54 protein-coding genes and 1 pseudogene (2 of these 55 only partly in view) are annotated in these 57443 nt (G+C 57.8%); 14 read left to right on the top strand and 41 right to left on the bottom strand.

Annotation, left to right across the window (positions count from 1 at the left end; genetic code table 11):
- The 30 genes from IM304_RS09335 to IM304_RS09190 all read right to left on the bottom strand — a co-directional run.
- Window positions 1-242: the 5' portion of a putative T6SS immunity periplasmic lipoprotein gene (locus tag IM304_RS09335; protein ID WP_193354579.1), read on the bottom strand. 166 nt of this gene lie to the left of the window's left edge; only the first 242 of its 408 coding nucleotides appear in the window; the start codon lies at window positions 240-242; its stop codon lies beyond the left edge, outside the window.
- A complete protein-coding gene (locus IM304_RS09330) occupies window positions 233-775 on the bottom strand; it encodes a hypothetical protein (protein ID WP_193354580.1) in 543 nt (180 codons plus the stop codon). The genes IM304_RS09335 and IM304_RS09330 overlap by 10 nt, the downstream gene beginning before the upstream one ends.
- Window positions 776-832: 57 nt before the next feature.
- On the bottom strand, window positions 833-1315 hold the full coding sequence (locus IM304_RS09325; protein ID WP_014884229.1) for a type VI secretion system tube protein Hcp: 483 nt from the start codon (window positions 1313-1315) through the stop codon (window positions 833-835).
- A 678-nt stretch (window positions 1316-1993) separates the two neighbouring features.
- On the bottom strand, window positions 1994-2659 hold the full coding sequence (locus tag IM304_RS09320) for a hypothetical protein (protein WP_227009496.1): 666 nt from the start codon (window positions 2657-2659) through the stop codon (window positions 1994-1996).
- 99 nt (window positions 2660-2758) lie between these two features.
- Entirely contained in the window at window positions 2759-4258 is a 1500-nt protein-coding gene (tssC, locus tag IM304_RS09315; RefSeq protein ID WP_063868514.1) for a type VI secretion system contractile sheath large subunit, read from the bottom strand.
- Between the two features lie 3 nt (window positions 4259-4261).
- On the bottom strand, window positions 4262-4786 hold the full coding sequence (tssB, locus tag IM304_RS09310; protein WP_022648413.1) for a type VI secretion system contractile sheath small subunit: 525 nt from the start codon (window positions 4784-4786) through the stop codon (window positions 4262-4264).
- 75 nt (window positions 4787-4861) lie between these two features.
- Window positions 4862-5878, bottom strand: coding sequence for a type VI secretion system protein TssA (gene tssA / locus IM304_RS09305; RefSeq protein WP_148417985.1), 1017 nt, complete (start codon window positions 5876-5878; stop codon window positions 4862-4864).
- 11 nt (window positions 5879-5889) lie between these two features.
- A complete protein-coding gene (tagF, locus tag IM304_RS09300) occupies window positions 5890-6606 on the bottom strand; it encodes a type VI secretion system-associated protein TagF (protein ID WP_148417986.1) in 717 nt (238 codons plus the stop codon).
- A 16-nt stretch (window positions 6607-6622) separates the two neighbouring features.
- Window positions 6623-10243 (bottom strand): type VI secretion system membrane subunit TssM, encoded by a 3621-nt coding sequence (tssM, locus tag IM304_RS09295; RefSeq protein ID WP_148417987.1) that lies wholly within the window; start codon window positions 10241-10243, stop codon window positions 6623-6625.
- 2 nt (window positions 10244-10245) lie between these two features.
- The gene (locus IM304_RS09290; protein WP_148417988.1) at window positions 10246-11484 is read right to left on the bottom strand and encodes a DotU family type VI secretion system protein; all 1239 of its coding nucleotides are present in this window, start codon (window positions 11482-11484) and stop codon (window positions 10246-10248) included.
- A gap of 17 nt (window positions 11485-11501) precedes the next feature.
- Complete coding sequence (tssK, locus tag IM304_RS09285; protein WP_148417989.1) at window positions 11502-12845, bottom strand: type VI secretion system baseplate subunit TssK; 1344 nt, start codon at window positions 12843-12845, stop codon at window positions 11502-11504.
- A 28-nt stretch (window positions 12846-12873) separates the two neighbouring features.
- On the bottom strand, window positions 12874-13377 hold the full coding sequence (tssJ, locus tag IM304_RS09280) for a type VI secretion system lipoprotein TssJ (protein ID WP_193354581.1): 504 nt from the start codon (window positions 13375-13377) through the stop codon (window positions 12874-12876).
- 23 nt (window positions 13378-13400) lie between these two features.
- Entirely contained in the window at window positions 13401-13895 is a 495-nt protein-coding gene (locus tag IM304_RS09275) for an SH3 domain-containing protein (RefSeq protein ID WP_148417991.1), read from the bottom strand.
- A gap of 758 nt (window positions 13896-14653) precedes the next feature.
- Entirely contained in the window at window positions 14654-15580 is a 927-nt protein-coding gene (gene catA, locus IM304_RS09270; protein WP_193354582.1) for a catechol 1,2-dioxygenase, read from the bottom strand.
- 27 nt (window positions 15581-15607) lie between these two features.
- Window positions 15608-15898, bottom strand: coding sequence for a muconolactone Delta-isomerase (gene catC, locus IM304_RS09265; protein WP_193354583.1), 291 nt, complete (start codon window positions 15896-15898; stop codon window positions 15608-15610).
- 9 nt (window positions 15899-15907) lie between these two features.
- On the bottom strand, window positions 15908-17023 hold the full coding sequence (locus IM304_RS09260) for a muconate cycloisomerase family protein (protein ID WP_193354584.1): 1116 nt from the start codon (window positions 17021-17023) through the stop codon (window positions 15908-15910).
- Window positions 17007-17786, bottom strand: coding sequence for a 3-oxoadipate enol-lactonase (gene pcaD / locus IM304_RS09255; protein WP_193354585.1), 780 nt, complete (start codon window positions 17784-17786; stop codon window positions 17007-17009). The genes IM304_RS09260 and pcaD overlap by 17 nt, the downstream gene beginning before the upstream one ends.
- A 10-nt stretch (window positions 17787-17796) precedes the next feature.
- Entirely contained in the window at window positions 17797-18459 is a 663-nt protein-coding gene (locus IM304_RS09250; RefSeq protein WP_193354586.1) for a 3-oxoacid CoA-transferase subunit B, read from the bottom strand.
- Window positions 18456-19139, bottom strand: coding sequence for a 3-oxoacid CoA-transferase subunit A (locus IM304_RS09245; protein WP_193354587.1), 684 nt, complete (start codon window positions 19137-19139; stop codon window positions 18456-18458). The genes IM304_RS09250 and IM304_RS09245 overlap by 4 nt, the downstream gene beginning before the upstream one ends.
- Complete coding sequence (locus IM304_RS09240; RefSeq protein WP_227009497.1) at window positions 19136-20449, bottom strand: MFS transporter; 1314 nt, start codon at window positions 20447-20449, stop codon at window positions 19136-19138. Before IM304_RS09240 ends, IM304_RS09245 begins: the two co-directional genes overlap by 4 nt.
- A 31-nt stretch (window positions 20450-20480) precedes the next feature.
- Window positions 20481-20975, bottom strand: a complete 495-nt coding sequence (locus IM304_RS09235) for a flavin reductase (RefSeq protein WP_193354588.1) — start codon at window positions 20973-20975, stop codon at window positions 20481-20483.
- Between the two features lie 11 nt (window positions 20976-20986).
- Window positions 20987-21913: a PDR/VanB family oxidoreductase gene (locus IM304_RS09230; protein ID WP_193354589.1), complete on the bottom strand. Its 927-nt coding sequence runs from the start codon at window positions 21911-21913 to the stop codon at window positions 20987-20989.
- Window positions 21914-21922: 9 nt separating this feature from the next.
- The gene (locus tag IM304_RS09225) at window positions 21923-22657 is read right to left on the bottom strand and encodes an SDR family NAD(P)-dependent oxidoreductase (protein ID WP_148418001.1); all 735 of its coding nucleotides are present in this window, start codon (window positions 22655-22657) and stop codon (window positions 21923-21925) included.
- A 10-nt stretch (window positions 22658-22667) separates the two neighbouring features.
- Complete coding sequence (locus IM304_RS09220) at window positions 22668-23147, bottom strand: aromatic-ring-hydroxylating dioxygenase subunit beta (RefSeq protein ID WP_193354720.1); 480 nt, start codon at window positions 23145-23147, stop codon at window positions 22668-22670.
- Between the two features lie 2 nt (window positions 23148-23149).
- Window positions 23150-24448 carry a Rieske 2Fe-2S domain-containing protein gene (locus IM304_RS09215; protein ID WP_193354590.1) on the bottom strand — a complete coding sequence of 433 codons (1299 nt, stop codon included), beginning with the start codon at window positions 24446-24448 and terminating at the stop codon, window positions 23150-23152.
- 18 nt (window positions 24449-24466) lie between these two features.
- Window positions 24467-24979, bottom strand: a complete 513-nt coding sequence (locus tag IM304_RS09210; RefSeq protein ID WP_148418003.1) for a nuclear transport factor 2 family protein — start codon at window positions 24977-24979, stop codon at window positions 24467-24469.
- A gap of 2 nt (window positions 24980-24981) precedes the next feature.
- Window positions 24982-25341, bottom strand: a complete 360-nt coding sequence (locus tag IM304_RS09205; RefSeq protein WP_148418004.1) for an IacB protein — start codon at window positions 25339-25341, stop codon at window positions 24982-24984.
- Between the two features lie 22 nt (window positions 25342-25363).
- On the bottom strand, window positions 25364-26491 hold the full coding sequence (locus IM304_RS09200) for an acyl-CoA dehydrogenase family protein (RefSeq protein ID WP_193354591.1): 1128 nt from the start codon (window positions 26489-26491) through the stop codon (window positions 25364-25366).
- 99 nt (window positions 26492-26590) lie between these two features.
- Window positions 26591-27715, bottom strand: coding sequence for an amidase (locus tag IM304_RS09195; RefSeq protein WP_193354592.1), 1125 nt, complete (start codon window positions 27713-27715; stop codon window positions 26591-26593).
- Window positions 27716-28038: 323 nt separating this feature from the next.
- The gene (locus IM304_RS09190) at window positions 28039-28512 is read right to left on the bottom strand and encodes a MarR family winged helix-turn-helix transcriptional regulator (RefSeq protein WP_148418007.1); all 474 of its coding nucleotides are present in this window, start codon (window positions 28510-28512) and stop codon (window positions 28039-28041) included.
- 265 nt (window positions 28513-28777) lie between these two features.
- Between IM304_RS09190 and hpaX the strand changes: the two genes are divergently transcribed.
- From hpaX to IM304_RS09165, 5 genes are all read left to right on the top strand, one after another.
- On the top strand, window positions 28778-30136 hold the full coding sequence (gene hpaX, locus IM304_RS09185; RefSeq protein WP_148418008.1) for a 4-hydroxyphenylacetate permease: 1359 nt from the start codon (window positions 28778-28780) through the stop codon (window positions 30134-30136).
- Window positions 30137-30167: 31 nt separating this feature from the next.
- Window positions 30168-31148 (top strand): GlxA family transcriptional regulator, encoded by a 981-nt coding sequence (locus tag IM304_RS09180; protein WP_176610076.1) that lies wholly within the window; start codon window positions 30168-30170, stop codon window positions 31146-31148.
- Between the two features lie 78 nt (window positions 31149-31226).
- Window positions 31227-32237, top strand: coding sequence for a type I glyceraldehyde-3-phosphate dehydrogenase (gene gap / locus IM304_RS09175; RefSeq protein WP_193354593.1), 1011 nt, complete (start codon window positions 31227-31229; stop codon window positions 32235-32237).
- A 218-nt stretch (window positions 32238-32455) separates the two neighbouring features.
- The gene (locus tag IM304_RS09170; RefSeq protein WP_193354595.1) at window positions 32456-33160 is read left to right on the top strand and encodes a hypothetical protein; all 705 of its coding nucleotides are present in this window, start codon (window positions 32456-32458) and stop codon (window positions 33158-33160) included.
- 210 nt (window positions 33161-33370) lie between these two features.
- Window positions 33371-33850 carry a type VI secretion system tube protein TssD gene (locus IM304_RS09165; RefSeq protein ID WP_193354597.1) on the top strand — a complete coding sequence of 160 codons (480 nt, stop codon included), beginning with the start codon at window positions 33371-33373 and terminating at the stop codon, window positions 33848-33850.
- 47 nt (window positions 33851-33897) lie between these two features.
- Here IM304_RS09165 and IM304_RS09160 read toward each other — a convergent pair whose 3' ends face one another.
- Entirely contained in the window at window positions 33898-35085 is a 1188-nt protein-coding gene (locus tag IM304_RS09160) for an MFS transporter (protein ID WP_193354598.1), read from the bottom strand.
- Window positions 35086-35200: 115 nt separating this feature from the next.
- On the opposite strand from IM304_RS09160, the gene IM304_RS09155 reads away from it, so the two are divergent.
- On the top strand, window positions 35201-36157 hold the full coding sequence (locus IM304_RS09155; protein ID WP_193354600.1) for an AraC family transcriptional regulator: 957 nt from the start codon (window positions 35201-35203) through the stop codon (window positions 36155-36157).
- A 13-nt stretch (window positions 36158-36170) separates the two neighbouring features.
- Here the strand turns inward: IM304_RS09155 and IM304_RS09150 are convergent, their stop codons facing one another.
- Window positions 36171-37547 carry a carbohydrate porin gene (locus IM304_RS09150; protein ID WP_193354601.1) on the bottom strand — a complete coding sequence of 459 codons (1377 nt, stop codon included), beginning with the start codon at window positions 37545-37547 and terminating at the stop codon, window positions 36171-36173.
- 94 nt (window positions 37548-37641) lie between these two features.
- A complete protein-coding gene (locus IM304_RS09145) occupies window positions 37642-39000 on the bottom strand; it encodes a glycoside-pentoside-hexuronide (GPH):cation symporter (RefSeq protein WP_148418014.1) in 1359 nt (452 codons plus the stop codon).
- 366 nt (window positions 39001-39366) lie between these two features.
- Here IM304_RS09145 and IM304_RS09140 point away from each other — a divergent pair, with 366 nt between their 5' ends.
- On the top strand, window positions 39367-41049 hold the full coding sequence (locus IM304_RS09140; RefSeq protein ID WP_193354602.1) for an alpha,alpha-trehalase: 1683 nt from the start codon (window positions 39367-39369) through the stop codon (window positions 41047-41049).
- Between the two features lie 80 nt (window positions 41050-41129).
- Here IM304_RS09140 and IM304_RS09135 read toward each other — a convergent pair.
- Window positions 41130-43232 (bottom strand): annotated as a pseudogene (locus IM304_RS09135) (TonB-dependent siderophore receptor).
- A gap of 159 nt (window positions 43233-43391) precedes the next feature.
- Here IM304_RS09135 and IM304_RS09130 point away from each other — a divergent pair.
- Window positions 43392-44123: a flagellar brake protein gene (locus tag IM304_RS09130; RefSeq protein ID WP_193354604.1), complete on the top strand. Its 732-nt coding sequence runs from the start codon at window positions 43392-43394 to the stop codon at window positions 44121-44123.
- Between the two features lie 37 nt (window positions 44124-44160).
- Here IM304_RS09130 and emtA read toward each other — a convergent pair whose 3' ends face one another.
- Window positions 44161-44772 (bottom strand): membrane-bound lytic murein transglycosylase EmtA, encoded by a 612-nt coding sequence (gene emtA, locus IM304_RS09125; RefSeq protein ID WP_148418018.1) that lies wholly within the window; start codon window positions 44770-44772, stop codon window positions 44161-44163.
- Between the two features lie 107 nt (window positions 44773-44879).
- On the opposite strand from emtA, the gene ldcA reads away from it, so the two are divergent.
- Window positions 44880-45794 (top strand): muramoyltetrapeptide carboxypeptidase, encoded by a 915-nt coding sequence (ldcA, locus tag IM304_RS09120; RefSeq protein WP_193354606.1) that lies wholly within the window; start codon window positions 44880-44882, stop codon window positions 45792-45794.
- Window positions 45795-45891: 97 nt separating this feature from the next.
- A complete protein-coding gene (locus IM304_RS09115) occupies window positions 45892-47625 on the top strand; it encodes a potassium/proton antiporter (protein WP_148418020.1) in 1734 nt (577 codons plus the stop codon).
- A 47-nt stretch (window positions 47626-47672) separates the two neighbouring features.
- On the opposite strand, the gene dadX is transcribed toward IM304_RS09115, so the two are convergent.
- Both dadX and IM304_RS09105 read right to left on the bottom strand, forming a co-directional pair.
- Entirely contained in the window at window positions 47673-48743 is a 1071-nt protein-coding gene (gene dadX, locus IM304_RS09110; protein ID WP_193354608.1) for a catabolic alanine racemase DadX, read from the bottom strand.
- A gap of 9 nt (window positions 48744-48752) precedes the next feature.
- Window positions 48753-50051 carry a D-amino acid dehydrogenase gene (locus IM304_RS09105; protein ID WP_148418022.1) on the bottom strand — a complete coding sequence of 433 codons (1299 nt, stop codon included), beginning with the start codon at window positions 50049-50051 and terminating at the stop codon, window positions 48753-48755.
- Window positions 50052-50373: 322 nt separating this feature from the next.
- Here IM304_RS09105 and IM304_RS09100 point away from each other — a divergent pair, with 322 nt between their 5' ends.
- Window positions 50374-51906, top strand: a complete 1533-nt coding sequence (locus IM304_RS09100) for a SpoVR family protein (protein WP_176610066.1) — start codon at window positions 50374-50376, stop codon at window positions 51904-51906.
- A gap of 45 nt (window positions 51907-51951) precedes the next feature.
- Here the strand turns inward: IM304_RS09100 and fadR are convergent, their stop codons facing one another.
- The gene (fadR, locus tag IM304_RS09095) at window positions 51952-52671 is read right to left on the bottom strand and encodes a fatty acid metabolism transcriptional regulator FadR (protein ID WP_148418024.1); all 720 of its coding nucleotides are present in this window, start codon (window positions 52669-52671) and stop codon (window positions 51952-51954) included.
- Window positions 52672-52873: 202 nt separating this feature from the next.
- Between fadR and nhaB the strand changes: the two genes are divergently transcribed.
- Window positions 52874-54412 (top strand): Na(+)/H(+) antiporter NhaB, encoded by a 1539-nt coding sequence (nhaB, locus tag IM304_RS09090; RefSeq protein ID WP_193354610.1) that lies wholly within the window; start codon window positions 52874-52876, stop codon window positions 54410-54412.
- A gap of 46 nt (window positions 54413-54458) precedes the next feature.
- Entirely contained in the window at window positions 54459-54989 is a 531-nt protein-coding gene (gene dsbB / locus IM304_RS09085) for a disulfide bond formation protein DsbB (RefSeq protein ID WP_148418026.1), read from the top strand.
- 123 nt (window positions 54990-55112) lie between these two features.
- Here the strand turns inward: dsbB and IM304_RS09080 are convergent, their stop codons facing one another.
- The 3 genes from IM304_RS09080 to IM304_RS09070 all read right to left on the bottom strand — a co-directional run bounded on the left by IM304_RS09080 (window position 55113) and on the right by IM304_RS09070 (window position 56629).
- The gene (locus tag IM304_RS09080; RefSeq protein WP_193354611.1) at window positions 55113-55553 is read right to left on the bottom strand and encodes a YcgN family cysteine cluster protein; all 441 of its coding nucleotides are present in this window, start codon (window positions 55551-55553) and stop codon (window positions 55113-55115) included.
- A 93-nt stretch (window positions 55554-55646) separates the two neighbouring features.
- A complete protein-coding gene (locus IM304_RS09075) occupies window positions 55647-56306 on the bottom strand; it encodes a fumarylacetoacetate hydrolase family protein (protein ID WP_193354613.1) in 660 nt (219 codons plus the stop codon).
- A gap of 47 nt (window positions 56307-56353) precedes the next feature.
- Window positions 56354-56629 carry a YcgL domain-containing protein gene (locus IM304_RS09070; RefSeq protein WP_148418029.1) on the bottom strand — a complete coding sequence of 92 codons (276 nt, stop codon included), beginning with the start codon at window positions 56627-56629 and terminating at the stop codon, window positions 56354-56356.
- A gap of 123 nt (window positions 56630-56752) precedes the next feature.
- Here IM304_RS09070 and minC point away from each other — a divergent pair, with 123 nt between their 5' ends.
- On the top strand, window positions 56753-57443 hold the 5' portion of the coding sequence (minC, locus tag IM304_RS09065) for a septum site-determining protein MinC (RefSeq protein WP_148418030.1). 17 nt of this gene lie beyond the right edge of the window; the window shows 691 of its 708 coding nt (coding positions 1-691); its start codon is at window positions 56753-56755; its stop codon lies beyond the right edge, outside the window.

The raw sequence follows: 57443 nt of genomic DNA, 5'->3' as shown, positions 1-57443 counted from the left end.
GTCACCACAGGGCTATACGTAGATGGCGGTGATATCGTTTTCCATTCATTCACCGCCCGTTTCATAATGGTGGGCGAATGGCTGGTAACAGGCGCATCTAATCCGGAATTAGCAGGAATTGCGAAGCAGGGTTCGTTGTTTTTTAGCGTAACGGTAAGCGACTGGTATTGTGCGGGATGAGACACGCAGGCACTCGCCATTAACGTAACCGATAATGCACCGAATACTTTTTTCATAACCATGCCCGCCGTTCCTTAGGGTTTTTAATAAACAAAGACAATGCTTGCTGATACTTATCCCTCAGATCTGGTCCGATAATACCTTCAAAACCTGCAATATTGCGAAAATCACCCAAGCCGTAATTTATCAGAAAATAATAATCTGAAATGATTGAAGCCTGCTGCTCCATCCCAAAGTCCGAGAGTTTTTTATCCGGCGGTAACGAGTAATTATAGCTTGCGGCCCAACTGAATGCGCCTCGGGTTCGTACATTCATTCCAATCTGGTGCTGCAGCACATGAACCATTTCATGAATAAACCAGTGTTTATACCGAGGGACTTCCGTGGAGAAATCATCACGGTAATGGGGTTCCCGGAAATAGAGTTCACCATTAGGCGTCATTGCAACGTTGTTAGATTGCATATTAAATGGCAGATAGCTTTTATTATGCACTTTTACTTCTGAATATTTTATGGCGTCACTAAACACGGTTCGTGCGAGGGCGATTTCACCAATAGTCAGAGGACGAGAGCTTCCTTCCTGCAAACTTGCCATACTATCTTCCCTTCCGGTTGATAATGACCGGGGAAAACTCCCCGGCCATACGGGCAATTACGCTTCTTTGTTCTCTTTGATGTTCCAGCCAGCGCTGCTTTCAGCACCTTTACCACCGGCAGTGGTCTGCTCCCAGTACTGCTGTTTCACTTTCGCAGCCTGGAATGCATAGGTCACGCCAACGGTATCGCCGTTGTCGGCACCGGTGTACTGAACGGAAGTCACGAGAACGTCTTCCAGGGTGATGCGGGTATATTCAACCTGCTGACCACCCGCCTTACAGACGGACAGTTCAACTTTGGTCAGGTGCTTACCGCTTGCGCAGTGTTTCAGGATTGCTGTAGTGGATTTGTCGATCAGAGCGTTAACGTGCAGATCGTTAAAGTTAACTTTACCGGCACCGCCGCCGCCACCAACGCTCATATTACCCGGCTGGGACGCGCCCCAGGAGAAGGAGGTAATATCAGTCCAGCCGGTGTGGTTAGAATCTTTAGATTCGCCCGTAACACCCTCGACCTTCAGAAACATATCAATAGCCATAATATCTACTCTTCGTGGATGAACAATATTGCTTTCGAAAAAGCCCTTATATGGCAAACAGGAAAGCATGGGGCTGAATAAAACCGTCCATATTTTACCTCTGCCTCTAGTCTGTCGATATCGTACTCGCACAGACTGTTCAGAGTGGCTGCAATAACAACCACCCTAAATTATGGTTTGTCACTCATCAATGTGACTCAACGCTAGACAATCATTGATTTCATCATCTAGAATAATTTCAATCACTTCCGGATTACAGAAGGACACAAATGAAGAAACTTCTCTTAACAATACTTGCAATCGGATTATTCATTGTTGCAATTTTCACTACCGTGAATCTATTCCAGTCCGCATGGTATGTTTTCACTCTTGAGCAGATGACTACCCTGTCGGCTGGCTACCTGTTTGGGAAATTACTTTTCCTGCTTATTGTTCTTCTGATAATTTATTATCTGCTGAAATTATTACGCAAATCAAAGCCGTGATTTTAATTTTTCAGCAAAGTAATAAATAGCGATAGATGTAGCCATAGAAAATATTAACAAAGCTGCATTTATCGTTATTTCAAAAGTACTCACACCCCAGTCAAAGACGAAAACATAATAACCAAGCACCGTAAAGAAAAGCATGAAGGATATTAGAAGCATGAGGTATACCCCTATATATCTAATTGCTTTATTAAACACGGGGAACCCCCGTTAAAAAACGGTTAAAAATATCTTGATCGATAGCGCCATGACTTTGTTGATAGTTTATAGCTTCAATGAATGGTTTAACGTTATCTTCAACAAGGAAATATAACAAATCCAAATCTCCCGCACCACGCAACTCGTTATAAACATCTTTATTTAATTTTAACAGATCATATGATGTATAAACTGAGCGAGAAATAGAAGCACCAACGCTTAACACTCCAGTAATTCCAGCAGAGACCAGAAAACGCGGTACAATCTTCGAAACAAACAATGCAATTAGCTCGTTTACAAAAATCATTTTAAAGGCAACACCACCGACTTGCGACCCACCTATTTTCAGGAGTAGCTCCTTAGATTGATCTTCAGATAATCCAGACAGATAGCGTTTTATAACTGTATTTATTAACCGACGGACATCCTCTGACGTGAGCCCTTTTTTGATAAGGGTCAGTAGCCTGATTTTGTCGGTTTGGTTTCGCCACCGGTGATCTGAATCAAGGAAATCCTTCGTAAGCATCCATAAATCTTCCGGGATGGACATAAAACCATCGACCGCGCTCCGGGCGAAGATTTCAGGACCACTTTGTTTGCGCGTGTTGAATATTTTCAACATGCCTTCGGCAATTTCTGTTGGCGAACTAGCTCCCAATTTCAGATCTCCCTGAGGTGAATAAATGTCGTTGATGAAATTTAAAGAAGTTGGTTTCGAAGAACGAAGTTACCGGCCCCTTCGGGCCGGCAATCGTCATTACGCGTCTTTCGTCTTCAGCGACGGCAGTTTAGATACCAGGCGCAGGGAAACGGTCAGGCCTTCCAGCTGGTAGTGCGGGCGCAGGAAGAACTTCGCGGCGTAGTAGCCCGGGTTGTCTTCGATCTCCTGCACCTGCACTTCCGCAGCCGCCAGCGGCTTGCGAGACTTGGTCTCCTGGGAGGAGTTAGCCGGGTCGCCGTCCACGTAGTTCATTACCCAGTCGTTCAGCCAGCGCTCCATCTCTTCGCGCTCGCGGAAGGAGCCGATTTTGTCGCGCACGATGCACTTCAGGTAGTGGGCAAAGCGGCAGCAGGCGAACAGGTACGGCAGGCGAGAGGCCAGACGCGCGTTCGCGGTGGCATCCGGATCGTGGTACTCGGCAGGCTTTTGCAGCGACTGCGCGCCGATGAAGGCGGCAAAGTCGGAGTTTTTGCGGTGAACCAGCGGCATAAAGCCGTTTTTCGCCAGCTCGGCTTCGCGACGGTCGCTGATGGCAATTTCGGTCGGGCACTTCATGTCCACGCCGCCGTCATCGCTCGGGAAGGTGTGGCACGGCAGGTTTTCAACCGCCCCGCCGGACTCCACGCCGCGAATAGAGGTGCACCAGCCGTACTCTTTGAAGGAGCGGTTGATGTTGGCCGCCATCGCATAGGCAGCGTTCGCCCAGGAGTAGCTGTTGTGGTTCGCGCCGTCGGTCTGCTCTTCGAAATCGAAGCTGTCGACCGGGTTGGTGCGAATGCCGTACGGCAGACGCGACAGGAAGCGCGGCATCACCAGCCCCAGATAGCGGGCATCTTCAGATTCACGCAGTGAACGCCAGGCGGCGTACTCGGTGTTCTGGAAGATTTTCGTCAGATCGCGCGGGTTGGCCAGCTCCTGCCAGGACTCCATCTGCATCACGCCCGGCGCGGTGCCGGTGATGAACGGACAGTGGGCCGCGGAGCCAATGCGCGCCATCTCGCCCAGCAGCTCAACGTCCTGCGGGCTGTGGTCGAAGTAGTAGTCGCCCACAATGCAGCCAAACGGCTCGCCGCCAAACTGACCGTACTCCTGCTCGTAAATTTTCTTGAAGATCGGGCTCTGGTCCCAGCCCACGCCCTTGTAGCGCTTCAGGGTACGGCCCAGCTCCTGCTTGGAGATGCTCATGAAACGGATCTTCAGCATCTCGTCAGTTTCGGTGTTGTTCACCAGGTAGCTCAGCCCGCGCCAGGCGCTCTCCAGCTTCTGGAACTCGTCGTGGTGAATGATCTGATTCACCTGCTGCGACAGCTGCTCGTCAATACCGGCAATCAGGTTCTGAATGGTGCGGTAGGTGTCGTTGGAGAAGGTCACGGTGTTTTCCAGCGCCTGCTGCGCCAGCGTTTTTACCGCGCTCTCAACGGCAGAGCGCGCCTGATCGGTTTTCGGGCGGAACTCTTTATTCAGCAGCGCGCTGAACTCGTCCTGGCTGAACGCCTGGCCCGCCTGCTGATCGTGTTGTTGAGTCTGGTTGCTCATCGATTATTCCTCGCTACCTTTCGCACTTTCGTCATTTTTTGGCATCTGGCTCAGGGATTTGAGCAGCGTCGGATCCTGGAGAATTTTGGCGATCAGCTCTTCCGCACCGTTTTTGCCGTCCATGTAGGTCAGCAGGTTAGAGAGCTGGGTACGCGCTTCCAGCAGCTTGTTCAGCGGCTCTACCTTGCGCGCCACCGCGTCCGGCAGGAAGTCGTCCATGCTGTCAAAGGTCAGATCGACGTTGAGCTTCCCTTCGCCGGTCAGGGTGTTATCCACCTGGAACGCCACGCGCGGCTTCAGCGCCTTCATGCGTTCGTCGAAGTTGTCGATGTCGATTTCCAGGAACTTACGCTCGTCAACGGCTGGCAGGTTTTCCACCGGCTTGCCAACCAGATCGGCCATAACGCCCATCACAAACGGCAGCTGAATTTTACGTTCTGCACCGTAGATCTCTACGTCGTACTCGATCTGCACGCGGGGAGCACGGTTGCGTGCGATGAATTTCTGTCCACTGTTACTCATTGCCATGATGTTCTCCATCAAAGATGCGCGGTGAAGGTGAAACGGCAGACTCCATGCCTGTCGTCATAATGCCAGGACGCGTCATTCGCGGCGTCCAAAGATGTTTTCCAGTTGGTTAACGCCGTCTGGCGCCAGGTCGCGAATAATGTCCATAAAGTTGAGTTCAGACAGCCGCTGCACCCGTTCAATCATGAGCGGTGCGGGATGGCTCGGTTCGTACTGCGCAAAATACTGCTTCGCTTTTTCCAGCATCAGCTGGGCGTCGGCGCGGCTGGTCACCTGTACGCTGCGCCAGTCCGTTACCTGCTGGACAGGCGCAGCGGCAGCCGGCTGCGGCTCCGCATGCTGTTCAGCCTGCGCCTCGCGGTTCGGCAGCAGCTTGCTGATGTCGGTCACCTGGCAGGCGCTGGCCACCAGCCCGACGGTTTTCAGCAGCTGTTCCATCTCCGGTACGCCGCTTTCACCGAGATAGCCGATAAGCAGCTCGCGGATGGCCAGCAGACGCGCGTTGATCTCGATAACCGCCGCGGTGCCGGGCTGGTCGCCGCGGGCCAGCTCGTCAATCAGTCTTGGACGTCCGCCGGGATAGTCCGGGCATTCGGTTTTACTGCCGTCGAGCAGCGCCTGAGCGTCACGCAGCGAAATTTCATCGCCGTTTGAGCGCAGCAGCGAGGCGTTGCGTACCGCGACGGTCAGCTCGGACTTATCGCTCAGCCCGGCGAGGGCGTTAATGCGGTAGAACGGATCGGTCTCGCCATACTCTTCCAGCAGGGGGTAGAGCTGCTCCCAGTACCGGGACAAGGCTTCCTGCACCAGCAGCAGCCCGTCGGCGTAACCAGCGAGCCCGCGGCGACGCGTCCAGGCGTGGGTTAACGCCAGCATGACGCGAAGATCTTTGGTGCGCCCCAGCAGGCTGGTAGCGAGTTTTTCTACCGTGTTCCAGTCGGCGGGCTCCGCCGGAATAATCGTGTCGCCAAACTGCTGCTCGGCTTTGCCCTGGCTTGCCTGCCCCATGGCCTGGAAATCGGCGTCGTACTCCAGGTTTTCCCCGCAGGGGTTTTCAGGGCTTATCGGCGCGAGAAATTCATCGATATTCATAAAGTCCCTGCTTATTCAAACATGGGCGGATAAAGACCGTGGCGGCCCGGTCGGGCGCCGCCTGCCGGATCGAACAGCAGCGTAAACAGCTGCCCGGTGAAGTTCCCGCTGTGTACGTGAGTATAAAGCGGGTAGCCGTCGCAGCGGTTCGTCCACCAGTAGCTGGTCTGACGCAGCGGATCGAAACACTCCGCCGCCTGCGGCCAGCCCAGCGTGTTCTGACCATCGTCCTCATAGCCAATCACGTCCAGAATGTCGGATCGCTTCTGCGGCTCAACCGGCTGCGGCGCCGGGATCGTCATTAACATTTCATCAAGCTGCGAAGCTGAATAGCCGTTACGCACCGCGTGCAGCCCCAGGCGGCCAAGCTGCTGGTACCAGCCTTCAGCCTGCCCGAGCAGACGGGATGACCATTCGGCCGGGGTAAAGCTCAGCTGAATGCAGACCGGATAGTGGCGACCTACGCTGTCGCGGCCCGGAAGCAGGCAACCCATCTGAATCATCTGGCTGCCGAGCATCGGCGGAACGACAAAGTTCCACACCGGCGCTTTGGTAAACTGGCGCTCGCCGCTGCGCTGCTCTTCCTGTTGCCAGGCCAGCAGGCCGACCTGAAACCAGTGCGACCACTGGCGTTGCAGGGTGTCCGGAAAGCGACGCTGCAAAAAATCTCCGGCGCTGGGCAATTTGCCATACCAGCTGTAGCGGTTCATCGCAGGGGTATTCGTCATACGGCTGTCCTTGCGGTTATGGGCATGAGAAACGGGGAAGCTGGAACGGGTTGCGGATGCTGTTCGGCGCAAACTCCAGCGTGACCTGATGTCCGTCGACGCTGAAGGTAGCCTGACGGCTCAGGCTACCTGCGCCAGGGCTGGTGCGCGCCTTGTCGAAAAAGCGGTTGAGCGCCCAGGCGCCGTTGGTTACTAGCGTCGCGGTACTGCCGTTTGCCAGGCCGAGCTGCATACGCACCTGGTTGGTGCCGCCCGGCCCCGGCCAGTTCATGATCTGCACCGCCTGCGGGCCGTGGCTATAGCGCAACAGCTGCCCGTCCACGTCCAGGGTGAGGTTCAGAATGGTGTTATCCATCCGCACGGTGCGCACCGTGACCTTAAAGGATGGCGTCGTGGCTCCGTTGGCAAAGAAGGCATCGCGGATGGACTGCGCCTGCTGGAACGGACGCAGCAGCCCTTCGCTGCCCGGGAGCGTTTTGCCGTCGATGCCCGGCATAAAGCGCCAGTTCGCCTGAGTGGTGTCCACTTTATTGGTCAGGTTATCGCGGAAAAAGGTGTCCATCAGCCCGGTTCCCGGGGCAAACATGCGGGCGAGATCGTCCGGCGTCACCTCGGTGCTGGCGCTGCGCACCAGCGGGTAGCGCCCGGCAATCGCCTGACGGCAGAACCCGCCTACCTCCACGTTGATTCGCTTACGCACGTTCTCCAGATCCCGGCGCTGGGTATCGCTGCTGGCGCCCACGGCCATGTTGCTGAACATGGTTTGTAGCCCGCCCGGAAGACGGCCCGCGCTGGCCTGCAGGCGGCTGATTGCATCTCCGCCCGGGGCAGGCATACCGCTGTTAGCCGCATCCTGAACGGCGGTCAGGTAGCGATAAAGCTCGTCAACCTGCTTGAGAAAATCATCAAAGACGATGGTCTTGCCGCCCTTCTCCAGCGGCTGCGCCAGCTCAATCATTGGGGCAAAGTGGTCGGTCACCAGCTGCTCGGGCGCCTGGTTTACCACCGCGCCCTGGGTTGGGGCATTGTCGTCGTTGCTGAAGAGCGCCTCAAGCGTTCGGGTGGCGCGGTTGCTTTGCGCTTCCGCTTTCTGCGCATCTTCAGGTGCCGGAGCCGTGCGCGACAGCGTCAGCACTTTGCTCAGGTTGAGCACCAGACGGCGCAGCGGCGAGTTGGTGCCTGAAAGCAGGCGCGCGGTATTGATGCGCTGGGAGAGATCGGCGCTGTTATTGAGCTGAATGTCCGCGAGGAAGCGATCCCAGTTGACGATAAAGTCGCGCATATAGAGCTGACGCACGGCGTTGTCGATCTGCTGTTTATCCTCCTCAGCGCTGGTGGCGCCCAGCACCCAGGCATCGTCTTCGTGCAGGGCGGTGGTGACGCTGTCGATCTGGTCGTTAAAGCTTTTCCAGTAGCCGTCCGGGGTAAAGAGCCCCGGCACGCCTTCGCTCACCGGCTTGCCGCTTTTCCGGGAAAAGACCAGCTCGCTCTGCGGGCCGCCGAGGTCAGAAAGCGAAACCGGCTTCAGGCTCTCGTCACGCTCCAGCAGACGCTTCAGGCGGCCGTAGACGCGGGTAGAGAGCGGCTGCTGGTTGATGAGCGCCCTTTCCCGGGCCACCAGGTCTTCGTCCTGCGCATACGGTGAGGCCTGAATTTTCGGCTCCAGCAGCTGCGTCAGGTGCCACTCCAGCTCCTGGAGCTGCGCCTGCGTAACGTTCTGCGGCAAGTTGCGCTGCAGGTTAAGCATCACCCACGAGTGCAGGAATTTGCCGTCGTAGTGCTTCGGCTGGTAGAGCATCTGGTAGGCTTTCAGCGCCTCATAGCTGTACTCCACGTCGCTGCCGTTGTCGTTACGCAGCCAGGTGGTGATGTGCATCGCGACGGCAGGCAGCAGCAGCTGGTCCAGCGCTTTCTGATAAAGCGACTGGGACGCATCGCTGACGTCATCCCCGCGATAAAGCCCCATCCGGCGGGACACAGGCGGGTCGTTAACGTCAAACGCATCGCTTTTTGGCAAATCCACCAGCCCGTTAAGCAGCGGCAGAAGCGCAAACAGGTCGCGCTGGGGCTGATTTTGCAGCGCCTTGCTCTGCTGCTCCAGCATCGGCACCTTCGCGTCAACCTCTTCCAGATACGCTTTATTTTTGGCGTAGCTGGTCAGCCACAGGCCAGCCAGGATCGCCAGCAGGGCCAGCAGCGCCGCATAGCCGGACCACATTACGGCGCGGTTACGCAGTTCCCACCAGCGGTTTTCACCGGCAATGCCCGCTTCCTGGAAAATCACGTTTTGCAGCAGGTTCTTGATGAAGAAGCTCTGCCCCTTCGCCCCCGGGATCGGCGCGTCTTTGCTCACCGAATCCCAGCTGTCGCTCTCGCCTCCTTCCGGCAGCGAAAGCGCGCGGTTCAGCTCGCCCATCACCCGATCGAACGGCATGCCTTCCTGCGTGCCGCTGGCGAAATAGATGCCGCGCGGAGAAAATTCGGTTTCAAAGTTTGAACGGGCAAAGACCGTGCTCAGGTAGTCTGCCAGCAGCGGGCGCAGCGCGGCGAACTCCTGGGGGAAGAGATACGCTTCGGCGCGCGTTTTTGCGTCGTGCTCCTTAAGCATGGTTTCCGGCAGGCCAGCGTCCAGACGCTGTTGCAGCAGGGAGAACTCCTGCTGGAAGTTACCCATCAGGTCGTAATCGGCGTGTCGGGTTTGCTCCCACGGCAGCGTAAAGCCCCAGATCTGGTCGCGCTGGGCTTTGTCGTAATCGGCAAACCAGGCGCGGAAGCCTTTGAGCAGGTCAGCCTTGGTGACCATGACGTACACCGGGAAGCGGATACCCAGCTGTTCGTGCAGCTCCGAGAGACGCTGGCGAATGTTCACCGCCTGCTGGCGGGAGGCCTCCGCGGACTGAGACAGCAAATCGGAAATGCTGATGGTGATAATTACGCCGTTAATCGGCTGGCGGCGGCGGTATTTGCGCAGCAGGTTGATGAATTCCAGCCACTCGCCGGCGTCCTGAACCTGCTCGCTCTCCTGGGTGGTGTAGCGGCCAGCGGTATCCAGCAGCACCGCCTCGTTGGTAAACCACCAGTCGCAGTTACGCGTGCCGCCAATGCCGCGCAGCGCGGTTTTACCGAAGCGGTCCGCCAGCGGGAACTGCAACCCGGAGTTGGCCAGCGCGGTGGTTTTACCGGAACCCGGCGCACCAATAATTACGTACCACGGCAGCTGATAGAGATACTGCGTGCTGAAGCGCTGCGTCCACTGCGCACCGTGCCCCGCCTTGCTGAAGTGGGCTTTTTTCAGCATCTGGGCGGCTTCGTCGAAGCGCCCGGCCAGGATCTGCTCCTCGCTGTTCAGTCGCTTCTGCGGATCGGCCGCTTCCGGGCTGGTGGTGTTTTCGTTGAGCTTGTCCATCAGCTTGCGGTTCAGCCAGGCGTTATACAGCCGCGGCAGAATGTGGCTCTGAGCCCAAATCAGGTAGACCACCGCAATGCTGATGACGCGGTTTTGTTCAGATTCGAGGGGGCGGGTATCGACGATGGACAACAGCGGGCCAATCATCCAGATCACCGCCGCGAGCGCCGTTACGCCGAGGAAGCTCCACAGAATGCGATTGGTCAGTATGGAAAGAAGAGTAGTCAGCATCCTTAGTTTCCTTGCGGCAATCCGTTCAGCTCGGCCTGCGTATTTTCAGGCGACACCAGCAGAGTGATCTCTACGCGGCGGTTACGGGCGCGATTTTCAGGCGTAGTGTTTGGCGCTACCGGGTTGATCTCGCCTCGCCCTTCGGCTTTCACGCGTTCTGGCTGCGAGAGGCTGCCCTGCAGCTGTTTTTGCACCGAGCGGGCGCGCTCAAGCGAGAGTTCATAGTTGGAGGCGAAGCGAGCGCTGCGGATCGGCACGTTGTCGCTGTAGCCCACCACCAGAATCTTGCCGCTGACGTTATTCATCGCCTGGGCGATGCGGTCAATCACCGGCTCATAGCGATCGCGTACCACCGTTGAGGCAGAGGCAAACAGTCCGTCTCCTTTGAGGATCACCACGCTGCGGTCCGCCTCATCCTTAACGGCCACCAGGCCGGCTTCAATTTCCGGCTTCAGGAAACCACGCAGGTTCAGCACCGCCGGAAGCTGGCGCGCGGGCTGCTGGATGGTGGTTTCAGGCAGCTGAGACTGGTAAATCTTCGCCAGCACCGGGCTGGTGTTATCACCCAGACGCCAGTTGAGAACGATATAGAACAGGCAGGCGATAAAGCCGACCAGCGCCACGCACGCCCACAGGGGGATCATCGGACGCCAGAGCTTACGCAGCACCGGACGATCTTCCGGGTGGGGCGAAAGCGGCGGCGGGTAGCTGCCGCGCACGCCACGGATCATCTGCCACAGGCGCTGTTTGATGGTTTCAAGCTGGGTGCGGCCATTGTCCAGCACGCGGTAGCGCCCTTCAAAGCCAAGCAGCAGACAGTAGTTGATCATCTCCAGCAGCAGAATGTGCTCGCGCGGGTTTTGCGACAGGCGCGCCAGCAGCTGGAAGAACTTCTCGCCGCCCCAGGTTTCGTTATGAAACGTTACCAGCAGGCCATTGCTTGACCAGACGCCGCTGCTGCCCCATGGCGTCAGGGCGGCCGCTTCATCCAGCGCCGTACAGAGGCAATAGCGCGCGCCGACGATCACCTCATAGGGCAACCCCGCCTGCTGGCACCGCACTTCGAAACGGCGAATCTCATCAATCAGGCGCTGGCGCAGCCCAACCTGGTCGTCGTGGGAAACCGAATGACGGATTTGCGGAATCGCGTTGAGCAGCGGATTGGCGGCCGCCACCAGCTGATTATTGCCACTGGCTCCGGTAAACACGGCATCACTGCCGGTATCCTGTCGTTCCTGCATATTAAGCGCTCGCTTTATTATTCTGTCGGGCTACGGATGGCCCAGAACTCCATATCGAGACCCGGGAATTCCCCTGCAAGATGCAGAGCGAATGCGCCGGACTTGTCCATCTCGTGCCACAGCTCGCTGCCCCTCTCCAGCTCAAAATAGCTGTAGCCCGCATGCCACGGGATCTGCGGCGGGGCAACGGGCATTGCGCGGAGCATAATGCCCGGCAGCTGGAGCTGTACCAGATCGCGAATTTTCGAGACCGGCGCTACCTTCATCTGGGCAGGGAAATGGGTTTGCAGGTGTTCGCCAGGCACGTTGGCTTTGACCGCCAGCACGAAGCCAAACTCCCGTACCATGCTGGTTTCCGGCACGGTGGCGATATTCAGCCCGTGGGAACGCTCGTGCAGCGGCAGCTGAATGGCGTGGTCTTCCATCACCAGCGACAGTCCCTGGCGCAGCATCAGCATCAGCTTGCTGAAGCAGACGGCAAGATCGTCATGATCGTATACCGGCAGAACGCTCTCGGCGGTGCGCTGCGGTGTCCAGGTGGCGAGCTCCGTCGCAAACGGCAGCCAGCTGCGCCAGAGCGCTTCCGGGTGAAGCAGCGGCAGCGTTTTAAGATGCGACACGTCTCCCAGATGACGGTTGATCAGCGAAAGCAGCGTAAATTCAATCATCTCAGAGGTGTTAAAACGGCCCGGCTGGCGCAGGCGCCCCCCAATCTGCTGGCTACGCTGGACCAGCAAACCGTGCAGATCGTTGATCATGCCGTACAGCTGGGGGCTGTTATTGGCGTTCAGCATCGGCGGGATGTAGCTGTTATCGAGCCGCACGAGGTTGTCGTTGCGTTTTTCGGTCACGAACGCCACGCCGATGGCGGTCCACTCTGCCGTCAGATCTTTCTCCAGCATCAGCGTCAGGCGCAGACGGCCAAACTGGACCGTCGCCTCCCCCACCGCCATGGCGTTATCGTCTTCCACCTCTTGTTCAAAGGTAATAAAACGCGCCAGTGAAGCCTGCTCCTCGCTGAAGATCACCTCTTCCCGACCGCCGCGACGAACCGGCAGCGCAAGCACCACCTTTTCATTGGTGAGATTATCCGGGATCCTGAGCGGAGCCGGACCGTTACGATCGCTGCGAACCTGGAAAAACGTGCCGTCAGGCAGCAGGCCGCTGCAGTAGCTCAGGGCGATGCAGCCCTGACGCAGCATCGCCTCGTCCAGCTCAAGGTCGAGAAAGCCCCAGAGATACGATCGCTGCAATGCTCCCCACTCACGAACGTGGTTGAGCAGGTAACTTTCTGCCCGCTGAAAATGGTGCGGACGCAGGAACATACCTTCGGTCCAGACGACCTTTTCTGCTTTCGTCATGATGATCTCTTTCCTGTTATGTAGGCCGTTACTGGCTGATGACCCGGATTCCATTTACGTCAAGAAAGACGCTGGCCTGAAGTTCATCTGCGGACCATTTCCAGAACTGGTAAATCGCGTTTTCGCCGGGAACAGGCAAAGGGAGTGAGACGCGCCATTTTTTTCCGTCCAGCGCCTGATATTCCGCCATCACGCCGATATAGCGCGCTTCCGGTGAGCTTTGTCCGCTCAGGGTTTTCGAAAGCTGGCCCGGCATCAGGAAGAATACATCGCTGTTCAGCAGATTCGCGCCAAGGGTGGCTGACGCGTTGTTCTGCAGGGAATAGAAGTCGCTGGACATGAAATCCGCATCGGATTTCAGCAGCAACACTCTGACCTTAAGCGGCGCAGAATCATTGATTTGAGGATGAGCCTGAAACTGCAGATTGTAGCGGGAGGGGTCGCTGTGTGAAGACGACGTACAACCACCGATCGGAGCGAAAATCACCGCCAGAAAAGCGAACCACATCAGATGTAATTTTTTATTATTCATAAAAATACGCTCTTGAAACCCGTTTAGTTCAGGATCCACGTACCGTTCGCGCTGTCTTTGCAGGCTTTGCTGTTGCCATCGACGTCAACACAGGTGGCTTTTTTCCGCGCTTTAGGACGCAGTGCCTGTTTACGCACGGTGGCCTCGTACTGATCGGCCTTGATCACGGCACGCATCGGCACGTAACCAATCAGCTGTTCATTCCCTTCATCGGCCAGCGCCATCCAGAAATGTTCAACCTGACCCAGCACAACATAGGTTTTGCCGGTTTCCAGTGTACGGATCACTTTTCCGCCGTAATCAGGACGGCTCATCAGGGACGCCGGATACATGGCACGGTACGGTTCATTCACCTGGGTGAACTCCGCCGGAGGGGTAACGGCATGACGGTGCGTCAGCGTGACGCCGTTAACCTGGCTGGTGACGATCGTATCGTCGGTGATCGCTGGTTTCTGCGGCGCCTTACAGCCCGCCACCGCCATAACAAACAGAAGTGATAACAATACGCGCAGTTTCATATGCTTTTCCGTAGCGATATTTAGAGGATGAAGAGAGGGGATAAAATTTGACTTAGGTGCTATTGTTAAAATAGTCAGGATATTTTCAGCATGTAACTATTTAAGGGCATAGCTACCGCACGAGCCTAACAGAAATAGGCCCAACGCGTTCCTGACATATTTTGACAAACGGTAGACAAGTTTACATGAGCTTGTCATCAATTCAATATTTCCCGCCTGCTTAACGGCGTTTAATGATACGCCCAATGCATTATAGGATTAATCTCATAAAAAAAGAGAACTTAGCTGAAATTGTTTTTTTTCGTAAGAAAAAATCCACATAAACAATTGATTAAAAAGACTTATCCTGCAAAAGAGAACCGCTATCATTAACGTAACCACCCTATTAGCGCCACTACCATATTTAGTAGATTTTCATTTTTTCTGTGCGCCGTGGGATATATTTAGGATTATTTCTTTGTTGCATTCTGAAGGTATCTTTCACACAACAGGAGCTGCGCCCATTAACAAAAAGAGGGGATAAAAAAGGAGTAAAGTTAATTTCGCAATGCGAAATAATGCCGCGACTTTTATCTTTTTGGGTTAACTTTTGGTCGTTAACAATTAAGTCCCGCTACATCTTTTTGTTCTATTATTGCTCAGCCGCATGCCCCCTCCCTCCAGGAAACGGGAATTTAAGGGGCATCGGCATTGCGTCGCTCAAAGAATGTTTTACCGTTACTACATATCTCTATAAAATCTGAGTAACATCTTTCGGGTTACTCCTTCACCCGTGCACGCTTACCTCTCGCCTCCTCCTCCGCCCCGGCGGCCTTCACCAGCGTGAAGCTAAAGCTCACTTCCGTATGCGGCTCATGTATATCCCTCTCGCGGGCAAGCGTGCTGTCGGTGACTTTCACCGGATCGGCAATCAGCTCCTCACGGGTGGCAAAGGCAAAGTCATCCCACAGGTACCGATCGCCGTTAAGGTTGATCTGCGTGGTGAGATGTTTAAAGCCCGGCGCGGAGACAAAGAAATGAATATGCGCCGGGCGGTTGCCGTGACGGCCCAGCTCGTTCAGCAGCTTCTGCGTCGGACCATCGGGCGGGCAGCCGTAGCCACAGGGAACAATGCTGCGTACCGCGTAGCTGCCATCGGCAGCCGTTTTTACCCGGCGGCGGAGGTTATATTCAGGCTGCGACGGGTCAAAGAAGGAGTAGCCTCCGTGCGTGTTGGCGTGCCAGATATCGACAATCGCCCCTGCGACCGGTTTACCGTCAATATCGGTCACGGTGCCGTGCAGCCACATGGCTTCTGCCCGCTCGCTGCCGTCGTCCATGCGTGCAAAATGATCGCTCAGCGGCGCGTTTGCGACGTACAGCGGCCCTTCAATGGTGCGCGGCGTCCCCGCGCGGCTGACGGACGCAGCCTCTTTTTCATCGGCGCGCATGTCGAGGTAGTGTTCCAGCCCCAGCCCTGCGGCCAGCAGCGCCGCCTCTTTACGCTCGCCGAGCTCGTTCAGGTAGTTTACGGCGATCCAGAATTCTTCGTCGCTGATGTCGAAGGTTTTAATGGTATGGCACAGGTCGTTCAGCAGCTGATGAATAACGCGCTTAACGCGCTCGTTGCCGCCGTCGGTATTGAGGCCGCTGCTGATGGCAAGTAAGGTCTCAAGCTCTGACTGCTGGGAAGGGTTTTTAGACATTGCGGGTTCCTCATTATCGTAGGGTATTTACCGTTTATCGTTATCTATTGACGATGGATGGCCGCAGAGCGGCTGAACGCTTATTGCCATGTACGGATAGAGCGGCAGCGCCGTTAACAGGGCGTGCAGCTCCTCGTTGTCCTTAACGTCAAAGATGCTCACGTTGGCGTACTGCCCCACTACCCGCCAGATGTGCAGCCATTTGCCTTCACGCTGGAGCCGCTGCGAGTAGGCTTTCTCTTTTGCCTTAATCTCATCCGCCTGCACCTGCGGGAGTGAAGCAGGGATGTTGACCGTCATTTCTACTTTGAACAGCATATGAACTCCTTACTGGCGCGCGTAGTGGCGTAATTTATCGTCGTCGACCTCAATGCCCAGGCCTGGTCCGTCCGGCAGCGTTACCTGCCCGTCGCTGAACGCCAGCGCGCGTACAACGACATCATCTTTAAGAAGCAGCGGGCCGAACATCTCGGTGCCCCACTGCATCTGAACCGTCGACCAGGCATGCAGGGAGGCGAGCGTGCCGATCGTTCCTTCCAGCATGGTGCCGCCGTAAAGCGCAATGCCCGCCGCCTGCGCTACGCTTGCCAGCTTCAGCGCCTGAGCCGGGCCGCCCGCCTTGGCGATCTTGAGGGCAAACGCCCCGCGAAAGCCGCCGTTCGCCAGGGTAAAACCGTCATGGCCGGTTGCCACCGCCTCATCCGCAAGAACCGGCACCTCGAAGCGCTGGCTCAGGGCAATGAGCCCCTGCCGGTCCCACTGCGCAACGGGCTGCTCCACCAGGTCTATTCCCCCGTCCTGCAACAGGCGCATACCTTTTATTGCGGTCGCCAGATCCCAGGCCTGGTTGACGTCGACCCGGATGCTGACCTCATCCCCGAGCGCGGACCTGATCGCCAGCGCATGGCGGACGTCGGTCATCAGATCGCGCGCGCCAATCTTCAGCTTGAAGGCGCGGTGTCGCCCTGCCGCCAGCAGGCGTCTGCCCTCTTCAATGTCTTGCCCGGTATCCCCGCTCGCCAGCGTCCAGAGCACCGGCAGCCGCCTGCTCAGCGGGCCACCCAGCAGCGTGCTGACGGATACGCCCAGCGTTTTGCCCTGCGCGTCCAGAAACGCCGTTTCGAGGGCCGATTTCGCAAAGGTGTTGCCCTTCACGCTGGCATTCATGGCCTGCGCCAGCGCCGCCGGGCCGCTGAAGGTTTTGCCGCACAGCAGCGGCGCGAGATAGGTGTCGATGGCTGACCTGATCCCCTCCGGGCTTTCGGCGCCGTAGCTCAGGCCGCCGATGGTGGTCGCTTCGCCCCAGCCGACCACGCCCCGGTCGCAGGTCATTCGCACCAGGGCCAGCGTCTGGCAGCCCATCGTCGCCATCGACAGCCTGTGTGGACGAATCGTCGGAATATCCACCAGCCAGCAGGCGATGGATTCAATCGTGATGCTCATGCGGAACTCCTGCGGTTAAAAAAGTGATGAGATGCTGATTGAACGCCTGCGCACAGGCCGTATTGGAGAGGTGTGAGGCGGGTAAGGCCAGGTATTGCGCGTCCGGGGCGGTCTCCACCAGCCATCGTGCGTCGCGGGTCGTTGTCACCGGATCGTGTTCCCCGGCAATCACCAGCATCGGGCGCGGCATGAACTGTACGTCGTCGCGCAGGTCGGCATATGCCAGCGCCTCGCAGCAGGCGGCATAGCCCTCCGCAGGCGTATCTGTGAGCCCGGCGATCAGCTCCGCCACTACCTCCGGATGCGCCTGGCAAAAGTCAGGCGTGAACCAGCGGTCGGCTGCCGTGGCCGCGACGGGCGCCATTCCCTGCTCGCGTACCAGAGCCGCACGCTGTAGCCAACCCGCCGTTTCACCAATTCTGGCGGCGGTGTTTGCCACCACCAGGCGGTGAAAACGTTCCGGGGCGTGGCGGTTCAGCCACAGGCCCGTCATTCCGCCCAGGGAGATCCCGCAGAAGCAGGCTTTCTCAACGCCCAGGCGATCCAGCAGAGCGATCGCGTCCTGGCCCGCGGAGGCGAGGCTTACCGGCCCCCGCGGCAGGGGCGAACGCCCGTGGCCGCGCGTGTTGTAGCGCAGCACGCGAAAATGCCGCGTCAGGGCGGGAAGCTGCGCCTGCCACATCCCATAGGTCGTACCGAGCGAATTAGAGAGCACCAGCAGCGGCGCATTGGCCGGTCCGTCCAGTCGAAATTCAAGATCCATAGCGTTTTCCTCAGGCCGTGGCGTCTTCACCGCGTAACGCAAACGTCAGCCCGACGGGCGTGACGGACTGCAAATAGTCCGGGGTGACGTCGCCAAACAGCTCGCGCACCACGATGCCGCCGTCGGTAATATCCATCACCGCCATATCGGTGTAGATCCGGTCGATGCAGGCCACACCGGTCAGCGGACAGGTGCAGGCTTTGACGATTTTGCACTCGCCTTTTTTGGTCAGGTGTTCGGTCATCACAAACACCTTTTTGGCGCCAATCGCCAGATCCATCGCCCCACCGACCGCCGGGATCGACGACGGCTCCCCGGTGCTCCAGTTAGCCAAATCGCCGCGCTCGGAAACCTGATACGCCCCCAGCACGCAGATATCGAGATGGCCGCCGCGCATCATGGTGAACGAGTCGCCGTGGTGGAAATAGCAGCCGCCCGCCAGCAGCGTCACCGGCTGTTTACCGGCATTAATGAGCTCCGCATCCTCCAGTCCTGCCCGGGGCGCCGGCCCCATGCCGAGAATGCCGTTTTCACTGTGCAGGACGATCTCACGATCGGCAGGCAGGTAATTGGCGATGCGGGTCGGCATGCCGATACCGAGATTGACGTACGCTCCTTCGGGAATATCGTCGGCAATACGCTGCGCCAGCTGCTGGGGGGTAAGCGTAATCATGCGGACTCCTTAAGCGCTGTCGCCACCCGGACCACGCGCTGCACGAAGATCCCCGGCGTGACCACCGCTTCAGGATCCAGCTCTCCCAGCGCCACCGTCTCGCTCACCTGCGCGATGGTGCAGGCGGCGGCGGTGGCCATAATCGGCCCGAAGTTGCGCCCGGTTTTGTCAAACGTCAGGTTGCCCCAGCGGTCGGCCTTCAGCGCCTTAATCAGCGCGAAATCGGCCTTCAGCGGCGTTTCAAACACGTAATCTTTTCCGTCGATGCGACGCGTCTCTTTGCCTTTAGCCAGGTCGGTACCGAAGCCGGTGGGGGTGAAGATCCCGCCCAGCCCCGCGCCTCCCGCCTGAATGCGCGCCGCAAGGTTGCCCTGCGGCACCAGCTCCAGCTCAACCTCTCCGCGTCGGTAGAGATCGTCGAACACCCAGGAGTCCGCCTGGCGCGGGAACGAGCAGATCACCTTCCTGACGCACCCGGCCTTCAGCAGCGCCGCCAGACCGTAATCGCCGTTGCCCGCGTTGTTGCTGATGAGCGTCAGCGCGCGCGGCCGTCGGCGAATGAGGGCATCCAGCAGCTCTGCGGGCTGTCCCGCCGGGCCAAATCCGCCGACCATCACCACCGCGCCGTCAAAAACGTCAGCAACCGCGTGGTCGGTATCGGCCATCCGTTTATCAATCATTCTGTCACCTCTTGTTTTGCCGGCAGGGTGCGCAGCGCGAACCACGCCAGAATCGCGTAGAGCATCAGCAGCAGGGAAACCGGCCAGTAGGAGTCAAATTCAATCAGCAGCGCTACCGCCAGCATCGGCCCTAATCCCCCGGAGAAGATCGACCCAACCTCGTGCCCGAGCGCCAGACCGGAGTAGCGCACGCGGACCGGGAAGAGATCGCTCATGATGCAGGGCTGAGTACCAATCATCGCTCCGTGGCAGAACGGCAGACCGAGAAACATGCCGAGCAGGATCCAGCCATAGCTGCCGGTAGACAGCAGCCAGAAGAACGGGAACGCCATCACCAGCAGGCCAATAACGCCGACGTAATACACCGGCTTAAGGCCGATGCGATCCGAGAGCGCGCCCCAGAACAGAATCGAGAAAAACTCCACCAGCATTGCCAGCGTCACGGCGCTGATGATGTCCCCGGTGCTGATACCAATGTGTCTGGCGTAGACCACCGAGAAGGTAAAGAAGATGTAGGACGCGCCGTTTTCCGGCAGGCGCAGGGCAATCGCCTGCAACAGCGCTTTGGGGTGATCGCGCATCAGTACCAGCAGCGGAATTTTCTCGTGCTTCTCTTCCGGCTTCGCCTGGGTGAACGCCTTGCTTTCGCGGATGTTTTTACGGATATACACGCCGACTAAAAAGATGACGATGCTCAGCAGGAACGGCACGCGCCAGCCCCAGCGCATAAAGTCCGCTTCCGGCAGCTTCTGCACCAGATAAAAGGCAAACGCCGAGAGAACGAACCCACCGGAGACCCCCATCTGGCTCCAGGCGGTGTAGTAGCCGCGACGGGATGCCGGCGCGTTTTCACTCAGCATTAATACGCCCCCGCCCCACTCGCCGCCCGAGGCCACGCCCTGTAAAAAGCGCAGGATGATGAGCGTCAGCGGTGCCCAAATCCCCATCTGCGCGTAGGTGGGCAGCAGGCCGATAACGAAGGTGGTCGCCCCCATCAGCGTTAAGGTCATGATCAGGGTCATCTTGCGGCTGTATCTGTCCCCCAGGTGCCCGAAGAGGATCCCGCCCAGCGGTCGCGCCAGAAAGCCGACCGCGAAACCGGAAAACGCCAGCAGCGTGCCCTGCAGGGGATCGCCTCCCACCGGAAAGAACAGCGGGCCAAACACCAGAGCCGCCGCGGTGCCGTAGAGGAAAAAGTCATACCATTCCAGCGCGTTGCCCAGCACGGACGCGATCACCAGCTTACGCATCTGGTTTGTATCCTGGCTCACGTCGGTCGTGATTTTTTGTTCTGTTACGACATTGCTCATTACGCATTACCCCTGTTGGCGGGAAAAATGGCTAGACCTCAACGTCGTGCCCGACGGCATGGTAACGACGGTTGAAGTAAACCAGCCCGCGAGGCTGGTCGCTGATGCGGATCGCCTGCACCTGGCAGTAAAAGACCGAGTGGCTGCCCACCTCATGGCAGTCGGCGATCCGGCAGTCGAAGCTGGCAACGGATGAACTCAGCACCGGCGCCCCGCTGCTCATCACCTGCCAGCTGTCGTGCAGGAAGCGCTCTTCAGACCGCAGGCTGGCGTTGGCAAACACGCCGGACAGCGCCTGATGGCTGCTGGAAAGCACGTTCACGCACAGCACGCCGTTGCGGCAGAAGTGTTCATGGGCGTATGAGTTGCGGTTCATGCAGACCAGCAGCGTCGGCGGCTGGTCGGTCACGCTACAGACCGCCGAGGCGGTGAAGCCAAATTTGCCCGCCGGGCCGTCGGTGGTGATCACCGACACGGCGCTGCCGAGCTGGGCCATTGCGTTACGAAATTCAGTTTGCAGCGTCATGGTTTTCTTCCTTACAAATCGATGACTAAACGACCGCATCTCGCGCGGGAGCAGCAGAGCAGAATCTGGTCGCCGTCCGCCTTCTCTTCATCGGTGAGGTAGTGGTCCCGGTGGTCCGGCTCGCCTTCGAGGACGTCCGTCAGGCAACTGCCGCAGATCCCCTGTTTACAGGAGACGTTGACCTTCAGCCCGGCCTGCGCCAGCGCCTCGACGATGGTCTGATTTTCCAGCACGGTCACGGTGATGCCGCTGGCGGCCGCGACAACGTCAAACGCCTCGCCTGCGGTGGCGACGTCGGCGCTAAAGCACTCCTGGTGGATCCGTTCCGGGGAGACCCCCTTCGCTAGCGCCTCCGCCTTGACCGCCTCCATCAGGCGCGAGGGGCCGCAGACGTAAACGTGGGTATCCGGCGGCACGTCGCCCAGCACCGCCGCCAGATCCAGGCGCCGTTCATCGCTGAAGTGCAGATGCGGCGCATACGCCGAGGCTTCGAGCTGTGCCGCAAAAGCCGCCTGCTTGCGGGATCGCGCGCAGTAGTGCAGCGCGAACGATCGTCCGGCGGCGTGCAGTTCGGCGGCCATCGCCAGCAACGGCGTGATGCCGATCCCGCCGCCAATCAGCAGGCTGTGCGCCGCGCAGGCGTCGAGGGCAAACAGGTTGCGCGGCTCGCTGGCGGTCACCAGGTCCCCTTCTTTCAGCGCGTGAACGGCCAGCGAGCCGCCCTTCGACTGCCCCTCTTTCAGAATGCCCAGCTGATAGTGGTGCCGGTCCTGCGGATCGCCGCACAGGGAGTACGGACGAATCAGATCTTCGGCGAGATGCAGGTCGACGTGCGCGCCCGCGCTAAACGGCGGCAGCGCTAGCCCTTCAGCATGCGTCAGCGTCAGCAGGACAACCTCCCCCCGCAGCTCGCGCCGGGTAATCCGTAAAGTCAGCATGTTGCCTCCTTAGCGCATAAACAGGCCGCCGTTGATGTCCCAGGTTGCCCCGGTGACAAACGACGCCTGGGGTGATGCCAGCAGCGCCACGGCCTGCGCCACAAACCCCGCCTCACCGAGCCTGCCAACCGGGATGGTTTCCAGCAGCCCGGCCATTTTCGCCTCCGGCACCAGCGCGTGAACGGTGGGCAGATCCATGGGCCCCGGGGCAATGGCGTTGACCGTCACGCCTGATTTCGCCAGTTCCCGGGCAAATATTTTGGTGAGGGTGAGGATGCCGCCTTTAGAGGCCGCGTAGTGCGCCCCCGACGCCGTGCCGCCGTTCTGCCCGGCGAGCGAGGCCAGGTTGATAATCCTTCCGTACCCTTTACCGGCAAAGTAGCGGCCAACGGTCTGACAGCCGATAAAGGTGCCGCGCAGATTGGTGGAGATAACCCGGTCGAACTCGTCGACGTCAATTTCCATCACCGGCGTGGCGAGCGTCAGCGCGGCGTTGTTCACCAGCACCTCCAGGCTGCCGAAGCGGGCGAGGATAGCCGTCAGCGCCCGTTCAAAGTCCTGCGGCTGGCGAATGTCCAGCCCGAGCGCCAGCACCCTGCCGTTATCCAGCTCGTCCGCCGCCTGCCGCGCCCGGCCAGCGTCCACGTCGGTGAGCACGACCTGAAAGCCCTGCTCCAGCAGGCTGGCGGCAATGGTTTTGCCCAGACCGGAGGCCGCGCCGGTCACTAATACGGTTTGCGTCATGCGTGGCTCCTCACAGGATGTAGCCGATGCTGTGCAGCACATCGTCGCTGTTAACCAGGCGGATCACCTTCTGCTGGATCAGCCAGCGGTCGCCCTGCTGGCGCAGGTGCCAGGTGATGTCTGCGGCATAGTGTCGGCTGTGCCCCTTGCGGTGCTCCCACAGGGATTGCGCCCCGCGCACCACGATGGTGTTGCTGTCCGACTCAAGCACGCGCAGGCGCGACAGGGTGCGCAGGGTGCGGGCGCGCGGCGTGGTGGAGATCGACTCCCCGCTGTAGAGGCGTTTCACCCGCTTCTCCCGCATGTGGCTATCGTCGCAGGTGTAGTTGAGGGTGTTCTTAAAATCGGTTTCGGCGGGGTCGATGGGCACCACGTACAGCCCGTCGTGCAGCCACAGATCCAGCCAGGCGTTAAATTCGCCCTGGTCGAGCAGATCGCCTTCGAGGTTAACCACCGTCATGGCGGTAAAAAGTGCAGGATCCGGCATCATCATTATTCGGCCTCCGTCATGAGTTTTTTCCACTGGCGATAGGCAGCGCGCATGCCGGTTTCGGCGCTTACGTCACTGCGCAGCCCGTCATCGGTGCGATACTCCCCGGCCAGCCCGCGATTAAGCATGATCCACAGGTCATCACCCGACGTGGCCCCGCGCTGAACGCGCTCCCAGGCTTCGGAGTCATCCGGCGTACCGAATCCCATCGGCCCCTGGAAGTGTTCGTGCAGACGCAGGCGCACCTGATTGGCGATTTCCGGGCCGCCCTCCATGGTGATCGCCGCATGGTGAATTTCGGTTTCGTTCACGGATACCGGCTGGAGGACGCGGAAGAAGGCCATCGAGCAGGCGATGTTAGGGAAAATATTGAGGTTAAAACCGGAGCCGCCGACGGCGCGAACAATGCGGCGCACCTGCGCCTCGTCGTGCTCGGCGCGCAGGGCGTCCGCCAGCTCGTTGAAGCGCTCCGGGATGGGGGCGTCGGGATTAGCGTCCAGGTCCACCAGCTCCGGGATCATCACCATCACGCTGTGGCCGTTGCCGAGATCTTCAACGTAGCCGCTGCCGTCGACGAAGTTGAGCATCTCTTCGGTCTGCTTATCGACGGAGCTTAAGAACGATCGGTGCACCACCGGAAAGTGGTAGCCGTCGGTGGTATTTTCGAGCTGAATTTTCCAGTTGCCGGGAAAGCGGAAACGGTGCGCGGGTCCGGTTTTTATCGGATAGCCCGCCCCCTGCTTCATAAACAGATCCATCCACTTTTTAGCCGCCCCGAGAAAATCATCCAGTGGTTCAATCTGTTCATTAAAAGTGGCGAAGATCATGCCCGCGTACTGCTCGGTGCGCAGGGATACCAGCCCCAGCTCGCCCTTCTCCAGCTGGTCAGCGTAGCTTTCCGGATGCGGCACGCCGCGCAGGCTGCCGTCCAGCGCGTAGCCCCAGCCGTGGTACGGGCAGACAAAGCTGTTGGTCTTACCGCTGCGGTGTTCGCATACCGTGGCCGCACGGTGGCGGCAGCGGTTCAGCAGCGTATGCACGTTGCCTTTACGGTCGCGCACCACGATCACCGGCTGGGTGCCGATCTCGGTGGTTTTGAAGCTGCCCGTTTCCGGGATTTCGCTGACATGGGCAACCCAGACCCACGTTTTGCTGAAAATTCTCTCCAGCTCCAGGCGGAACAGCGCTTCCGAGGTATAAAGCGACGTATGCACGCGGTCGTGCTGCACGAGCGCCGCAATCGCCGAGCGCGCTGGCGCGGTATCGATATTTTTAACGTTGATGAGGTGGTCGCATTGCATATCCAGTCTCCTGCCGATTTAGTTGTTATCCGGTACGGGTAAGGCATCCGCGGCGTGCCAGCGGTCGACCGGCCTGCTGAACAGATTCCGGGTGGTGAAGTGGGTCATTGCCATCCCGCTCTCCTCGCTGGCAAAGCTAACCTCTATTTCAGCCGCGTTAAGGTGCGCGCCGCCTGCGCTGAACGCCGACGTTTGCAGCATCAGCCAGCGGCCCTTAAGCTGCCCGTCCGGCTCGTGCCACAGTGCCTCCGAGCACAGAAAATGGGCGTTAATGGTGAAATGCGCGGGCTTTCGCACGTAGGCCGCCATCATCGTCATAATTGCCTCCCGCCCCCGGTGCCGACCGAGCCGGGTAGCGTAGGGTTCACCCACCCCTTCCCAGCAGGCGTCGACGGTAAAGAGCGCGCCTATGGCCTGCACCGTTTCCGGTGAATCGAGGCGATCGCACAGGTGCATGTAGTCGCTGATGCAGACCCGTGCGGCCTGGTATGCTTCAAGCTGCCGCAGTCGCAGCGCGTCCCGGGCGTTCATGGTCAGCTCTGAATAATCAGTTCGCGGCCCACGCGGGCTTCGATTTTGCAGTACTTCCACAGCCTGCTGCCGCTGTCGCCAACCGGCGTGGTGCGAAACAGGTTGCAGACCGCCGCCACGTTTTCGAGGCGCTCCGCGTCCGCCAGCACGTAGGTGGTCCACGGCGCGGCGGTGGACGGCCCGACCATCAGCTGGTCGTCGTCCATGTTGCCAAGCACGCGAATGCCCTGCGTCTCCTCAATACCCTTCATCATTACGCCGAAGGCGGCCCATACCTGCCCGGCTTCTGCCGCACTCGCATCGAAAAAGTTCTGATTGACGCCGATGCAAAACAGCACGCGTAAGGTTGTTGTCTGGCTCATCCGTTACTCCTTTAGGTAAATGTCACAGGTAACCCGGCAGCGGTTTGCCGCCAAAAAAGACCGTCCCGGCATTCAGGTACGAGAGGTCACCCATAAAGGCATGCTGGGTAATCACCATCGTGTCGCGCACATAGCGCTGGAGCGGGCTGGTCATGCTCACCCCACCCATACCGTTCAGCGCCAGCGCCTGACGCGCCACCTCCGCGGCCACGCGGGTGGCATGGGTAGATGACAGGCGCAGGGCGTTGATTAGCCCGCAGTGCGGATCGTCCCCCGCCAGCAGGTTCTGCCAGACGTCATCGATGGCCTCGTAAAACCACGCGCGGGCGGATCGCAGTTCCGCCTCGCAGCGGGCGATTTGCATCTGCGCCTGTGGGCGTTCAGCCAGGCGCGGTGCGCCGGTGACGGACTGCTGACGATGCGCAAGGGCGTAAATTTCGCTGAGCGCGGCGCGCGCCACGCCGAGCGCCACCACGGAGAGCACCTGCGTGGCAAGCGACAGCACCGGGTAACGGTAGAGCGGCCCCTCCAGATTCAGCGCCCCGCCCCGGACAAAGGTCCATTCATGCGGCACGAAGGCATCGTTGACCACCAGGTCGTGGCTGCCGGTTCCCGCCAGCCCGACGGTGTCCCAGACCGGATCGATCTGCACGCTCTGGCGCGGCAGCACCGCCATCCGCGGCAGGGGGTGGTCATCCTCCGGCAGGAACCCGACGCCCAGCACCGACGCCCCCATGCAGCCGCTGGCAAAGCTCCAGCGGCCGCCAACGCGGTAGCCGCCGTCGGCCCGCTGCGCTTTTTGCGTCGGGAAGATCCCCCCGGCAAAGACCACGTCAGGTCCGTCGCACCACAGCGCCTTCAGCGTGTCTGGCGGAAGCGCGCCGAGATAAAACGGGCTCATGCCGAAGCTCGCCACCCAGCCCGCCGAGCCGTCGGCGGTTGAGATCTGTTCAATCAGCTCGCAAAACTGCGCCGGGGAGCATTCGTCTCCGCCGTACTCTCTGGGCACCAGCGCACGGTAGACGCCTGCCTGTTTGAAACGGGCGATCACGTCGTCAGAAATATGACGCTGATGCTCAAATTCATGGCTGCGGGCAGCAATATCGCTCAGCAGCGGGACCAGCTCCTCACGGACGGGTACGGCAGACATAGCATCCTCCGGATAGTTATCAGCGGCATGCTCGGGGCGAGCGAGGCCGCAATGAGACGAACTCACTGGATCTTCAGGGTGAAAGCAGGAACGTAAGGGCTAGTGACGTCGTCGCGCGTTCAGCCACCCGGCGGCCTGCACCAGCAGCCCGTCATCCCCCCTGCGGGCGATAAGCTGGAGCGCCACCGGGCGACCGTCGATTTCGCCCACGGGCAGCGTTATTGCAGGATGGCCACTAAGGTTAAACGGGCGCACCAGCCGGGTGAGATTGACGACGCTGAGCGGCTCTTCGGCTTCCCGCAGCGTCGGCGGCAGCTCCGGCAGCGTCGCCATCGCCAGCAGCGGCGTAATGTTAAGTAAGTCATCCACCTGTTCGGTGAACGCCCGGCGGATTTGCTCCGCGTGGCGAAGCCCCTCTTCGCTAATATCAGCCCCGGCGCGTATGCGCGACGCCACGTCTGGCGAGACTAAATTGCTTTTCAGAAGCGGGCCTGACGCCAGCCAGTTTTCATGGCTGATAAGGGTAAGCCCGGCGCGATGGGCCTCTTCGAGCAACGGCAGCGCGGCTTCCTGCGGCGTTACGCCAGCCTGAGAGAGAAACTCGTCAATGCAGGCGTCAATATCGGGCTCTGCCGCCAGCACGTACGCCAGGGACGGAAAGGCCTCCAGCGGCGGGCCGACGGGAACGGCCAGGCGGGTCATCACCTTACGCAGAACATCAGCATCGCGGGCGAATACGCCGACGCAATCAAGCGAACTCTGTTCCGGCATGACGCCGCTGCGGCTCAGTACGCCAAACCCCGGCTTAAGGCCAATAATTCCGCAGCAGGCGGCAGGCATACGCACCGAACCGCCGGTATCCGTCCCGAGAGAAAAATCCACCTCACCGGAGGCCACCACCGCCGCCGAACCGCTGGAGGAGCCCCCGGGGATCAGCGTCGGATAATGTGGGTTTAACGGTGTGCCGCAGCGCGGATTGATGCCGGTTACGCCGAAAGCCAGCTCGTGCAGCGTGGTTTTACCGGTCAGCACGCACTGCGCCTCCAGCAGCCTGGCGACCACGTCCGCATGGCGCGGCGCAACCGGTGCATTAGCCAGTGCCGGCGAACCCGCCCGCGTACGGTGCCCGGCAACGTCCAGCGTGTCCTTGACCGCAAAGCGGAGATCGCCCTCGCCGAGGGTAAACTGCTCGATATAACCATTGCTCTTGAATACTGGCTTCATGATGAACACCTTAACCAGAAAAAATGAATCACATTCAGGCGGAGCGTCGTTGCGCTTTTTTTGTGCTGAATGACGGTAGGTCAATCATGGAAGATTTAGATGAATATTCAAGTAATAATTCACGTTAATTTTACGGATACCTAACATTTTATTAACCTTTTGAAACGCAGGGTTAATGCTTCATGGTGATGAAAAATAAAACAAAACGGTGGGAAACGGCAGCGACGCAGGCGATATCGCTTTATCGCCACACGTCTTTAAAAAGTGAGTAATTACAGGAGATTAGAAAGAATAGCTACGCGGATCACAAATTTAGTATGCGGTTAAAGTTCGTTGAGGTTATCCAGCACTTTTGCCAGGGAGGCGTTCATTTTCGTTACCTGGCTGGCGGTCATTCCCTTAAAACCTTTCTCAAAAACCTTGCCTGCCTGAGCCATCGCTTCCTCCACTTTCTGTCGACCGGCATCGGTGAGCTGGACCACCGTCACCCGCGCGTCCTGTTCGCTGCTTGCGGTGGTGACCAGCCCTTCGTCACGCAGCCGACCGACGATTTTCGTCACGGTGGGCATCTTGGCCATTGCGTATTCGGCGATCTGGGAAATGCTGGCCCTGCCGTACTGATGCGTCACCATCAGCACCCGAAAGCCTGAGACGTCCAGCTGGGCTTTTTTTAACGTAATCTCCATGATTTGCGTGTAGCGAGCGTGGACGTTAACGATCCAGTAAAACGGAAACTCTTCGCGGTGAAAGGCAGCGTCAGCGGCCTGACCATCAGTGGTTTTTTTTATCGTCGACATGCGTTTCCTTACCAAAACAGGCGGCAGATGAAGCGATTATACCCTGCGGCCCGGTGACGGACATAGCAGCAATGCGCGTAACGCTGGCGTTTCAGCCCCTTACCGCCGGGCATTAGCGATCCGGATCGCAATATGATTCATAAATGCTATGCAATTAACAATTACGTATCATTTTTCGAACATTGAATTGACGTCCTGCCTGGCTATTTTCTATACGTTAGCCGACCTGCACTCTCATTCTAATAATCGCAATGTGGAGCTTTTCATGAACGCACCTCCCGCTCAACCGCCTCTGGATCCGCGTCAGCAAGCCGTTATCAAGAAACTGTTCCGTCGTTTAATCACTTTTTTATTTATTCTGTTTGTTTTTTCCTACCTCGACCGCATCAACATCGGCTTCGCCGGCCTGACGATGGGCAAAGATCTGGGGCTGACCAGCACCATGTTTGGCCTGGCAACCACGCTGTTTTACGTGATGTACGTGATTTGCGGCATTCCCAGTAACGTGATGCTGAGTATCGTCGGCGCGCGCCGCTGGATAGCGATCCTGATGGTGATCTGGGGCATTGCCTCTACCGCAACCATGTTCGCCACCGGACCAAACAGCCTGTACGTGCTGCGCATGCTGGTGGGGATAGCGGAGGCGGGCTTCCTGCCGGGGCTGCTGCTCTATTTAACCTACTGGTTCCCGGCCCACTACCGCGCCCGGGCAAATGCCCTGTTTATGATTGCCATGCCGGTAACGATGGCGCTTGGATCGCTGGCTTCCGGCTATATCCTGAACATGGACGGACTGTTAAATCTCAAAGGCTGGCAGTGGCTGTTCCTGCTGGAAGGTTTCCCGTCGGTACTGCTGGGGCTGGTGGTCTGGTTCTGGCTGGATGACAGCCCGGCGAAGGCCAAATGGCTTACCGAGGACGATAAGGCCTGCCTGAACGAGATGCTGGAAGCCGATAAGGTAGCGCTGCAAACTTCGCAGCTGGCGGCAAGCGCGGCTGTGCTGCCTCAGCGTAGCATGGCGCGGGAGCTCTTTACGCCAGTCATCATTTTGTACACCGTAGCCTATTTCTGCCTGACGAATACCCTGAGCGCGCTGAGCGTCTGGACGCCGCTGATTTTGCGCAGCTTTAACGAAAGCAGCAGCAACGTCACAATCGGTATTCTGAGCGCCATACCTCAGGTTTGTACCATCGTCGCCATGGTGTGGTGGAGTAAGCGATCTGACCGCCTGAACGAGCGCAAGGCGCATACGCTGCTGCCTTATCTGTTTGCCGCCGCGGGCTGGATATTGACCGCCACCAGCACTACCCCACTATGGCAGTTTGCCGGGATCGTTATGGCCTCGGCGGGCGCCTTTGCCGCAATGGTCATCTTCTGGACTACGCCGGATCGCTATATCTCCCTGCGCGCGCGGGCGGTGGGTATCGCGGTCATTAACGCCACCGGCATGACCGGCGCGGCGCTCGGTCCCCTGCTGATGGGCTGGATGAAAGATGTCACGGGGAACTTTAACGCCGGGATTTTCATGGTGGCCGGATTCCTGGTGCTGGGGGCACTGATTATCGCCGTTATTCCGATGAAAAAGGTCAGCGCGCCCGAGGCGGCGCCATCACCGGCCGCTTGACTTATTTTGCAATAAAGGTACTTTTCAGGACATGAAGAAGATCCTGATTATCGTCCCTGACGGCGGCATGCTGTTCGAAGCCGCCGGTATTGCAGACATCCTGATGCAGGCCAACCGGCTGCACCCGGACGGCCTTGCGCAGCCCCGCTATCGCATCATTATTGCCACCACGCAGCCGCATCAGGTGATCCACGGCCAGTCCGGATTAAACCTGCTGGCGGACTACCGCCTGCCGGAGCTGGATCCGCGCGAGCCGCTGGACACCATCATCATTACCGGACGCGGCATGAATGAGCAGGAGAGCACCGCCGTAGTGGACTGGCTGCACCTTGCCGCGCCGCATGCGCGACGCGTTGCCTCCATATGCGGCGGCGCCCTGCTGCTGGCACAGGCGGGGCTGCTCGACGGGCGGCGGGCAACCACCCACTGGCGTCTTCTGGAGACGCTGCAAACCCTCTATCCTGCGGTTAACGTTGTGGGCGGCCCGCTCTATATTCAGGATGGCTCCGTCTGGACTTCCGGCGGCGTCAGCTCCGGTTTTGACCTAACCCTGGCGCTGGTGGAGGACGATTACGGCTTTACCCTGGCACGCAACGTGGCGCAGGACATGGTGATGTACCTGAGACGTCCCGGCGGTCAGCTCCAGTTCAGCCGCTATAGCCTGGAGCAGTCCGCCGCAGCCGGCCCCGTCAGCGAGCTGCAAAGCTGGATCCTGCAGCACCTCACCGCCGATTTGTGCGTCGAAAAGCTGGCAGAACGGGTGGCGATGAGTCCCCGCAATTTCACCCGCGTGTTTACCCGTGACGCCGGCGTGCCTCCCGCCCGCTACGTCACGGAGGCTCGCCTGGCCGCCGCCCGACAGCTTCTTGAACAGACCCATGATTCACTTGAAGCCATTGCCGAAAAAAGCGGGTTTGGTACCAGCATTAACCTGCGCCGCGTTTTTGAAAAGCAGCTCCACCTGACGCCGGGAGAATACCGCCAGCGCTTCCACTGTCGCAAAATGGCGTAATGTGATCCTTTTTTGTCATTTACGCCATCCCGACCGACGCCTACAGTGACTCCAGACAACACAGATAAGGAGTGCATCATGGTTAAGGTCGGTATTAACGGTTTCGGCCGTATCGGACGTAACGTCCTGCGCGCGGCGCTGGGCAACCCTGACCTTCAGATTGTGGCCATTAACGATCTGACGGACAGTAAAACCCTCGCCCATCTGCTGAAATATGACTCACTGCTGGGCACGCTGCCGGTGCCCGTTGAAGCGGCGGACGGCGCGCTCCAGGTGGACGGCCAGCGCATCACCGTATTTAGCGAACGCGATCCGGCCAACATCCGCTGGAAAGACGCGGGCGTCGAGGTGGTAATCGAAGCCACCGGATTCTTTACCGAGCGAGAAAAAGCGGCGGTGCATATCTCGAGCGGCGGCGCGAAACGCGTCATCATTTCCGCGCCGGGCAAAAACGATGACCTGACGGTGGTGATGGGCGTGAACGACGGGCTGTACGATCCGGCACAGCACTTCGTGGTCAGCAACGGGAGCTGCACCACTAACGGACTGGCGCCGGCCGCGCAGGTGCTGCACCAGCAGTTTGGCATTGAGCACGGTCTGATGAACACCACCCATGCGTACACCAACAGCCAGGCGCTGCACGACCAGCCCGAGAAAGATCTGCGCGGCGCACGCGCGGCGGCGCTGTCGATTGTGCCTTACTCCAGCGGCGCGGCGAAAGCGCTGGGGAAAGTGATCCCCTCCCTCGACGGCAAGCTGACCGGGTACTCCCTGCGCGTGCCGGTTCCGGTGGTATCGATTGTCGACCTGACCGTAACGCTGAGCCGCGATGTGACCGCCGGAGAGGTCAATGACGCGTTCCGTCAGGCAGCCGCCAGCGGACCGCTGAAGGGCATTCTGGGCTACAGCGATGAACCGCTGGTCTCCAGCGACTATCAGGGCGACCCGCGCTCTTCCATCATCGACGGGCTTTCCACGCTGGTTATTGGCGGGAACATGGTGAAAATCCTTTCCTGGTATGACAACGAGTGGGGATTCTCAAATCGCCTGGTGGATCTGGCGGTACTGATGGATAAGAAAGGGTTATAAGATTTAAGCCGGGGGCGCTTGGGTCCCCCCGGCCTGTAGGGTATTTAGTTGATTAATGTGTTCCGCAATATTTATCTTATCAATTCTTAAAGGCCACTCATCACCTGATAAAATATATAAGCCCTTTGGTTTTAATAAATATCAGTCCTGAGAGTGCGATCACTTTTCTTTTTTTGCATAGCAGTCATTATTGATCCCACCAACAACAGGGATAAATAATGCATTACAGCAAATCAATTATAGAAAAAATAGGTTCCGATAAAGATCTCGCTTTAAGGCTAGACCATGCTGTTGCAGGGGTTAAAGATGGAGCCATTGAATATTTAAATAATCTTGGCGATGCTACTACACGTTTACTCTATTATAGCTCTTGCTTCACTGATAATTACTTTGATGTATGTAAAAAACTGGCTTCCGAAGACAAAAGGTTCATGTTAGGCATTGTAGAATTAGTTAAACATAGAGATTTAATAATCCGCATGGTTAAGATATATATAGAAACAATGCTGAAAAATAGAAGTGAGCATGAGAAACAAAGTATACTCGAAAAAGTCATTCCCTTCACGACAGGTTATTCAGTAAAGCAAGTCTCTAAAACAGGCCTGATTTACGTTGTAGCAAAATATATATGCTATGGCAATAAAATGAACACCGCTGTACAAAATGCCTTAATGAAAAAAGTTGCCGGGCGAATGGGAGGCGCACTTTTAGCCTTAAACGCCTATGCCCTGGTTCAACACGCGGCTGAAAGCGCAAATAACCTTAAGACATCCCTGCCATTATTTTACCAGGCTTTATATTTAGAGAGAATTGAAATGATGTATTTTCTCATCGAACCGGTAATTATGAAAGCTGGTTATTTGAATATTTACACAGCATCAGACGATGATATCACTAATGCATTTATAAAATTGATCCGGTAATGAAAAAGTTCATCAAGAGCCTTATTAGAATCATCCTGGAAGACTTGAAGAATGATTTTAAAGCCTATGCTTCTATTTTTGTTATTGTGGTTTTATCCACGATACCAGCAAACTTCATTGAGAATGATATAACCGCAATCCTTACCATAGGGGTGATTGCTGTAGTTGTTCTTTACGTTTTCTATTTCTACGAACCCAAAGGATAAATAAATGTCTACCCCAGCACATATTTGGTTTACGGATGAAAACAATGACCCCATTCCAGGAGAATGTTTAATGCCTTCAAGATTGGGCTCTACCGAACTTAAATGCTTTAACCATTCTGTCTGGATACCCACCTGTTCGAACACCGGGAAATTGACAGGAACACGACTACATATTCCTGTTACCTTTGAGAAAGAAATAGACCGCATCACTCCCTATCTCTTTCGAGCCGTATGTACAGGGAGAATGTTCAAAACGGCATTGATTAAAATGTATAAAATTAATGACGCCGGGATGGAGTATGAATACTTCAACATAACGCTGGAAAATGTGAAGATAACCCGGATCTCCCCAGTCCTGCATCCACTTGGTATCGCCAGCGCGCACATGGAGGAGGTTGAAGTGCGTTATGAAGCCATTGAATGGAAATATTGTGACGGAAATATCAGGTTTAAAGATACCTGGAATGAGAGGGCGACGGCATAATACCAGTACAGCCGATAATCCCCTCTCCCGCAGGAGAGGGGAAGTTATTACTCCGCTTTAACCTTCACACCCATAAGCACAATGACCATCGCCGTGACCAGCAGGAAACCGCTTCCGGCAAAGACCCCGCTGGCACCGTTAAGGTCAAACACCGCCCCGCCACCTGCCGCGCCCGCGCCGATGGCAAACTGGATGGATGCCACCAGCAGGCCCCCTGCACTTTCCGCTTCATCCGGAACGGTGGTAGCAAGCCACGTTGACCAGCCCACCGGCACCAGACCAAAGGCAAAGCCCCACATCGCCACCAGCAGTCCGTCCAGTATTGCCAGATGGCCAAACGCCACCATAGCGAGTGCCAGCATCCCCATGGCGAACGGGACCAGCGCCAGCGTCAGGCGCAGATTGCGCGCCAGCAGGTGTCCGGCAACGGAGGTACCGATAAAGTTGGCAATACCAAAGCCCAGCAGGATCAGGGAGATGCTTTCCACGCTCGCCTGCCCCACCGTTTCGAGGAACGGACGCAGGTAGGTGAAGAAGGCGAAATGGCCGCTGAAGATAAGGATCGTCGCCAGCATTCCGCCAATCATCCCCGGACGACGCAGCACGCGGAACAGCGTACTCAGGCTCCCGCTGCTCTCCGGCTTCATGGACGGCAGGACCCAGAGCTGCCACAGCAGCGCCAGCACGCTCGGCAGAATGCACAGGATAAACACGTTACGCCAGCCGATCAGGCTGCCGAGATAGCTGCCCAGCGGCGCCGCAACCACCGTAGCAATCGAAACGCTGGAGAAGATCACCGCCAGCGCTTTTGGCACTTTATCGGCAGGGACCAGACGCATCGCCGTCGCGGTCGACATCGCCCAGAATCCCCCGATGGCAATGCCCAGCAGCAGGCGCCCCATCAGCAAAACGTGAAGCCCGGGCGCAAAGGCCACCAGCAGGCTGGAGACGATTTGCAGCACCGAGAAAAACATCAGCACCCAGCGCCGGTCGATACTTTTGGTCGCGGGGGTAATCAGCAGCCCGGTCACCAGCGCCACGAGGGCGGTGGCGGTAACGGCCTGTCCCGCCATTCCCTCACTCACCTCCAGGCTCGCGGCCATCGGCGTTAACAAACTGGCGGGCAGAAACTCTGCCGTTATCAAACCGAATACCCCCAGCCCCAGGGAATAAACCGCCCGCCAGGCAGGTTTTGCCGGCGCTACGGCCTCTCTCGCCGCGACACATGAGTTCATCTGTTGTACTCCCGTTATAGAAATGTGACTAATGTCGCAAAAGCATAGAGAGTTCAGCATGGACGATCTATGACATATAATCTCCACTTATTGATTATTCGTCCGGAGTTATGCCATGACCGTTACGTCACCCGATTTGATCAGCGAACTGCTGCGCGGCATGCGCCTGTCGGGCGTGAAGTATCGACGGATTGAAGCCAGCGCGCCGTTTGGCGTGGCCTTCCATCAGGCCGCAGGTAAGGCGCAATTTCATTTTGTCAGCCACGGCACTGCCCTGCTGCGTATGGAGAGCGGCGCGACGTTCCCGCTTAACGGCGGCGACGCGCTGTTCATCCCAAACGGCAACGCCCACGCCCTGCTCTCGGATGAACGCGCCGATATCACCCCGGTCAGCGCCTTTCCGGGAGAACCCCTTTGCGGTTCGGTCTGCGCTATCACCTGCGATCCGTGTCCGGACAAGGAGAAAACCATCATCTTCAGCGGATGTATGGATTTTGAGCTGGGGGGCATGCAGCCTCTGATCAAAGCCATGCCGGAAGTCATGATGGTGAGCCGGCTGATGTCAACCTGGCCGGAGATCCACCCGCTGCTTGCGGCGATGGAGCGCGAATCGATGACGCGCCAGGCCGGATTCGCGGGGATCCTGGCTCGCCTTGCGGACGTGGTCGCCGCGCTGATTGTTCGCGGCTGGGTGGAGGCGGGATGCGGTAACGCCACCGGATGGGTGCAGGTGCTGCGTGACCCGCGCCTGAGCCGGGCCATTTACGCAATGCACCAGCAGCCGGGCCTGAACTGGAGCGTGGCGGACCTCGCGAAAGAAGCCGGCACCTCCCGGTCCGTGTTTGCCGAGCGCTTTCTCGCCGCGACGGGCACCACGCCGGCCAGATACCTCAGCGAGCTGAGGATGCGGCTGGCCATTCAGTATATTCGTCATGAAAATCAGCCGATTGAAGCGGTCGCGCTGCGGCTGGGTTACGGCTCTCTGGCGGCGTTCAGCCGGGCGTTTAAGCGGATTATCGGGCATGCACCGGGCACGCTGCGGGAAGCCAGCCAGGCCCCGGAGGAGGCCTGACTGGCGAACGGCATCAGAAGTAGTATTTAAAGCGCACGCGTCCGCCGTAGCGATCGTCATTCCGGTCATCGCCCTCGTTCGGATGCGCTTCCACCCAGGACGCGTAGGCGCCAAGATAAATATTGAAGTTTTTCATCTTCATGACGTTCGGGATCAGGTATGAAGCATGCAGGGTGTGAATATCATAATCCCCAGGATCGGTGACCCAGCAGTCGCCGTCGCAGTCAGCGTCAAGGTTAGCGGCGTTGAAGCTATCGATCTGGTTATGCGCGTAGATATAGCCCAGCTCAAAATTACGCCATAAGGCATTTACGCCCGCGGTGAAATCCTTCTCGTCCGTGGCATCCATGTATGCGGTGTTCAGGTTCGCCACGATGCCGTTATCCGGGTCGGTTTTCTGCCCGTTCCACGTCATGGTGAAGCCGTAGCCAGTGCGGTCAGACTGATCCACCCAGTTCCCCGATCCGTCGCGGTAGCCGTAGGCGTTGTTGACAAGGTTGCTCTCCATCGCGAGGGCCGTCGAGAAGTTGCCCTCCTGCCAGGCAATAACCGGGCGAACGTAAGCGACGTTTTTATCGTTATCCAGATCCACGCCGTGATACTGCTGGTCTACAAACAGTGCGCTGCCGTCTTCCAGCAGGGTGTTAACCTCGAAATACCAGTTACCGAGGGTTTTGCTCAGCAGGAAGTTACCGCCGCTGTCGCTACGCCCCCGCCCCTCTTTCATCATGTAGATGTAGCCATAGCCGTCGCTGTAAAGATCGTTGGCCGTGTTGCCTGAATATTCAACGAAGGTGTCCTGATTCAGCGGGAACATGTCGTAGGCTTCGAAGCGGCCGACCTTCACCTGCCAGTCGTTTTCCGTGCCGAAGAAGAAAACGGCATCATCCAGATTCATTTTGCCCGTCAGGTCCGCCAGCGGCTGCACGGAGAAACCGGCAAAGTTGCCGTTTTCCATGCGCCTGTAGCCGTCAAAGCCCAGCAGAAGGCGTCCGTTAATATCCCAGCGTTCGTGGCTGCCGGGTGCCCAGTCCTTATTGGCCGACGTTTTTACAGAGGTTAAGCTGCCGGTCCTGCTGGCCGCGTCCATATTAAATTCGACGTCACCATAAAACTTAATATCCCCGTAGCCGGATAACGTCAGCTTCGGCGCCGCTTGCCCTGCGGCAGGCTCTGTAGATTCAACGACCACCGGATAAGTGGTAACGCCAATCCGCTGTTGTTCCAGAGCCTGAATTTGTGCTTCCGCCTTTGCCGCCCTTGATTCGGCCTTTTCGAGACGCGCCTCCAGCTGCGCCAGTTTATTTTCCAGCTGCCCGGTCTCTTTTTCTGCCATTGCTCCGGTAGTACAAAACGCACTGATAATAAGTGCAAGATATTTCACTTTCATCGACTCCATCCTCGTGAGTTAATCATTATTTCCTGACGGACACAGAGAACCTCACCGATAATTCGCATGAATTATCGGCTTACTGCTTCACCCCTTAAGAATGCGCAAATTCGCCTTTATTTAGATCACGCACCACGCCGTTCATGACGCTTTCGGTTAATTTATAAAACCTAATCGAGAAGGCGGTAAGTAAATAAAAGAATGACGGGATCAGCGTAAACAGCAGAATGACGCCCTGAACGGCGGTTTCCGATTGTACGGTGCTGTTCGACTCATAGTTGAACCAGGCCAACACCCATCCCAGAATTGCACCGCCGACGGCGACACCTAATTTAATCACGAATATATTGGCCGCCACATTCATTCCAGTAATACGACGCTGGGTTTTCCATTCGCCATAATTATTTGCATCGGTAATCATGGACCACTGGAGCGCGCCGTTGCCGCCCTGCACAATTTGAATAAGAATGTGGGCGATCAGTGGAATAGCCCAGAACTCCAGCGGCAGCCAGAAGCAGGCCACGCCCAGTGCCGCGTTCAGAATATTGATCCAGAACGAGAGTTTAACCTTGCAGAAACGGGTGCCGAACGGCTGGGCGAGCACGGAGCCAAGCATGGAGGCCAGCATCCCGCCGAGCATAAAGAACGAGATGACGTCCGCCCCCTTGTTGAGCACGGTATTGACGTAATAAACCACCGCGCCGCCGCGGATCACCACCGCCACCAGCATCATAAAGTTGTAGAGGGAAAGAACGCGCCACTGATCGTTACGAAAAAGAATCTTAACGTCTCGGGCGATGTTCAGATTCTCCTCTTTGATGGGCTGCACGCGCTCTCTGGTGGTTGCAAAGCAGACGATGAACATCAGGCACCCAATCGCGCCAAAAATCGCCATCGCCACCTGAATGCCGGTGGCTCTGTCACCGGGGCAGAGATAGTCCGCCAGGGGCAGAATGAGGGCGGTTCCAAGCGCACCGCCAATGGGGGTGATGGCAAATCGCCATGACTGTAGCGAGAGGTTTTCACGCGGGTCGGAGGTCAGCGCGGCGCCCAGGGAGCAATATGGAATATTAATGGCGGTATACATCAGGGTCATAAATATATATGCCCCGACGGCGTAATAAATTTTGCCGGTTTCGGTGAAGTTCGGAATGGAATAAACCAGTACACAGCTCACCGCAAAAGGAACGCATATCGCCAGTAGCCAGGGACGAAAACGCCCCCAGCGCGTTGAGGTTGCGTCGGCAATAGCCCCCATAACGGGATCGGTAATGGCGTCTAATAAACGCACCAGCAGAAACATGGTGCCCATTACGGCCGGCGGCAACCCATATATATCCGTATAGTAATACGCCAGAATGGCCACCGATGAGTCAAATACAATATGACTCGCTGCATCTCCCAGGCTATAGCCTATTTTTTCTTTGACCGGAATTTTTTCAGCCACCGACATCGCGTTACTCCTCGTTAATGAAACCCCTTTCTTTTATCGCGGTAATGTCGCCCGAGAGTGGCGCCACGTTCCATTATGTTTTTTCATCCCTTAATTATGTTTTTTGCTTTATGTGATCGTGACAATTAAAAGAAACCATTTGCCGACCACATTATGCGTAACGGATCGCACTTTATTTTTATATTCATCTGAACATTCACAATATCAATATTTCTCCGCATCGTCGGGGCTTTAAGCGCAGCGGTAAATAATCTGTATTTGTGCAAAATGCGACGTTCGACACGCGAAGCGCGGAATATTCGACTAAGGTTTTCAGGTGATTGACGACAGCGTGACCGCTGCTCAGCGAAATAAGGAGAAGTAACGATGATAACACCTCAAAAGCTGCGCCCTCGCCTCTTACCTCTGATCCTGGGCAGCGCGTTGCTCACGGTTGGCGCAGCAGGCAATGCGGAAGAGAAAATCTCTGGCCAGATCGCTTCACCTGATATCCTGCTCGGCCCCCTTTTCAGCGATGTTCAGAGCGCTAAACTGTTCCCGGATCAGAAAACCTTCGCGGATGCCGTTCCGAAAAGCGACCCGCTGACGATCCTGGCGGATTACCGGATGCAGCATACCCAGTCCGGTTTCGACCTGCGCCACTTCGTGGAGATGAACTTTATTCTGCCAAAGGAGGGTGAAAAATACGTTCCTCCCGAGGGCCAGAGCCTGCGCGAACACATTGACGATCTGTGGCCGGTTCTGACCCGCACAACCGATAAAGCCAACAAGTGGGATTCGCTCCTGCCCCTGCCGAAGCCGTACGTGGTGCCCGGAGGACGCTTTCGCGAGGTCTATTACTGGGACAGCTATTTCACCATGCTGGGGCTGGCCGAGAGCGGGCACTGGGACAAGATTAGCGACATGGTGGACAACTTCGCTTACGAGCTCGACAGCTGGGGCCATATCCCCAACGGCAACCGCAGCTACTACCTGAGCCGCTCGCAGCCGCCGTTCTTCTCGCTGATGGTGGAGCTGCTGGCCACGCACGACAGCGAGGCGTTAAAGAAATACCGTCCGCAGATGGAGAAAGAGTATGCCTACTGGATGGAGGGGGCGGATGGGCTTCAGCCCGGCCAGGCGAACAAGCGCGTGGTGAAGCTGGACGACGGCTCCCTTCTCAACCGCTACTGGGACGATCGGGACACCCCGCGCCCCGAGTCGTGGCTGGATGACGTTACCACCGCCAAAAATAACCCCGACCGTCCGGCCACGGAGATTTACCGCGATCTGCGCGCCGCCGCCGCGTCGGGCTGGGATTTCAGCTCCCGCTGGATGGACGATCCGCAAAAGCTGGGCACCATTCGCACCACCAGCATCGTGCCGGTGGATCTGAATGCCCTGATGTTTAAGATGGAAAAACTGCTGGCCCGCGCCAGCCGGGAAGACGGCGATGCCGCCAGCGCAGGCAAATATGACGCGCTGGCCTCGGCGCGCCAGAAGGCCATGGAGAGCCACCTGTGGAACGATAAAGAGGGCTGGTACGCGGATTACGATCTGAAAAGCAAGAAGGTGCGCAACCAGCTAACGGCCGCGGCCCTCTTCCCGCTGTACGTTAAGGCGGCATCACAGGATCGCGCGGATAAGGTGGCGGCCGCCTCATCAGCGCGCCTGCTGAAGCCGGGCGGTATTTCTACCACGACCGTCAATAGCGGACAGCAGTGGGATGCGCCGAACGGCTGGGCGCCGCTACAGTGGGTGGCCGTGGAAGGGTTACAAAACTATGGCCAGCAGAAAGTGGCGATGGACGTGACCTGGCGTTTCCTGAAAAACGTTCAGCATACCTACGATCGCGAGAAGAAGCTGGTTGAGAAGTACGACGTCTCCTCGACCGGAACCGGCGGTGGCGGCGGTGAGTATCCGCTGCAGGACGGTTTCGGCTGGAGCAACGGCGTGACGCTCAGGATGCTGGACATGGTCTGCCCGAAAGAGAAGCCGTGCGACAGCGTGCCGGAGAATCAGCCTGCGGCAAACGACGATGTGGCGTCCGAGAAGCAGGCGGCGCAGTAGCGCCCCCTGACCCTCTCCCCGGCGGGGCGAGGGTCAGGATCCGTTCCGGCTAGCGGCCCGGTAGCGTTACCGGGCTTTTTTCAGAAGCTATAGCTTGCCCCGACCTGGAACGTCCGGTCACGGCCTATCCAGCAGTTCGCGGCGTCGTAGCAGGTGAGCGTCTCTTTGTTGGTCACGTTCTGCGCGCTGGCCTTCAGCGTCAGCCCCTCCAGCGAGGGCGTCATTTCGCCCATGCGGTACGATGCCGCCAGATCGTACTGCGTGGTGCCCCCCAGCCTGCCCGCGTCGTTGGCCGGCGAGATCTCCATCGGCCCGGTGTAGCGAGCGCCGACTCCCAGCGTTGCTCCCCTCAGCGGCGTGCCCTCAAAGGCGTAATCGCTCCAGAGATTAAAGGCGTTCTCAGGCACCTGCGTCGGTCGTTTGCCCCGGTATTTGTCATCTTCGGTGTTGATGGCGTGGGTGTAGGCGTAGTTTGCAATCAGCGTCAGGTTATCCGTCGGACGACTGATGGCGGACAGCTCCGCGCCTTCAGATTCCACTTCCCCGGTCTGGCGATAGTTGAGGAAGCCCGGATCGCTGGTGACCACGTTTTTCTGACGAATTTTAAACACCGAGGCGGTAAAGGTGGTTGCGTATTCCGCCAGCAGGTATTTCACCCCGCCCTCAACCTGCCTGCTGGTGGTGGGCTTAACCGCCTTCGAGGTCAGCGTGCCCTGCGGCGATACCGGAGCGAATCCTTCCGAATAGCTGATGAACGGCGACAGGCCGTTGTCAAAGGCATAAAGCGCGCCCAGTCGTTTGGTGAGGCGATCCTGCGATACCCACGCTTTGTCACCGTTTTGCAGATAGCTGGAGGTGACCGAACGGTAGTCGTCATAGCGCAGGCTTGCCAGCACGCTCAGCCCGCCGAACACCACCTGATCCTGCACGTAGTATCCGTTCTGCTGATAGCTCAGACGGTTTTTCTGCGCGGTAAACAGCCCCAGCGCGCCGCTGTCGATCTGCGAATAGTCCGGATGGCGCATATCAATGCCCGGCGTGGCCGAGGCGTAGCGGTAGCGGAAGTGACCGTTCAGCTTCTGATAGTCAAAGCCCGCCAGCAGATGGTGTTTCCAGTCTCCCAGCGCGACGGTTCGGGTGATCTGGCTGTCTACGTTGACGCTCTGCAAATCTTCATCCGTGGTATAGGCGAAGCGGTTGAGCCGGTATACCTCGCTGCCCGTGCCGGTGGAGTAGGCGCTGCGCTGATGGGTGTCCACGTCAAAGTAGCGCGCCTTCTGGCTAAAGCCCCAGCCGCCGTCAAACGCATGTTCAAAGCTGTAGCCCAGCATCCACTGGCGCTGCTAAAATCCGCTCCACTCGTCGCCGGCATAGTCACGGCGATCGGCGTAGGTTGACCGCAGGTAGCTCAGCGGCAGCGGGTCTGACGGCGTCAGGCTCGGCGTGTTTTGCGCCAGCGCGTCAACGGTCAGGCGCGTGCGGGGGTCCGGCTCCCAGGTGACGGAAGGGGCCACCAGATAGTTTTCATAGCGCGCGGTGCGCGCCTGTTCGCCACTCTCCGTCGCTTTACCCAGCAGGCGATAGCGCCAGTCGCTGCTGGCTATCTGCCCGGTGGCGTCCAGATAGCCCTCTTTCAGGCTGCGGTTACCGGTGTTCAGGCCCAGCTCCGTTTTCGCCTCTTTCTGCGGCTTTTTGCTCTGGATATTGACCAGCCCGCCCGGCGAACCGCCGCCGTAGAGCACGGATGATGGCCCTTTCAGAATATCAACGCTCTCAATCAGCAGCGGATCGATTCGCGCCTTGGTGTTCCCGGTGATGTTGTAGGGAAGCTGCAGGCCGTTGTAGAACTCCTGCTCAACGTTAAACCCGCGGATCTTGTATTCGCTCATGTAGGAGGTGCTGCCGCGCACCTCCGTCGAGACGCCGGGCGCATAGCGCAGGATCTCGTTTACCGAGCGGGCCTGCCGCTGCTCAATCTCTTTAGCCGCAATGGTGTTGATCACCTGCGGGGTTTTGCTTTCCGCTACGGCTGACTTCGTGGCGCTGTTGGTCCAGGCGGGAAGCGCGCTGCCCTGCTCTGTTCCGGTCACCAGGATGGTGGATTCCTCTGCGAAAGCCTGCGTCTGCCCTGCCAGGGTGACGGCGCCCGCCAGCGCACATACCGCAAAACGTGAAGTACTCATGGTGTCGTCTTGTTATTAGATGATATTGGGAACGGCAATTATTATCATTCCCATTAACAAAGCAATATGCGCGGAGAAAAACAGGCGTTTGTATTAAGTTTCGCCATGGCGTGCCGATAACCCTGAGATAGTCTGTCATTTATCGAGGAGCCATCTGGCGTGAGTAACTACAGTGCGCAGTTCCTGAAACAAAATCCGCTGGCGGTATTAGGGGTATTACGCGACCTGAAAAAAGGTGAGGTGCCGCTGCGCATCAGCGCGTCAGCCAGTCAGTTTATCAGCAAGATCCTGGACGTGACGGCGGAGCACCTGATCGTCGATCTCGGCAGCCGGGATTATGAAAACCGTGTCGCGCTGGAGGCAGAGAATCTCTCGGTAATGGCCGAAACGCACGGTGCAAAAGTCGAGTTTGTGTTGCCTCGCCTGACCGCGACGGCGTATCAGGGCCTGCCTGCCTTTATGGCCCCGCTGCCCGCTAACCTCTGGTTCGTGCAGCGCCGGGAGTATTTTCGCATCAGCGCCCCGCTTCACCCCGCCTATTTCTGTAAGGCAAAAATGCCGGACAAAAAAGAGATCCGCTTTCGCCTTTTCGATCTGTCGCTGGGCGGTATGGGAGCGTTGATGGATACGCCGAAGCCGGAAGGCCTGGTGGAAGGCATGCGTTTTAGTCAGATTGAGCTGGACATGGGCGGATGGGGACGCTTCTGGTTTGACGCCCAGCTGATTGCCATCGGCGAGCGCAGGGTGGTGGACGGCAAAAACGAAACCGTTACCACGCCGCGCCTCAGCTTTCGCTTCCTGAACGTAGGGCCCGGTGCCGAGCGCGAGCTCCAGCGCATCATCTTTTCACTGGAGCGTGAAGCGCGGGAGCGCGCGGGTAAAGTGCGCTGAAGGACGTCGGGCAGCGTGCTGCCGCCCGACAGCGGCGTCACATGGCATCCATCGCTTTCTGTACTTTCCAGATATAGCGCGGAGCCTGTGCCGACGGATGATTCTTCACAACGTGGTCGAAAAATTCGTCTTTATCCATATCGTTAATCTCTTCAATCGCCTCTTTGCGATCGGACGAGAAGGTCCTGAGCAGCGCTCCGGCACCGTTAACGTACGACACCACCAGCGCATACTGCATGACCTCCGGATCTTCAATGCCCTTCAGAATGCCATGTTCCAGAATGCTCAGGTAAGCCGTCCCCATAGAGATATTACGCTCCGGGTTTTTCAGCTCGCTGGTGGACGGCTGCCCCTTCCAGCCCATGTAGCGATAAACCTCTCTCCCTGCCGTCGAGGCTTTTAACTGCATCAGCCCCACCGCATTCGATTTACTCACCAGCGTCGGGTTACCGCCGGATTCCACCGCAATGATCGCCGTGACCAGACGCGGGCTGACGCCCCAGGCCTTTCCGGCTTGTTCGCTGATCGGCATCCACTGCATGGCCCGCTTCACCGGGACTTCAGGGTTCCAGGGGGGATTCTGATAATCATGTTTTGAACTACAGCCAGCGAGCAGCACAATCAAAAAAGCAAACCATCTCAATTTCACGTCATCTATCCTTATAGCCGGTCATCGCGGTACGTCGCCTCTTGTCGCAGGCGACGGATAAGCGGCATGATATAGACAATTAGATTCTCATTCAGCAAGGAATTGCCATGTCTCAGTTTCATCTCATCGCCCCGTCGGGCTATTGCATCAACCAGGAGGCGGCGCTGCGGGGCGTTCAGCGCCTGCTGGACATGGGCCATCAGGTAGAAAATCAGACGATTATCCCCCGCCGCATGCAGCGTTTTGCCGGTACGGAGGCGCAGAGGCTGAGCGATATCAACGGCCTGGCGAAGCTGGAAGGCGCAAACAACATCGTGCTGGCCGTGCGCGGCGGCTACGGAGCGAGCCGGCTGCTGGAGAGCATTGACTGGGCCGGGCTGGCGGCACGCCAGCAGCAGGATCCGCTGCTGATCTGCGGGCACAGCGATTTCACCGCGATCCAGCTCGGCCTGCTGGCGCTGCATAACGTCATCACCTTTAGCGGCCCGATGCTGGCCGGCAACTTTGGCGCGCCGATGCTGGATGCGTTTACTGAGGAACATTTCTGGCGCGCCCTTCAAAACCCGACCTTCACCGTCGAGTGGCAGGGCAACGGACCGCACTGGGAGTGTGAAGGCCAGCTGTGGGGAGGAAACCTGGCAATGCTGGTGTCGCTGATTGGCACGCCGTGGCTGCCGCAGATTGAAGGCGGGATCCTGGTGCTGGAAGATATCAACGAGCACCCGTTCCGCGTCGAGCGCATGCTGCTGCAGCTGTACCACGCCGGGATCCTCGATCGCCAGTCGGCCATCGTGCTGGGCAGCTTCAGCGGCTCAGCCCCGAACGATTACGATGCGGGCTACACGCTGGAGACGATGGTTGATTTCATTCGCTCCCGGCTTGATATTCCGGTGATCGGCGGGCTGGATTTCGGCCATGAGCAGCAAACCGTCACGCTGCCGCTGGGCGCACAGGCGATTCTGAGGCACGACAGGTCGGGCAGCCGGTTAACCATGCACGGTCATCCGGTCTTAAAGGCATAAAAAAGCCGTTATTCCCCCTCAATAAAACGCAGATGTCGTTGTTAATATGTTAGGGTTTTAATAACAGCGTTCACATTGAGGTGGGAGTAAGACGACATTGGGTGCCACAGCGATAATCAGTCTTTTCATTCTGGGTTCCATCCTGGTAACCTTCAGCATTTTATTAAGTTCATTTTCATCGCGTCTTGGCATACCTATTCTTGTCATTTTCCTTGCTATCGGCATGCTGGCAGGAATCGACGGTATCGGCGGTATCCCCTTCGATAATTACCCTTTCGCCTACATGGTGAGTAACCTCGCGCTGGCGGTCATTTTGCTCGACGGCGGCATGCGCACCCAGGCAAGCTCGTTTCGCGTTGCCTTAGGCCCGGCGCTGTCCCTGGCGACCGTCGGCGTGCTGATCACCTCGGGTTTGACCGGCATGATGGCCGCCTGGCTGTTTAACCTCGATATGATGGAGGGCCTGCTGATTGGCGCGATTGTTGGCTCTACCGATGCGGCGGCGGTCTTCTCCCTGCTCGGCGGCAAAGGGCTAAACGAACGCGTTGGCTCAACGCTTGAGATTGAATCCGGCAGTAACGATCCGATGGCGGTATTCCTGACCATCACCCTGATTGAGATGATCCAGCAGCACGAAACCGGCCTGAGCTGGATGTTTGCCTGGCACATCCTGCAGCAGTTTGGTCTGGGGATTATCATTGGCCTGGGCGGCGGTTACCTACTCCAGCATACGATTAACCGTATCTCTCTCCCTTCCGGTCTCTATCCACTGCTGGCCCTGAGCGGCGGCATTCTGATTTTTGCCGTCACCACCGCGCTGGACGGCAGCGGTATCCTGGCGGTTTACCTCTGCGGGTTCCTGCTGGGCAACCGGCCGATTCGTAACCGCTATGCGATCCTGCAAAACTTTGACGGGCTGGCCTGGCTGGCGCAGATCGCCATGTTCCTGGTGCTGGGCCTGCTGGTGACGCCTTCCGACCTGCTGCCCATCGTCGTGCCGGCGCTGCTTTTATCGGCATGGATGATCTTCATCGCGCGCCCGCTGTCGGTGTTTGCCGGCCTGCTGCCGTTCCGCGGGTTTAACCTGCGCGAGCGGGTGTTTATCAGCTGGGTGGGGCTGCGCGGCGCGGTGCCGATTATCCTGGCGGTGTTCCCGATGATGGCCGGGCTGGACAATGCCCGTCTGTTCTTCAATGTCGCCTTCTTCGTGGTGCTGGTGTCGCTGCTGTTTCAGGGGACCTCGCTGGGCTGGGCGGCGAAAAAAGCCAGGGTGGTGGTGCCGCCCGTCGGCTGGCCGGTTTCCCGCGTGGGGCTGGATATTCACCCCGAGAATCCGTGGGAGCAGTTTGTCTATCAGCTGAGCGCCGACAAATGGTGCGTGGGCGCCTCCCTGCGCGATCTGCATATGCCCGCTGAGACGCGCATTGCCGCACTGTTCCGGGATAACGCCCTGCTTCACCCGACCGGCAGCACGCGGCTGCGCGAGAACGATATCCTCTGCGTGATAGGCCGCGAGCGCGACCTCCCTGCCCTCGGCAAGCTGTTCAGCCAGTCGCCGCCGGTGGCGCTGGATCAGCGTTTCTTTGGTGATTTTATTCTCGAAGCCAGCGCCAGCTTTGCCGACGTCGCGCTGATTTACGGGCTGGAAGAGGGCCTGGCGGACGGCAACGGTCAGCAAACGCTGGGCGAAATTATCCAGCGGCTGCTCGGCGCGGCGCCGGTTGTGGGTGACCAGGTGGAGTTCGCCGGGATGATCTGGACGGTGGCCGAGAAGGAGGATAACGCGGTGCGTAAGGTCGGTATGCGCCCAATGGATGAGGAACCGGAATAGCGAATTTTTCCGGGTAAGCGCAGGCGCTTACCCGGAACATGAGTGCGTTACACCGTCACAACCGGCACGCGCGGCGCCAGCGCGCACATCAGCTCATAGCCGACGGTGCCCGCCGCGGCGGCCACATCATCAATTTTGACCTCGTTGCCCCACAGCTCAACCGGTGAACCAATGCCCGCCTGCGGGCACGGCGTTAAATCTACGGCCAGCATGTCCATTGAAACGGTGCCCACGGTGCCCGTGCGAACGCCGTCGATCCACACCGGCGTGCCGCTCGGGGCGATGCGCGGATACCCGTCCGCGTAGCCTCCCGCCACGATACCGATACGCTGTTCGCCCGAGGCCCGGTAGCGGCTGCCATAGCCCACCGAATCCCCCGTTTTTAGCGTCTGCACGCCAATAATTTCGCTGCGCAGGGTCATGACCGGCTTGAGGCCGCTGTTGGCGATATCCTGCCACTGCCCGGAGGGGGACGCCCCGTACAGAACGATCCCCGGACGCACCCAGTCGTAGTGTGCCTCAGGATGCCAGAGGGTGGCCGCCGAGTTCGACAGCGAGCGCGGACAGTCCAGCCCTTCTGCCGCCTGTTCGATGCGCACCATGGCATCGGCGATCCCGTCTGGCTTTTCCGCATCGGCGAAGTGCGCCATCAGGGTCATCTCTCCGACGTTTTTCAGCGCGCGAAGCTGCTGCCAGACCGTATGCACCCGCTCGGGCTGGAAGCCAAGGCGGTTCATGCCGCTGTTCACCTTAAGATAGATATCCAGCGGGGCATGCAGCTTAGCGTCCTGAATGGCCTTGATCTGCCAGTTACTGTGGACGCTGGTGGTCAGGCGGTACTTATCCAGCAGGGGCAGATCGTCCGCGTGGAAAAAACCTTCGAGCAGCAGAATCGGCCCCTTCCAGCCGCGCTCGCGCAGCAGGATGGCCTCTTCAAGATTGAGTAAAGCAAATCCATCGGTTGCGCCCAGCGCGCTCCAGACACGGTCGATACCATGTCCGTAGGCGTTGGCTTTCACCACCGACCAGACGCGGGAACCTGGCGCAGCACGGCGAACAATTTGCAGGTTGTCCTTCAGCGCCTGCAAATCCAGCTGAGCCAGAATTGGACGGGACATGACGACTCCTTAATTATGCGCGCCGTGCAGGTGCTGGTGGCGCGATGGGGTAAACCCTGATTGATAGCGTGCAGCGCTCAGATCGTCAAACGGAATTGCCGGCGTGCGCCCGGAGATCAGGTCGCTCAGCAGCTGACCGGAGCCGCAGGCCATGGTCCAGCCGAGCGTGCCGTGGCCGGTGTTGGTCCACAGGTTTTTGTACGGCGTACGGCCCACAATCGGCGTGCCGTCTGGCGTCATCGGACGCAGTCCGGTCCAGAACGTCGCCTGTTCAATGAAGCCGCCGCGCGGGAAGAGATCGCCCACCACCATCTCCAGCGTTTCACGACGCGGCTTGAGCAGTTCGGTATTGAAGCCGACAATTTCCGCCATGCCGCCAACGCGGATGCGGTTGTCAAAGCGGGTGATCGCAATTTTGTAGGTTTCATCCAGGATGGTAGAGACCGGCGCGCCGCTGTCCTCTTTTACCGGAATGGTCAGGGAATAGCCCTTAAGCGGGTAGACCGGAATATCCAGAATGCCCTTCAGCATCGCGGTGGAGTATGAACCAAACGCCATCACGTAGGCGTCGGCCTTGATCACCTCGTCGCCACACTTCACGCCGTAAATCTTTTCCCCTTCCGACAGGAGCTTGTCGACCGAAGTGTTGAAGCGGAACGTCACTCCGGCCTGCTCGCACATCTGCGCCAGACGCTGGGTGAAAAGCTGGCAGTCGCCGGTTTCATCATTGGGTAAGCGCAGGCCGCCCGTCAGCTTGTGGGCCACCTCTGCCAGCGCCGGCTCCACCTGCGCCAGCTGGCTGGCTTCGAGCAGCTGGTAAGGGACGCCCGCGTCTTCAAGCACGGCGATGTCGCGGGTGGCGTTTTCATACTGTTGCGCGGTGCGGAACAGCTGGAGCGTGCCGCCCTGGCGCCCCTCGTACTCTATACCCGTTGCGGTGCGCAGCGCCTTCAGGCAATCGCGGCTGTACTCCGCCAGGCGCACCATGCGCCCTTTGTTTTCCATGTAGTGGCGCGTGTCGCAGTTACGCAGCATCTGCCACATCCACTTAAGCTGGAACTGCGTGCCGTCCAGGCCGATCGCCAGCGGCGCATGGCGCTGGAACATCCACTTAATTGCCTTCAGCGGTACGCCCGGCGCCGCCCACGGCGCTGCATAGCCCGGGGAGATTTGCCCGGCATTCGCCGCGCTGGTTTCCATCGCCGGACCGGATTCGCGATCGATAACGGTAACCTCATGTCCCGCCTGACTTAAATACCAGGCGCTGGTTACGCCAACGACGCCACTTCCCAGTATGACAACACGCATAGCCACTCCATTATGTGCAAAAGAACAATCATCTAATTACAGATTGATAACCTAGTTGAAAATATTATTCAACATATGACTTTTTTATGGTGACTTAACTCACATATCCCTCTGTATCAGGGGATAGCGCTTATTTGGCATCTCCTGCTGCGCGTTATTTTTAACCAGTAGAAAATTCTGTGAGCACCGCTTTTTTTGCCGCATTGAAAACGCGAAATCGCAAAGAAAAAATTTTCTGCGTCCCGCGTATTTGAATGGGGTGATCTATGCTTGAAAGGAGGCTCTCCAGACAGAGAGAGCTACCAACAACGAGGGCGCGCTAATGGCTACAATAGATTCCATGTCCAGGGACAGCACCCGTCTGAGCGATGGACCCGACTGGACCTTCGAGTTGCTGGATGTCTACCTGGCGGAGATCGACCGGGTGGCAAAACTCTATCGTCTGGATACCTATCCCCATCAAATTGAGGTCATCACCTCCGAACAGATGATGGACGCCTACTCCAGCGTCGGGATGCCGATTAACTATCCCCACTGGTCGTTCGGGAAAAAATTCATTGAGACAGAGCGGCTCTATAAGCACGGGCAGCAGGGGCTGGCGTATGAAATCGTCATTAACTCCAACCCGTGTATCGCCTACCTGATGGAGGAGAACACCATTACCATGCAGGCGCTGGTGATGGCGCATGCCTGCTACGGGCATAACTCGTTCTTCAAAAACAACTATCTGTTCCGCAGCTGGACGGACGCCAGCTCCATCGTCGATTACCTGATCTTTGCCCGTAAATACATTACCGACTGCGAAGAGCGCTACGGCGTGGACGAGGTGGAGAAGCTGCTGGACTCCTGCCACGCGCTGATGAACTACGGCGTTGACCGCTATAAGCGCCCGCAGAAGATTTCGTTGCAGGAAGAGAAAGCCCGGCAGAAGAGCCGCGAGGAGTACCTGCAAAGCCAAGTGAACATGCTGTGGCGCACCCTGCCGAAACGCGAGGAGGAGAAAACCGTCGCCGAGGCGCGCCGCTACCCTTCCGAGCCGCAGGAAAACCTGCTCTACTTTATGGAGAAGAACGCCCCGCTGCTGGAGCCATGGCAGCGCGAGATCCTGCGTATCGTGCGCAAGGTGAGCCAGTATTTCTATCCCCAGAAGCAGACCCAGGTCATGAATGAGGGCTGGGCAACCTTCTGGCACTACACCATTCTTAACCACCTGTATGACGAAGGAAAAGTCACCGAGCGGTTTATGATGGAGTTTCTGCACAGCCACACCAACGTGGTGTTCCAGCCGGCCTATAACAGCCCGTGGTACAGCGGCATCAACCCGTACGCGCTCGGCTTTGCCATGTTCCAGGACATCAAGCGCATCTGCCAGTCGCCAACGGAAGAGGATAAATACTGGTTCCCGGATATTGCGGGCTCCGACTGGCTGGAAACGCTGCACTTCGCGATGCGTGATTTCAAGGATGAGAGCTTCATCAGCCAGTTTATGTCGCCGAAGATCATGCGTGATTTCCGCTTCTTCACCGTGCTGGACGATGACCGCAACAACTTCCTTGAAATCTCCGCGATCCATAACGAAGAGGGCTATCGCGAGATCCGCTCGCGCCTGTCGTCTCAGTACAACCTGAGCAACCTGGAGCCGAATATTCAGGTCTGGAACGTGGATCTGCGCGGCGACCGCTCTCTGACGCTGCGCTATATCCCGCACAACCGCGCGCCGCTGGATAAAGGGCGTAAGGAAGTGCTGAAGCACGTGCATCGCCTGTGGGGATTTGACGTATTGCTGGAACAGCAGAACGAAGACGGCAGCGTGGAGCTGCTGGAGCGGTGTCCGGCGCGTCTGAATACGCTGTAGCGCCAGCGGGCGAAAAAAAACCTCTCAGCCGAGAGGTTTTTTATTTCAGCGGCCCTGAATGGCCAGATCGCCCGGCAGGGTTTTCTGCATCCGGTGCCAGATTTCCCCGGAGTCGTGACCGTAGCGACGTACCGTTTCATAGACCTGATCGTGCAGCCCTTCGGTGCAGAGCTTGCTCAGCTTATGGTAGAAGCCGAGCGCCAGGCTGCGGGCTTCAGGGTTGGCAAAGTAGTGACGGCCAATGCGCGTATACAGCCCCTTCATGCCGTTCAGGATCAGACCATAAATCGGATTGCCGGACGCAAACGCCAGACCGCGGAACACGTTGTAGTCGAGGGTTGCAAAAGCGTCCGCGTGGTCTTCCACCTCGTTGGCGGTGGCGAGCACCTTCAGGGCATCTTCAGGATGCTGGCGAAACGCGGTGCGGATAAAAATGGTGGCGATGTTGGTACGCACCGAAAGCAGATTATCAATCAGCTGCGGTACGCTTTCGTGATCGAGACGCGCCAGCGTTTCCAGAATATTCAGCCCGGACGTTTCCCAGAAGTTGTTCACTTTAGTGGGTTTGCCATGCTGTATCGTCAACCAGCCATCGCGCGCCAGACGCTGGAGCACTTCTCGCAGCGTGGTACGGGTGACGCCAATCAGTTCAGAGAGTTCGCGTTCAGCAGGTAGAATTGATCCCGCAGGGAAACGATTATTCCAGATGCTTTCAATGATGTACTCTTCCGCGAAACCCGCCGGGCTCTGCGCCTTAATGACCATAGTGAGATTTCCATTACACAGCTTTTAGCAAATTGCACTCATCATACCAGAGGCGGACAGAGGCAGATAGCGCAGCAGAGGCAGAAAAGAGGGATCGACGTTTCATTTTTATGAAATTTACAAACGGGCTTTATCCCCCTCTCCGCCGCCATTTTGCGTATACTGATGTCTTGTCTTACTTGACGGGGAAAGGACGTCTGTCGTGGAAATTTCATTTGGCCGCGCGCTGTGGCGCAACTTTTTAGGCCAGTCACCTGACTGGTACAAACTCACTCTACTGGTATTCCTGATCGTCAATCCCGTAGTCTTTTTAATGAACCCCTTTGTTGCCGGGTGGCTGCTGGTTGCCGAGTTTATCTTTACCCTGGCGATGGCGCTGAAGTGCTATCCGCTGCTGCCCGGCGGCCTGCTGGCGCTGGAAGCCGTGGCGATCGGCATGACCAGCGCGGAGCACGTTAAAAACGAGATTGCGTCGAACCTTGAGGTCCTGCTGCTGCTGATCTTTATGGTGGCCGGGATCTACTTTATGAAGCAGCTGCTGCTGTTTATCTTCACCCGCCTGTTGCTGAGCATTCCGTCAAAAACGCTGCTCTCGCTGGCGTTTTGTCTCGCCGCGGCCTTCCTTTCGGCCTTCCTGGATGCCCTGACGGTGGTGGCGGTTGTCATCAGCGTCGCCGTCGGTTTTTACGGTATTTACCACCGGGTGGCTTCGTCTCGCCCCGGCGAAAGCCTGCAGGACGACAGCCACGTTGAGGCCCATAACCGCGAGGTGCTGGAACAGTTCCGCGCGTTTCTGCGCAGCCTGATGATGCATGCGGGCGTGGGTACGGCGCTCGGCGGCGTGATGACCATGGTCGGGGAGCCGCAAAACCTGATTATCGCCAAAGCGGCAGAGTGGCATTTTGGCGAGTTTTTCCTGCGCATGGCGCCGGTCAGCGTGCCGGTGCTGATCTGCGGCTTAGCGACCTGCGTGCTGGTCGAAAAATTCAACCTCTTTGGCTATGGCGCTCGGCTGCCCGAGCCGGTCCGCACGGAGCTGCATAAGTTTGACGAGCAGAGCCGCAAGCAGCGCACGCGTCAGGAGACGCTGCGCCTGATTGCGCAGGGCATCATCGGCGTGTGGCTTATCGCGGCGCTGGCCTTCCACCTTGCGGAAGTCGGGTTAATTGGTTTGTCGGTGATTATTCTCGCGACCAGCTTCGGCGGCGTAACGGATGAACATGCCATCGGCAAAGCGTTTACCGAGGCGCTGCCGTTTACCGCCCTGCTGGCGGTGTTTTTCGCCGTCGTGGCGGTGATTATTGACCAGCATCTGTTCGCGCCGATTATCGCGTTTGTGCTTCAGGCCTCGCCGGACTCGCAGCTTACGCTGTTCTATCTCTTCAACGGCCTGCTGTCCTCGATATCCGATAACGTCTTCGTCGGAACGGTGTATATCAACGAAGCCAAAGCGGCGATGGAGCAAGGGATCGTCAGCACCGGGCAGTTTGAGCTGCTGGCGGTAGCCATCAACACCGGGACCAACCTGCCCTCCGTTGCGACACCGAACGGCCAGGCGGCATTCCTGTTCCTGCTGACCTCGGCGCTGGCGCCACTCATACGTCTTTCTTATGGAAGAATGGTCTGGATGGCGCTGCCGTATACGCTGGTGCTCACCCTTGTTGGTTTGCTTTGCATCAAAATTACTCTCGTTCCCTGTACGCAATGGCTGTTACAAGCGGGTATACTTGCGGCGCATTAAAATTCGTTTACACTGCGCTTTCTAAGCATGTTCCAGGGAAATGATTATGTTGCGATTTTTGAACCAGTGCTCACGCGGTCGCGGAGCCTGGTTGTTGATGGCCCTGACCGCCTTCGCGCTGGAAATGGTCGCGCTGTGGTTTCAGCATGTGATGGGGCTGAAACCATGCGTGCTGTGTATATATGAGCGCTGTGCGCTGTTCGGCATTATGGGCGCGGGTCTGGTCGGTGCGATTGCCCCCAACACGCCGTTACGCTATGGGGCGATTGCCATCTGGCTGTACAGCGCCTGGAAAGGGATTGCGCTTGCCTGGGAGCATACCCAGATGCAGCTTCACCCTTCACCGTTTATGACCTGCGATTTTGCTGCCCGCTTCCCGAGCTGGCTGCCGCTGGATAAATGGCTGCCGCAGGTGTTTGTCGCGTCCGGAGACTGCTCCGTTCGCCAGTGGGAATTTCTGACGCTGGAGATGCCGCAGTGGCTGGTAGGCATTTTTGTCGCCTACTTCGTGGTGGCGCTGCTGGTACTGATTGCCCAGCCGTTCAGGCCGAAGAAACGCGATTTGTTCGGAAGGTAAAAGCAAAACGGCAACGATAGTTGCCGTTTTTAGTTTTTGCGCCCTCTCCCGTGGAAGAGGGTTGGGGTGAGGGCATCCAGGCCGCACCCCAATAAAAAACCGCCTCGGCGGTTTTTTTTATTATCAACGGTTGGGATGATTCAGAATGTGGTCTTCCCAGTCCCGCACCTCAGACTCTTTCACCGCAATGTGGCGCACGGAAATACGTTCGCCGTGCATCGCCGCTTTGGATCCCGTCAGCAGCGGGTGCCACGCCGGGAGATCCTTTCCTTCCGCCAGCAGGCGATAGGCGCAGGTGTGCGGCAGCCACTCGAAGGTCGGCAGGTTTTCACGGGTTAGTTTGATGCAGTCCGGTTCGTATTCGAAACGGCGCTCGTAGTTGCGGCACTGGCAGGTTTTGATGTTTAGCTGCCTGCAGGCTACGTTGGTGAAATAGATTTCGTCCGAATCTTCATCCATCAGCTTATGCAGGCAGCACTGCCCGCAGCCGTCACACAACGATTCCCACTCCGCATCGGTCATGTCGTCGAGAGTTTTGCTTTGCCAGAAAGGAATATCGTTCATCAGGATGTCCACACGTCAAAATAGAGCGCACCTTATAACGAGTCTGGCACGTTGATGCAAGTTTTGCCGCCCTTTTCGGGCGGCAAGGCGCTTTTACAGCACGCGGGTTTTCAGCGACAGGCCGTTAAAGCTGATGTCCAGTTCGTCGCCGCTGTGCAGGGGACCCACGCCTTCCGGGGTGCCGGTGAGGATCACATCGCCGGGCTTCAGGGTGAAGAAGCGGCTCATGTAGGCAATCAGCGGGACGATTTTGTGGATCATGTCAGCGGTGGTGCCCTGCTGGCGGACCGCGCCGTTGACCGTCAGGCTGAGCGTCGTGTTCTGCGGATCGTCGGTAAATTCGCTTACCGGAACGAAACCGGAGATGGGGCAGGAATTATCAAAACCCTTGGCTTTTTCCCACGGCTGCCCCGCCTTCTTCATTTTACCCTGCACGTCGCGCAGGGTCAGATCCAGCGCAACACCGTAACCCGCAATCGCTTTCTGCACGTGATCTTCGGTGGCCTGGCGTAGCGTCGCGCCTATCAGCACCGCCAGCTCCACTTCATGATGCACCGAGCCAAGCCCCTGCGGGAGCACCAGCGGCTGGCGAATATCGCACAGCGCGGTTTCTGGCTTGATAAACAGAACCGGCTCCTCCGGCACGGCGCTGCCCATCTCCTGAATATGTTTCGCATAGTTGCTGCCCACGCAGACCACTTTGCTGACGGGATAATCCAGTAATGCACCTTGCCAGTTATGATGTTGATACATGGTCGACCCCTAATCGGTTGAGAAGTTGATCCCGGAAAGAGCGGGAGTTATTTCTTTCCGCTCGCCTCAAGATGCTGTTTTAATAAATTCTCCGGCGGTGGCGGAAGCTGTAAATAATAGCCTTGATCCGCTAATGCCTTTTTCACTTTTTCCAGATCGGCATTGACCAGCTTCTTGCGGCCATCCAGCGGCAGCAGCATCGCCAGCTGCGGTCGGCCAAAGCTTTTCATTAATTCTTCCGGCACGCGGGAAAAATCGTCTTTCTTTTCGACATAAAGATAGGTCTGGTCGCGGCTGGTACTTCTGTAGATCACACAAAACATGTTTTTACTCTGAATTAACGGGTGGTTGCTTGCCTCAATATACTCCTGACTATAACATGCCTGATACTCTTCGGAATATCGCGGCGATGTGTTGCGGTTAATAGCAAATTGAGTAAGGCCAGGATGTCAAATACGCCCATCGAGCTTAAAGGCAGTAGCTTCACCTTATCAGTGGTTCATTTGCATGATGCAAAACCCGAGGTTATTCGTCAGGCGTTAGAAGACAAAATCGCGCAGGCTCCCGCTTTTCTTAAGCATGCGCCCGTCGTCATCAATGTAAGCGACCTTGAGGGTCCGGTGAACTGGAAGCGACTCCAGCAGGCCGTCGCCTCAACGGGGTTGCGCATCGTGGGCATCAGCGGCTGCAAAGACGCTGAGCTGAAAGCCGAAATTGACCGGGCAGGTTTGCCGCTGCTGAGCGAAGGCAAAGAAAAAGCCCCCCGCGCAGCGCCTGCAACCGTTCCCGTTCCCCCGCCTCCGGCGCAAAACGTAACCGCTGTCACAAAAACGCGATTGATTGATCTGCCGGTTCGTTCCGGTCAGCGCATTTATGCGCCAAACTGTGATCTGATCGTTACAAGCCACGTCAGCGCGGGCGCTGAACTGATTGCAGATGGCAATATTCACGTTTACGGTATGATGCGTGGACGTGCGCTTGCGGGTGCCAGCGGCGATCGAGAAGCACAAATATTTTGTACTCACCTGACGGCAGAACTGGTGTCTATCGCAGGTGAATATTGGCTGAGCGATAAAATCCCAGCCGAATTTTATGGCAAAGCGGCCCGTCTGCAGCTGGCAGACAACGCTTTGACCG

The sequence above is a fragment of the Enterobacter cloacae complex sp. P40C2 genome, assembly GCF_014930695.1.
Classification (GTDB): domain Bacteria; phylum Pseudomonadota; class Gammaproteobacteria; order Enterobacterales; family Enterobacteriaceae; genus Enterobacter; species Enterobacter pasteurii.
The sequence above is the reverse complement of the archived record's forward strand: the minus strand, read 5'-3'. Positions and strand labels throughout refer to the sequence as shown.

What these genes read in the sequence shown, in the direction of transcription:
- IM304_RS09225 (WP_148418001.1), bottom strand. Translation starts at nt 22,657, where the DNA reads ATGACGCAAACCGTATTAGTGACCGGCGCGGCCTCCGGTCTGGGCAAA.
- catA (WP_193354582.1), bottom strand. Translation starts at nt 15,580, where the DNA reads ATGTCTAAAAACCCTTCCCAGCAGTCAGAGCTTGAGACCTTACTTGCC.
- tssM (WP_148417987.1), bottom strand. Translation starts at nt 10,243, where the DNA reads ATGCTGACTACTCTTCTTTCCATACTGACCAATCGCATTCTGTGGAGC.
- IM304_RS09180 (WP_176610076.1), top strand. Translation starts at nt 30,168, where the DNA reads ATGAAGAAGATCCTGATTATCGTCCCTGACGGCGGCATGCTGTTCGAA.
- IM304_RS09215 (WP_193354590.1), bottom strand. Translation starts at nt 24,448, where the DNA reads ATGCAATGCGACCACCTCATCAACGTTAAAAATATCGATACCGCGCCA.
- IM304_RS09245 (WP_193354587.1), bottom strand. Translation starts at nt 19,139, where the DNA reads ATGATTGATAAACGGATGGCCGATACCGACCACGCGGTTGCTGACGTT.
- IM304_RS09205 (WP_148418004.1), bottom strand. Translation starts at nt 25,341, where the DNA reads ATGAGCCAGACAACAACCTTACGCGTGCTGTTTTGCATCGGCGTCAAT.
- IM304_RS09155 (WP_193354600.1), top strand. Translation starts at nt 35,201, where the DNA reads ATGACCGTTACGTCACCCGATTTGATCAGCGAACTGCTGCGCGGCATG.
- IM304_RS09200 (WP_193354591.1), bottom strand. Translation starts at nt 26,491, where the DNA reads ATGTCTGCCGTACCCGTCCGTGAGGAGCTGGTCCCGCTGCTGAGCGAT.
- IM304_RS09330 (WP_193354580.1), bottom strand. Translation starts at nt 775, where the DNA reads ATGGCAAGTTTGCAGGAAGGAAGCTCTCGTCCTCTGACTATTGGTGAA.
- IM304_RS09170 (WP_193354595.1), top strand. Translation starts at nt 32,456, where the DNA reads ATGCATTACAGCAAATCAATTATAGAAAAAATAGGTTCCGATAAAGAT.
- fadR (WP_148418024.1), bottom strand. Translation starts at nt 52,671, where the DNA reads ATGGTCATTAAGGCGCAGAGCCCGGCGGGTTTCGCGGAAGAGTACATC.
- IM304_RS09080 (WP_193354611.1), bottom strand. Translation starts at nt 55,553, where the DNA reads ATGAACGATATTCCTTTCTGGCAAAGCAAAACTCTCGACGACATGACC.
- IM304_RS09260 (WP_193354584.1), bottom strand. Translation starts at nt 17,023, where the DNA reads ATGAGCATCACGATTGAATCCATCGCCTGCTGGCTGGTGGATATTCCG.
- IM304_RS09105 (WP_148418022.1), bottom strand. Translation starts at nt 50,051, where the DNA reads ATGCGTGTTGTCATACTGGGAAGTGGCGTCGTTGGCGTAACCAGCGCC.
- tssK (WP_148417989.1), bottom strand. Translation starts at nt 12,845, where the DNA reads ATGACGAAAGCAGAAAAGGTCGTCTGGACCGAAGGTATGTTCCTGCGT.
- IM304_RS09075 (WP_193354613.1), bottom strand. Translation starts at nt 56,306, where the DNA reads ATGTATCAACATCATAACTGGCAAGGTGCATTACTGGATTATCCCGTC.
- IM304_RS09240 (WP_227009497.1), bottom strand. Translation starts at nt 20,449, where the DNA reads ATGAGCAATGTCGTAACAGAACAAAAAATCACGACCGACGTGAGCCAG.
- IM304_RS09210 (WP_148418003.1), bottom strand. Translation starts at nt 24,979, where the DNA reads ATGAACGCCCGGGACGCGCTGCGACTGCGGCAGCTTGAAGCATACCAG.
- tagF (WP_148417986.1), bottom strand. Translation starts at nt 6,606, where the DNA reads ATGACGAATACCCCTGCGATGAACCGCTACAGCTGGTATGGCAAATTG.
- IM304_RS09140 (WP_193354602.1), top strand. Translation starts at nt 39,367, where the DNA reads ATGATAACACCTCAAAAGCTGCGCCCTCGCCTCTTACCTCTGATCCTG.
- IM304_RS09195 (WP_193354592.1), bottom strand. Translation starts at nt 27,715, where the DNA reads ATGAAGCCAGTATTCAAGAGCAATGGTTATATCGAGCAGTTTACCCTC.
- IM304_RS09070 (WP_148418029.1), bottom strand. Translation starts at nt 56,629, where the DNA reads ATGTTTTGTGTGATCTACAGAAGTACCAGCCGCGACCAGACCTATCTT.
- tssC (WP_063868514.1), bottom strand. Translation starts at nt 4,258, where the DNA reads ATGAGCAACCAGACTCAACAACACGATCAGCAGGCGGGCCAGGCGTTC.
- IM304_RS09290 (WP_148417988.1), bottom strand. Translation starts at nt 11,484, where the DNA reads ATGCAGGAACGACAGGATACCGGCAGTGATGCCGTGTTTACCGGAGCC.
- gap (WP_193354593.1), top strand. Translation starts at nt 31,227, where the DNA reads ATGGTTAAGGTCGGTATTAACGGTTTCGGCCGTATCGGACGTAACGTC.
- IM304_RS09165 (WP_193354597.1), top strand. Translation starts at nt 33,371, where the DNA reads ATGTCTACCCCAGCACATATTTGGTTTACGGATGAAAACAATGACCCC.
- hpaX (WP_148418008.1), top strand. Translation starts at nt 28,778, where the DNA reads ATGAACGCACCTCCCGCTCAACCGCCTCTGGATCCGCGTCAGCAAGCC.
- IM304_RS09235 (WP_193354588.1), bottom strand. Translation starts at nt 20,975, where the DNA reads ATGACGCTGCAAACTGAATTTCGTAACGCAATGGCCCAGCTCGGCAGC.
- IM304_RS09275 (WP_148417991.1), bottom strand. Translation starts at nt 13,895, where the DNA reads ATGAAACTGCGCGTATTGTTATCACTTCTGTTTGTTATGGCGGTGGCG.
- IM304_RS09190 (WP_148418007.1), bottom strand. Translation starts at nt 28,512, where the DNA reads ATGTCGACGATAAAAAAAACCACTGATGGTCAGGCCGCTGACGCTGCC.
- ldcA (WP_193354606.1), top strand. Translation starts at nt 44,880, where the DNA reads ATGTCTCAGTTTCATCTCATCGCCCCGTCGGGCTATTGCATCAACCAG.
- tssJ (WP_193354581.1), bottom strand. Translation starts at nt 13,377, where the DNA reads ATGAATAATAAAAAATTACATCTGATGTGGTTCGCTTTTCTGGCGGTG.
- IM304_RS09100 (WP_176610066.1), top strand. Translation starts at nt 50,374, where the DNA reads ATGGCTACAATAGATTCCATGTCCAGGGACAGCACCCGTCTGAGCGAT.
- IM304_RS09230 (WP_193354589.1), bottom strand. Translation starts at nt 21,913, where the DNA reads ATGCTGACTTTACGGATTACCCGGCGCGAGCTGCGGGGGGAGGTTGTC.
- IM304_RS09160 (WP_193354598.1), bottom strand. Translation starts at nt 35,085, where the DNA reads ATGAACTCATGTGTCGCGGCGAGAGAGGCCGTAGCGCCGGCAAAACCT.
- dsbB (WP_148418026.1), top strand. Translation starts at nt 54,459, where the DNA reads ATGTTGCGATTTTTGAACCAGTGCTCACGCGGTCGCGGAGCCTGGTTG.
- IM304_RS09220 (WP_193354720.1), bottom strand. Translation starts at nt 23,147, where the DNA reads ATGATGCCGGATCCTGCACTTTTTACCGCCATGACGGTGGTTAACCTC.
- tssB (WP_022648413.1), bottom strand. Translation starts at nt 4,786, where the DNA reads ATGGCAATGAGTAACAGTGGACAGAAATTCATCGCACGCAACCGTGCT.
- dadX (WP_193354608.1), bottom strand. Translation starts at nt 48,743, where the DNA reads ATGTCCCGTCCAATTCTGGCTCAGCTGGATTTGCAGGCGCTGAAGGAC.
- IM304_RS09250 (WP_193354586.1), bottom strand. Translation starts at nt 18,459, where the DNA reads ATGATTACGCTTACCCCCCAGCAGCTGGCGCAGCGTATTGCCGACGAT.
- catC (WP_193354583.1), bottom strand. Translation starts at nt 15,898, where the DNA reads ATGCTGTTCAAAGTAGAAATGACGGTCAACATCCCTGCTTCACTCCCG.
- IM304_RS09150 (WP_193354601.1), bottom strand. Translation starts at nt 37,547, where the DNA reads ATGAAAGTGAAATATCTTGCACTTATTATCAGTGCGTTTTGTACTACC.
- pcaD (WP_193354585.1), bottom strand. Translation starts at nt 17,786, where the DNA reads ATGGATCTTGAATTTCGACTGGACGGACCGGCCAATGCGCCGCTGCTG.
- IM304_RS09145 (WP_148418014.1), bottom strand. Translation starts at nt 39,000, where the DNA reads ATGTCGGTGGCTGAAAAAATTCCGGTCAAAGAAAAAATAGGCTATAGC.
- IM304_RS09325 (WP_014884229.1), bottom strand. Translation starts at nt 1,315, where the DNA reads ATGGCTATTGATATGTTTCTGAAGGTCGAGGGTGTTACGGGCGAATCT.
- tssA (WP_148417985.1), bottom strand. Translation starts at nt 5,878, where the DNA reads ATGAATATCGATGAATTTCTCGCGCCGATAAGCCCTGAAAACCCCTGC.